This is a genomic window from Vibrio sp. Isolate32, from assembly GCF_022397955.1.
Lineage (GTDB): Bacteria > Pseudomonadota > Gammaproteobacteria > Enterobacterales > Vibrionaceae > Vibrio.
Genome location: NZ_JAKEUQ010000003.1, coordinates 1 through 57,671, shown reverse-complemented (window position 1 = coordinate 57,671; position 57,671 = coordinate 1). Strand labels below are relative to the sequence as shown.

Genomic DNA, 57,671 nt, shown 5'->3' with positions numbered 1-57,671 from the left:
TGCGCTCAATTTTAAATTGCCGCCGAATGACTTGTGTTCCGCTAAGTGATGTAGAGTCCATCACTGGTTTTAAGGTAGGTTGTGTTGGCCCGCTTGCATTAAAGAGGCACATGCCGATCATCTTTGATCCTTCGATTCAAAACAATTCGACGGTGACCATCAGCTCGGGGGATCGAATGGCAGGTATTGCTCTGGATCCCGATGATCTCATAGCCCTAAGCGCGCCGATCATTACAGAGATCAGCCGATGATCAGATCTAAGCAGTAACTGATCGCAAAGTCACATTCCAGTTTTCACTGGATACATATTTAGTGTGAAGTTCGTCATAAGATAAATAGATCAAGGTTAAGTATTTAATCAAAATTAAAGCATAATTAGTCACAAGTAAAAAACTGCGTTATTGTGGTTTTACTGACTAGCCCCTAGGCAAATCAGTACAAGTGAATCCACTGAGTAACATCAGTATCCACTTTTGTGTAATACATCTGTGACTATTCGCCCGTTTTAGACGGGCTTTTTTTGTCTTAATTTTACAATTTGATTACACAAACAAAAAAATCCCGCCTATTCTTATACTTGTCACATTAACACTATTTAATACCGAACAGGAAAGTTCACGGCAGCTCACTACTCAGTATTATTTTAGGGATGAGCTCACGTAAAAATAGATATTTACTGTAGAAAGTGCTTAAAACAGCACAAATATCTAATTAATGTCAATGCTACTGCATATTACTCCATGCTTATCACAATTATTTTTCCAGAGTTTTTCTATAATGTGCAGGCTAGGTAAATATAAGGATAATTAAGAATGAGACTGTTTAAGCGCTATACACCGAGTATGATTGCTAAACATGTAAGTCGACTTTTCAAAGGACGAATATACATTTACGGCGTAGGGAAATTTGAGTTTGATAACGGCAAGTTAGTCCTGCCAGATCGAGCAGAGCAACGCCACTTTCAAACAGTGAAAGAAATAAATAGTGAAATTATGAAGCTACGCTGTGCTTACGCATAATCTGATTATCTAGACAATTCAAAACAAAAAGGGTTGGCTTATACCAACCCTTTTTTCGTATCAATGACTCTACGAATCATCGGTACATTAAGGCGTTATCGATGAGTCACAAGGCGCTTTGCCAAATCAGGAAGATTACCCGCAAGGCCCAGAGCTCGCCTCATAATTTCATCTTTTGCACCAGGCAACTGACCCGCAAGCTTCATACCTATGCCACGAATCAGCTTCTTAGCTGGGTTATTGCCTTCAAACAGATCTTTAAAGCCCTGCATCGAAGCAATCATCTTCGCCGCTTCTGCTTTTCTCCAGCGCTCATAACCGCGTAGATTGCGCTTGGTACCAATGTCTTCACCAACAGCCCACAGCTTTAACAGCTCTTGTGCTAGACTGGCAGCATCTAACAAGCCAAGGTTAACGCCCTGCCCTGCAAGCGGGTGAATGGTATGCGCGGCATCCCCTACTAGAGCTACACGCTCTACTACGAAGTCTCTCGCGTATCGCATGCGCAGCGGGAACGCAAAACGCTCGCTAACCACTTCACACAAGCCTAATTTAGAGTCGAACTCAGCTGTTAGCTGTTTATTAAACTCCGCATCCGACATAGATACGAGCTTCTCGGCACGATTAGGCTCATTGGACCAAACAATCGAGCTCATGTTACTCGGTTGCATTGGTAAGAATGCCAACGGACCCTGTGGCGTAAATATTTGACGAGCCACACTATGATGCGGTTCGGCAGTTTTAACATTAGCAACAATTGCACTGTGGCCGTAATCCCAATGTGTTAATGGAATGTCTTGCTGCTTGCGAACCCAAGAATTGGCACCATCTGCGCCAACGACAAGCTTAGCCGTCAGTGCTTGACCATTGTCTAAAGTCAGCCATGCTTCGCTTTCACCAATTGCCATTGTTTTGCACGTCGCTGGCACGTATAAACTGACGTTTTCTTGCTTTTTAACCTGTTCAAGCAACGCCAATTGAATCACACGGTTCTCAACAATATGACCTAAATTAGGCTGCGCTAACCGCGTTGAGTCAAATTCAATACGAGCGAAGCTGTCTTGCTCCCACACTTCCATCGCTTGATAAGGTGCAGCACGTCTTTGCTCAATTCCCTGCCACGCACCTAGATTACGCAAAATCACTTCACTAGAACGGCTCAATGCAGAAACACGTACGTCAGGCAGTTCATTAAGCCCTTCGCTTGGTGCCTTGCCTTCAATTACAACCACTCTCAGATCACTGTCTTTCAAAGCTGCTGCAAGGGCTAAGCCAACCATGCCTCCACCAACAATTGCGATATCAACACTTTGCATCATTATTTATCTACCTTATCTTTCTACTAGGCCAAGCGTGTGACGCAAAAGTGGACCTTTAAGTGGTGGAAGGTTATCCATAACAGCTAACCCAAGGTTGCGCCCGATACGAGCGGTTAAAAAGTCATTTGAGAACAGGTGTACTAGGCTCGATGTCAGTGTAATCGTTGCCCCTCTGTCCTGTTCTCTACGTTTTCTAAAGTTAACAAGACCAGTGTATCGACCAACATCATCCAACTGAGTACACAACTCTTCGGCTAAAGAAGCCACATCACGAATGCCGAGGTTAAAGCCTTGACCCGCGATCGGGTGAAGAGTTTGAGCGGCATTGCCGACAATCGCAAATCGATGAGAGATATTTTGCTGACGATGACGAAGAATCAGAGGATAGCTCGCACGCTTACCCACTTTCTCTAAACGGCCTAATCGCCAACCAAAATCATTCTGCAGCTGTTCAAGGAACTGGCTGTCGTTTAAAGCCATGACTTTATCGGCTTGTTCTGGCGGTAAGCACCACACTAGCGATAGACGGTTGTCCGTCATTGGTAATAAAGCAACTGGCCCATGATGGGTAAAACGCTCAAAGGCACGACCTTGATGCGGCTCGCTCGCCACAATGTTGGCAATGACAGCCACTTGCTCAAAGTCATGCTCGCTCAACGAAATATTCAGTTGTTGACAGCAGATAGAGATCGCTCCGTCAGCTGCAACCAACAACTTAGTAGTAATGGTTTGCCCGCTGTTTAGGTCAATAGTCGTCAGTAAATCACTACGCTCAATTTTCGCTACTGAGTCAGGGCACAACATCGTGATGCTCGATTCAGACTCCAGCTTTTGCTGATAGATTCGACCGACATCCGCCAACTCGACCACATAACCAAGCGCATCAACCGCAAGATCTTCGCTGTAGATATCAGTCATTCCTGCATGCCCACGATCCGAGACATGAATATCTTTAATCGGGGTTGCTACTGGAGCGATCGATTGCCACAACTGCAATGAATCAAGGATCTGCACTGTGCCATAAGACAAAGCAATAGAACGAGAATCAAACCCAGGATGAGCTTGATGATCAACCTGATAAGGTTCCACTACCGCAATCGATAGCGAACCTTGGCTTAGGTGATTCAAGGCAAGCGCCAAAGTCGCCCCTGCCATCGCCCCACCAGCAATTACAACATCATACTGAGCCATCATAACCTCAAACTGGCAAACGATTAGTGAATGGTTGGAGCTACATCTTCAGATGGGCGTGCACCAAATTCAGCATGAATGGTTAATGCACACGCTTTGACATGCTCAATAACGTGCTCTAGAAGTTGCGCTTGCTCTTCTAGGTCATCATCTTCATCAATGCCTAGCTTTGCCATCTCTTCAAGATCAGCCAGCGCTTCTTTAGTGCCTTCCGACGCCTTATTTAACTGAGCGCCAACGAGTCCTAAACCAGAGATAAAGTGGTTGATCCAATCAGACACACCGTCAGCTAAATCAAACAGGCTCGCACTTGCGTCTTCATCAGGCAGTAGCATAGACAATTCCATACCAGAACCAGTGATCTCACTAGTGGTTACTTTCAATGTCGCTTCCGCTAAGGTTAATGCGCGATCCGGCCAGCCCATACCTTCATTGGTGTAATCAAACATCAGTGGTTGCCAGCTCTTATCTGCTAGGCTTAAGCCTCCGCTTAACATACCCGTTAATAAGCCATGCATCTCAGCAGGGGTTACGGCTAGACTTGCCGATTGAAGTTCAGTCGCAACCGTTAGGTAGTCAGGTAAAGTCGTTTCGCTCATCAGATAGCTCGCTCAATTATTCTTTATATCGATAGTATAATCGTACCACTTCACCCCCATTCTGGTAAGCATCGATACCTAGCAATTGAAGGATGACTGACTACCAATTGTTCAATTTGCTGAATTACTGTGTGCTCAAGCTCTCATTTACAAACAGTCACTCTGAAAAGCTTGAATCTTAATAGCGGTTTACCTATAGTTTCTCACTCAGAGGAGATTGCTTCCTCATCGGTACTTGCACTTTTTCTTTCTCAAAAAATGGCGAAGAGCAACAGCCTTAAAATAGCGCGTTAAAGAGTTCATCCATCATGAGTAATCAAGCGGTAGACGTTGAAATATTAGGAAAACTGACTCGAGTAAATTGTCCAGCAGGGCAAGAGGAGTCATTGATTGCAGCGGCGGCCGATCTTGATAATCGATTGAAAGAGATGGCTGAACGTACTAAAGTAACCAATGAAGTGAAGCTGCTGACTATCGCAGCTCTGAACATTTGCTATGAATTACAAACCAAGAAGTTTGAAGCAAATGACGAACAAAACGCACTGACCGAGCGAATGGAACAGCTCACAACATCGCTTTCAGATGTTCTCAGTAAGGTTAAGCACGGACAGCAATAGCGTACACAAAATTTACCCTGGAGTGTTTGTCAGAGGATTCACGTCCCCGAGCCGATAAGCAATCCCTAAGGGTTAGTACTTGAGTGCTATTGAGCATGCTCGGCCCGACCGAGAAGCCTACGGTAATCATTGCTGATCCGCCTTGAACTCGCAGGTTCAAGGGCCATCTATTCTCAACGGCACTTTGGGGTATCCCTTCTTATGAAGACGCTCACACGCAGCGAATTTCGCAAACAAATCCGCATCAAACGCAACTCCCTATCTAGCGAACAACAAACTCAATCCAGCATAGACCTAGTTAAGCAGTGCGCTCAACTTGATGATATTCATTCAGCCCAACATATCGCACTTTATATCTCTATCGATGGTGAACTTGATAGCCAACCTTTAATCGAGTGGTTGTGGGCGCAAGGCAAGCAGACCTATTTACCTGTATTGCACCCCTTCTCTGACGGGCATCTGTTGTTTTTGCACTACTCTCCGACGACCCCAACCGTATTGAATAAATACGGCATCGTTGAACCACAGCTTAATCAAACGTTGGTTAAGCCTTGTCATCAACTCGACCTGATTCTTACACCGCTGGTTGGTTTTGACTCTCATGGTCATCGGTTAGGCATGGGTGGTGGCTATTACGATCGTACTCTGGCGAAATGGTTCAAGACAGGACAAGGGGCAACCCCAATTGGTTTGGCTCACGATTGCCAACATGTCGATACCCTACCGATTGAAGAGTGGGATGTTCCGTTACCTAAAATCGTTACTCCAAGTAAAACTTGGCAATGGGAAAACAACCGTTAAAGCGCTATAATCGCGCCGCAAACGTTAACCTCGATACTCAAACGTTAACTCAATACGCGAACGACTAATTCAAAGCGCAAGATCTTACTCAGGAGAATGGCATGACTCAAGATGAAATGAAAAAAGCAGCTGGTTGGGCAGCACTTAAATATGTTGAAGAAGGCAGCATTGTAGGTGTTGGTACTGGCTCTACAGTAAATCACTTCATCGACGCACTGGGCACAATGAAAGACAAAATCAAAGGCGCAGTTTCAAGCTCTTTTGCTTCAACGCAACGCTTAGAAGAGCTAGAGATCAAAGTGTATGAGTGTAATGATGTTGCTAAGCTAGACATCTATGTTGATGGCGCAGACGAGATCAACCCAACTCGCGACATGATCAAGGGCGGCGGTGCAGCTCTAACTCGTGAAAAAATCGTAGCGGCTATCTCTGATAAATTTGTATGTATTGTTGATGGCACGAAAGCCGTTGATGTACTGGGTAAATTCCCTCTACCGGTAGAAGTTATCCCAATGGCGCGTTCATACGTTGCGCGTGAGCTAGTTAAGCTTGGTGGTGACCCGGTTTACCGTGAAGGTTGTACAACGGATAACGGCAACGTGATCCTAGATGTTTACGGCATGGCGATTGAAAACCCGAAACAACTAGAAGATATCATCAATGGTATCGCTGGTGTGGTAACGGTTGGTCTATTCGCACACCGTGGCGCAGATGTGGTTATCACAGGTACACCTGAAGGTGCAAAAATCGAAGAATAAATAATAGAAGATTGAGTTTTTCTGTTACTTCATCACATACGGTACCCAAGGGCGCCGTTTTTTTTGCTTTTTAACTGTAAAATTATGTCTTATTCGGTAATTTTCTTACCCAAAACATTTTTTTTTTGTTACTTTATTGTTCAGAAGACGCACAGGGAAAACGTTTGTCTCCTAACAAAGTGGTGAATTTGTTCCCCTTTCAGCCATTTTGTAGCACGTGCGCCGCATTTGCCCAACCTTTCCATTTTAAGGACGAGAACAATGGCCAAAGTTTCACTGGAAAAAGAAAAAATAAAAATTCTACTTCTAGAAGGTCTTCACCCTTCTTCAGTAGAAGTACTTCAAGCCGCTGGTTACACAAATATTGAGTACCACAAAGGCTCACTACCTGAAGATGAACTACTTGAAGCAGTTAAAGATGCTCACTTCATCGGTATTCGTTCTCGCACAAACCTTTCCCAAGAAGTGATTGATGCTGCTGAAAAATTAGTTGCTATCGGTTGTTTCTGTATCGGAACTAACCAAGTAAACCTTGAAGCAGCTGCAAAACGTGGTGTACCTGTCTTCAACGCACCATTCTCGAACACGCGAAGTGTTGCTGAACTGGTTCTTGGTCAGGTTCTATTGCTGCTACGTGGCGTCCCAGAAAAGAACGCTCTTGCGCACCGTGGCATCTGGAAAAAGAGTGCAGACAACTCTTACGAAGCTCGTGGTAAGCGTTTAGGTATTATCGGTTATGGTCACATTGGTACTCAGCTGGGTATTATTGCGGAAAACCTAGGTATGCGTGTTTACTTCTACGATATTGAAAACAAGCTTTCACTGGGTAATGCAACGCAAGTTCACACCATGACTGAACTGCTTAATAAGTGTGATGTGATCTCTTTGCACGTTCCAGAAACTAACGAAACCAAGAATATGATGGGTAAAGAAGAGTTTGACCGCATGAAGCCGGGCGCAATCTTTATCAACGCTGCACGTGGTACTGTGGTCGATATTCCAGCCCTATGTGGTGCACTTGATTCAGGTCACTTAGGTGGTGCGGCGATTGATGTGTTCCCAACCGAACCGAAAACCAATGCTGACCCATTTGAGTCACCATTGATGCAGTTCGATAACGTGATTCTAACTCCACACGTTGGTGGTTCTACTCAAGAAGCTCAAGAGAACATCGGTGTAGAAGTGGCAGGTAAACTGGCGAAATACTCTGATAACGGTTCAACGCTATCAAGTGTCAACTTCCCAGAGGTATCGCTGCCATTGCATACGGGCACCTCTCGCCTATTGCACATTCACCAGAACCGTCCAGGCATCCTGACTCAAATCAACACCATCTTCGCTGAAGAAGGGATCAACATCGCAGGTCAGTACCTACAGACTGCAGCTGATATGGGTTACGTAGTGATAGATGTTGAAGCAGACCGCTCTGAAGAAGCCCTGCTGAAACTAAAAGAGATCGAAGGCACTATCCGTGCTCGTCTACTTCACTAATCATCGAATTCGATATTAGAAAAACAAAAAGGCTCTCATTGCGAGAGCCTTTTTAATATTTGGGCTATGGTAGGCAATTAGATCATGATGATCTAATTACTCTTCAAGCTGATAGATCACATTTACACGATCACGAATAGTGATCGTTGAGTCTTCATAAGAGTTCGACTCCGTTCTCGCATCCATCGCCATAGAACGCATTAGTACCGGCTGAGAAGACTGTGCGTTGTAATCAACACGCCACACATCGCCGAGCTCACGCTCAAAACCAGTCGCTAATGATTTAGCTTTTGCTCTTGCATCTTTGATTGCTTCTAAACGCGCTTGCTCTTGATATTTTGCTTGGTCACGCACTTGCAATTGGATGTTATCGATCTGGTTAATCCCTTGAGCAATAGCCATATCCATATACTCATTAAGATTCGATAAATCCTTAACTTCAACCGTCACATTACGTGAAGCTCGGTAACCGACTAACTCCGGCTTGCCGTCTTTCGGGTAGTGATATTGAGGGGCTAGATAAAGGTTAGAACTATGAACACTCGCCTCATCAACCCCTGCTTTATGCAGATTATTAAGGAAGCTCGTCACCACTTTATCAACAGTGATCTTTGCTTGCTCTGCGGTCATCGTTGACTCTACAACTCTGACTGAAAATGTCGCCATATCTGGCGTCGCCACCACTTCACCGTAACCGGTCGTCGAAATGTGTGGAAAAGATGGCGAATTAGCCAATGCTGAGAAACTTACAGCACTTAGGGCTGCTATAAGAGAGGTTGCTAACATCTTTGGTACAAACTTCATGGGGGGGAGACCTATGCTAAACAAATGTCTTTTTATCATAGAGTAATTTGCCGTTTATCCAATCTAAGCACCGCACTTCTAACAGAACTTTGACGCTGAAAAAACCACCAGCTCACTGTGGTAAGTGTTCGTGAGCAAAACTCAAGATCGCTTGCGAGATCTCTTTAAGTACCCCACTTTCAAGCTGCCAATGGTGCCAGTAAATCCTATAGGACAATAAAAACCCGGGTGTAATATCAACCAACGAACCCGATTCTAGCTCCTCGATGATCTGTAACCTTGGAATCAAACAGTAGGCAACACCCGATAAGGCCAAACGCACAAACGCTTCTGAGCTGCCAACCGTATGGTTGATGACACTATCTCTAGGCACATTAAAATGATCATGCAGAAACGTCTTATGTAGGTCATCGTATTGATCATAAGACACTGCTGGAGCTTTTCTCAATGTGGTGTAGTTGACCCCTTCAGAGAAGTAGCGCTTATGAAAGTCTGGACTTGCCACACACACATAATCCATGCGACCAAGGTAGTCGGCACTGCAACCAGTAATCGCTTGAGACTCCAAACTAATTGCACCTGCAACTTCACCACTTTTGATCTTCTCTATAGTTCTCGATTCGCCATGAATAGCGAGGTTCAATTCCACTTGGCGCGACTTCATTACATCCGACAAAGCTGGCAGTAACCAAGTTGCTAGGCTATCCGCGTTGGTAGCAATGGATATTGATAGAGGCTGATTACCATCTTGATTCAACAGCTCGGGAACGAGTTCATGCTCCAATAAACGAACTCGACGATATAAGCCTAGTAACTTTTTACCAGCCGGGGTTGGCCTAGGTGGGTTTCCCCTTACCAATGCAGGTTGAGCGAGCCACTTTTCTAGCTGTTTAATGCGCTGCGATACCGCTGATTGGGAGATATATAACTGCTCTGCCGCCCTTTCAAAACTGCGTTGTTTAACCACGGCATCTAGCGCTTCTATCCATTTGTAATCCAAACCACGCATCACTTTGCTGCCTTTTTAATCAAACCTTACACTACATTAGCAACTCTAATAATGGATTAAAATCATTAATTATACTTATCAAAAGGAGCGGAGTATCTTCCCCTTATTACCAGCATGTGTCGTTAATTAAATAGGAGGTTAAAATGAGTTTTTGGGTTTTATTACAAGGTTTTGGTCTAGGGGCAAGCATGATTATCCCTATTGGCGCACAAAATGCGTACGTCCTAAATCAAGGGATAAAGCGCAATCACCATTTAACCACAGCAACGATTTGTAGCTTGCTCGATACCTTATTTATTTCGTTAGGCATCTTTTGTGGTGGCGCTATCTTGTCGAAAAATGAAGTACTGCTCACTTCAGTGACACTAGGTGGTATCGCTTTCCTGACTGTCTATGGTTTGTTGTCGCTGCGTAGTGCTTTTAAAGCACCATCAGACAAGGAATCAAAAGGTGAAATATTGGCTCGTGGTAAACGCACTGTCATCCTAGGTGCATTGGCAGTGACCGTGCTAAACCCTCACTTGTATCTAGACACTGTGGTTATCTTAGGCTCGATTGGTGGTCAATTTGAAGGTAACGATCGTCTTGCCTTCGCTTTGGGGACAATCCTTGCGTCTTTTGTGTGGTTCTACTCGCTCTCACTGGGTGCTGCAAAACTTGGCCCAACACTATCTAAACCAAGTGTTAAGAAAGGCATTGATATCGCTGTTGCGACCATGATGTTTGCCATCGCAGCCGTACTCGCTAATGGACTTATTGAGCAGTATTGGTAGAAATAGTCTGAAAATATAGCTCCAAGAAAAAGGCGGATAACCTAAGTTATCCGCCTTTTATTCAACTTGTCGAAGCTTTATTAGCCCTCAACTTTGTTCATGTGAACATCCATTTGTGGAAATGGGATTTCGATACCTTCTTTATCCAAGCCTTCTTTGATTGCTTGCATTAGGTCGAAGTAAACACTCCAGTAATCAGCAGTGCTAACCCATGGGCGAACCACGAAGTTAACTGAAGAATCAGCTAGCGTGTGAACACCAACTTGAACACTAGGTTCTTTCAATACACGCTCGTCAGATTCACAGATCTTAGTCAAAAGCTTTTTGGTCTTTTGTAGATCTGCACCGTAAGAAACACCGATCATTAGGTCGATACGACGTGTCGCATGACGAGAGTAGTTAGTGATTGGGCTACCGATAACGCTGCCGTTTGGTACTACAACCATTTTGTTATCAGGCGTTGTTAGAACCGTTTGGAAGATTTGAATCGAATCAACTGAACCTGCAACACCGCCAATTTCTACGTAATCACCAGATTTAAATGGACGAAATGCAACGATAAGCACTCCAGCTGCAAAGTTAGACAACGAGCCTTGTAGTGCAAGACCAATAGCTAAACCAGCCGCACCAATTACAGCAACCACAGATGCAGTTTGAACACCAAGGCGACCAAGAGCTGCAATCAAAACAATAACAAACAACAAGTAACGAACTAAAGCGTGGATGAATTCCACAACCGCTTGGTCCATTTTCTTCTTCTGAAGAACTTTAGACACACTATTCGCGATGGCTTTAATAACAAAATTACCAATAAGAAAAATTAGCAGTGCTGAAATGATGTTTACACCGTATTGAATAAACAATTCCGAGTTACTCATTAACCACTGTTCTGCGTGAGACAGACCATCCACAAGTGGAGTCTCAATCGCTGTCGAACTATCAGCCATAATTTGCATCCTCTATATAATATGCTTCAAGCTTAACCGCCTTAGGCCAAACTTACTCAACAAGAAAAACGTTTAATTTACGCCAAGTTATTGTTTTAAAAGTAAGCTAAGCTAGGTCCTTTTTTATAAACTGAACCAAGTTCAGTTTTTCGGCACGATATCCTATCTTTGATAGATTGCAAAGTCATATTTATGTAAGCTCTTGAATTATTATAACTTACCGATAAACACAAATACCGATAACTAAAAGACTACGAAATTTATTCACAGTAGGCTAGGTTTTTCACATATTTAATACAAGTTTTTATCAGGCATAAAAAACCCGCTCAATGAGCGGGTTTTTAAAACTTAGAAAGTACTTAATTCAAAGAATTATAGTACGTCTACAGCGTTAAGGTCAGCGAATGCTTTCTCTAGACGAGCAACCATTGAAGCTTGACCAGCACGTAGCCATACGCGTGGATCGTAGTACTTCTTGTTTGGAGCAGCTTCGCCAGTTGGGTTACCGATTTGACCTTGTAGGAAATCGAAGTTGTCAGCAGAGTACTGACGGATACCGTCCCAAGTTGCCCACTGTGTATCAGTATCGATGTTCATTTTGATAACACCGTAGCCGATAGACTCTTGGATTTCTGCTTCAGAAGAACCAGAACCACCGTGGAATACGAAGTTTAGAGCGTTAGGTGCGATACCGAACTTCTCTGCACAGTATGCTTGAGAGTCACGTAGGATAGTTGGAGTAAGTACAACGTTACCAGCTTGGTAAACACCGTGTACGTTACCAAAAGATGCAGCGATAGTGAAACGTGGGCTAACAGCCATTAGTTTCTCGTAAGCGTATGCTACGTCTTCAGGAGAAGTGTAAAGCTCAGATGCGTCCATATCAGAGTTATCTACGCCGTCTTCTTCACCACCAGTACAACCAAGTTCGATCTCGATTGTCATATTCATTTTAGCCATGCGCTCTAGGTACTTAGCACATGTTTCGATGTTCTCTTCTAGAGACTCTTCAGAAAGGTCTAGCATGTGAGAAGAGAATAGAGGCTTACCAGTTTGTGCGAAGAACTCTTCACCAGCGTCTAGTAGACCGTCGATCCATGGAAGAAGTTTCTTAGCAGCGTGGTCAGTGTGCAGGATAACTGGAACACCGTAAGCTTCAGCTACAGCGTGTACGTATTTTGCACCAGCTACAGCACCAAGGATTTGTGCACCTTGACCTTCAAGTTTAACGCCTTTACCAGCGAAGAATGCAGCGCCACCGTTAGAGAACTGAACAACTACTGGAGCTTTAACTTTAGCAGCTGCTTCTAGTACTGCGTTTACAGAGTCAGTACCAACAACGTTTACAGCAGGAAGAGCAAATTTGTTTTCTTTTGCTACTTCAAATACTTTCTGTACGTCATCGCCAGAAATCACACCAGGTTTTACAAAATCGAAGATCTTAGACATGGAAATAGTCCTATTTATTCTATCGTTTTAAGATTAAAAAACTTAAGTTCAAAAACTTGCAATCGTTTGCTCACAACTTGTGCCATTCTAGCAAAAAAGTGTGATATGCAGCAAACGTTAAAAGGCGAGATTCGCATCTCGCCTTTCTAAATCAATTATGCTTTAGCACGCTCTTCAAGCATTGCTACTGCAGGAAGTACTTTACCTTCAACGAATTCAAGGAAAGCGCCACCGCCAGTAGAGATGTAAGAAACGTCAGCTTTGATACCGAACTTGTCGATAGCTGCTAGCGTGTCACCACCACCTGCTACAGAGAAACCTGCAGACTCAGCGATTGCTTTAGAGATACCAGCTGTACCCGCTTCGAAGTTTTTGAATTCGAATACGCCTACAGGGCCGTTCCAAAGGATAGTTTTTGCGTTGCCGATGATTTCAGCTAGTGCTGCAGTTGAATCTGGGCCAAGGTCGAAGATCATGTCGTCGTCTTGAACTTCAGAAACGTGCTTGATTTCAGCTTCTGCGTTTTCGTCGAATGCTTTAGCACATGCAACGTCAGTTGCTACTGGGATAGCACACTCTTTCATTAGCTTTTGAGCCGTTTCAACTAGATCAGCTTCGTATAGAGACTTACCTACGTTGTGGCCTTCAGCTGCGATAAATGTGTTCGCGATACCACCACCAACAACAAGTTGGTCAGCGATTTTAGATAGAGACTCAAGAACAGTTAGCTTAGTAGATACTTTAGAACCACCAACGATAGCAACTAGCGGACGCTCTGGGTTATCCATTGCTTTGCCAAGAGCTTCAAGCTCAGCAGCAAGAAGAGGGCCAGCACATGCTACAGGAGCGTGAGTACCAACGCCGTGAGTAGATGCTTGTGCACGGTGAGCTGTACCGAATGCGTCCATCACGAAGATGTCACATAGCGCAGCGTACTGCTTAGAAAGTGCTTCTTCGTTCTTCTTCTCACCTTCGTTGAAACGAACGTTTTCAAGAACAACTAGTTCACCAGCGTTTAGCTCTAGGCCGTTTAGGTAATCTTTAGCTAGCTTAACTTCGCAGTCTAGTGCGTCGTTTAGGTAGTTAACTACAGGAGCTAGAGAGAACTCTTCGTTGTATTCGCCTTCAGTAGGACGACCAAGGTGAGAAGTAACCATTACCTTTGCGCCAGCTTCTAGGCAAAGTTTGATTGTTGGTAGAGATGCTAGGATACGTGCATCTGAAGTTACTTTACCGTCTTTTACTGGTACGTTTAGGTCAGCACGGATAAATACGCGTTTACCTGCAAGTTCCAGGTCAGTCATCTTGATCACAGACATGATTTGTCCTCTCAAATTTAAATAAATATAAAGTTTTGGAAACTCAGCAACCCTGCTAAGCCTATAAATTATTCAACTGGTAATTCTTTCACTACTGATAATATGTGGACACTTAACATTTATTTCAAGCTAAAAAATAAATAATCCGCACATTTGCTTCTAGGTCTTACTTCTTGCCTTCAGAAGCTTGCATTGCAAGAACCGTATCCAGCATTCGGTTCGCAAAGCCCCATTCATTGTCACACCACACTAGCATTTTCACTAGGTGGCCGTTGCTCACTCGAGTTTGAGAACCATCAACGATTGCGCTATGGGGATCGTGATTAAAGTCGATGGAAACGAGCGGCGCTTCAGTATAGTCAACTATATTATGTAATGTACACTGGGATGCATTAACAATGGTTTGATTTATGTCATTAACTTTCACATTTGCATTAATTGTGACACTTAAATCCATCGCTGTTACGTTTACCGTTGGTACACGCACAGAAATCGCTTCAAACTTGTTAGAAAATTTCGGGAAAATTCTTTCAATACCTTTATGTAATTTAGTATCGACAGGAATAATGGACTGGCTTGCAGCTCGAGTACGACGCAAGTCCATGTGATACGCATCTATAACTTGTTGATCATTCATTGAAGAGTGAATAGTCGTAATAGTACCGGACTCGATGCCAAAGGCGTCATCAAGAACCTTAATGATAGGGACTATACAGTTGGTGGTACATGAACCATTGGAGACGATTCTGTGGTCTGCTTCGATGGTATGGTGATTCACGCCGTAGATAATGGTGTTGTCTAGGTCATTAGCGCCCGGGTGTGAGAAGAGCACCTTTTTTGCACCAGCAGCAATATGCGCGAGGCCGTCCGCTCGGCAGCCATAAACACCGGTACAATCGAGAACGATATCCACCTCTAAGTCGCGCCAAGGCAACAACTCGATATCAGCAAGGTGCAAAATACGAATCGTATCGAAGTCACCTTTGTCTTCCGCACCGAGACCATGATGAACATAGATGTGTTCTTGGTCGTTAGAAATCTTCTTGCCGAAGCGACCGTGACTGGTGTCGTATTGTAATAGGTGTGCCATAGCGTCAGGCTGAGCCAGCTCATTGACTGCTACTACTTTGATTTGTTGGCTTTTACCACTTTCATAAACAGCGCGTAATACGTTACGCCCTATTCGTCCAAATCCGTTTATCGCGACTTTTAGCATAGTTCCGTACATCTAACCAAAATTTCGTGCAACAGATAATAACTGAATCCTACCCAAAAGGCATTACTTGAATAACCCCGTTGATTTAAGACAGGTTAATCTGTTGCTAGTAGAGATAAGCCTAGAAGAAAACGAATCCCAAAGACAAAAAAACCGAGCTCAACGCTCGGTTTTTCTCTCATTATACAGTTAGCACGAGGCTAACAATCAATGATTAAGCAAGAAGCTCTTTTGCGATGTTTACTACGTTTTCAGCAGTGAAACCGAACATCTTGAATAGCTCACCTGCAGGTGCAGATTCGCCGAATGTTGTCATACCGATGATCTTGCCACCGAAACCAACGTACTTGTACCAGAAGTCAGCGATGCCAGCTTCGATAGCGATACGAGCTGTTACGTCAGATGGAAGTACAGATTCACGGTACTCAGCGTCTTGCTTATCGAATGCGTCAGTTGCAGGCATAGATACTACACGTACCTTCTTGCCTTCAGCTGTCAGCTCAGCAGCAGCGTTAACCGCTAGTTCAACTTCAGAACCTGTAGCGATAAGGATTAGCTCTGGCTTACCTTCACAGTCTTTCAGGATGTAACCACCCTTCGCGATGTTAGCTACTTGCTCTTCGTTACGCTCTTGCTGTGCAAGGTTTTGACGAGAAAAGATTAGAGACGTTGGACCGTCTTTGCGTTCGATAGCCAGTTTCCAAGCCACTGCAGACTCAACTTGGTCACATGGGCGCCATGTGCTCATGTTCGGCGTTAGACGTAGAGAAGCCATTTGCTCAACTGGTTGGTGAGTTGGGCCATCTTCGCCAAGACCGATAGAGTCATGCGTGTAAACTTGGATGTTCTGAACTTTCATCAGAGCCGCCATACGCATTGCGTTACGAGCGTATTCCATGAACATTAGGAAAGTAGCGCCGTATGGTACGAAACCACCGTGCAGAGCGATACCGTTCATGATAGCCGTCATACCGAATTCTCGTACACCGTAGTGGATGTAGTTACCAGAGAAGTCGTTCGCTTCAAGCGACTTAGAGCCAGACCACATAGTCAAGTTAGAAGGCGCAAGATCAGCAGAGCCGCCCATGAATTCTGGAAGCATAGAACCGAACGCTTCTAGTGCGTTTTGAGACGCTTTACGTGAAGCGATGTTTGCAGGGTTAGCTTGAAGGTCAGCAATGATTGCGTTTGCTTTCTCTTCCCACTGTGCTGGAAGTTCACCGTTAGTACGACGTTTGAATTCTGCTGCTAGCTCAGGGTAAGCCGCTGCGTATGCGTCAAACTTCGCGTTCCATGCAGCTTCTTTTTCTGCGCCCGCTTGTTTCGCATTCCACTCAGCAGCGATATCTGCTGGGATTTCGAAAGGACCGTGTTCCCAACCAAGCGCCGCTTTAGTTGCTGTGATTTCATCAGCGCCTAGTGGAGCACCGTGACAGTCGTGAGTACCCGCTTTGTTTGGAGAACCAAAACCGATGATAGTTTTAGTACAGATAAGTGATGGGCGAGGATCAGCTTTAGCCGCTTCGATTGCAGCGTTGATAGCTTCAGGATCATGGCCGTCTACTGCTGGAATTACGTGCCAGCCGTATGCTTCAAAACGCTTAGGTGTATCGTCAGAGAACCAACCTTCCACTTCACCGTCGATAGAAATACCGTTGTCATCCCAGAAAGCAACCAGCTTACCAAGACCTAGCGTACCTGCTAGCGAACATGCTTCGTGAGAGATACCTTCCATCAGACAGCCATCACCCATGAATGCATAAGTGTAGTGATCGACGATATCGTGGCCTTCTTTGTTGAACTGTGCAGCCAGTGCTTTCTCTGCCATCGCCATACCAACAGCGTTAGTGATGCCTTGACCTAGAGGACCAGTCGTTGTTTCGATACCAGGAGCGTAACCGTACTCTGGGTGACCAGGAGTCTTAGAGTGCAGTTGACGGAAGTTTTTCAGGTCTTCAATTGAAAGCTCGTAGCCTGCAAGGTGAAGCAGAGAGTAAATCAACATTGAACCATGGCCGTTAGACAGGACAAAGCGGTCGCGGTCAGCCCACTCTGGGTTTGCTGGGTTGTGGTTCAAGTGACCACGCCAAAGAACCTCCGCGATGTCAGCCATACCCATAGGTGCGCCAGGATGGCCTGAATTTGCTTGTTGAACGCCATCCATGCTAAGTGCGCGAATTGCATTGGCTAGATCTTTACGAGAAGGCATGTCTGCTCCTGAGTACATAAGCGATTTAAAAAAGAGATTGATGCTAAAGTTTTCATTTTTATTAGCGCGCATATTCTCTCAAACGACTTTAGCGACTGCAAACGTTTTACTGGCATTTTAACGGTCACTTTTCGCAATTTTCGAACATTTACATCACTTAGTAATACGTTATCTCGACCGATACACAAACGTTTAGTTATGACATATCATAAAAAAGAGCTTGTAATTCGACCGCTGGAATTTAGAATAGCCGTCTAGATGTAGAAACACCTACAAAATATACTGTATTTAATGGCGGCGCTTCCTAGCTTGCGACGCCTAAAATTAGCACCTAAAACTAAAAGTGGAGCTCTCATGGCTAAGCACCTATTCACTTCTGAATCTGTTTCAGAAGGCCATCCAGATAAAATTGCAGACCAAATCTCTGATGCTGTTCTTGATGCCATCTTGGAACAAGATCCAAAAGCACGTGTTGCTTGTGAGACTTACGTTAAAACCGGCATGGTTATGGTTGGCGGTGAAGTAACAACGTCTGCATGGGTTGATATCGAAGAAATCACTCGTGAAACAGTACGTGATATTGGTTATGTTCATTCTGATATGGGCTTTGACGCTGACTCTTGTGCTGTTCTAAACACAATCGGTAAGCAGTCTCCAGACATCAACCAAGGTGTTGATAAGGAAGACCCTAAAGAGCAAGGCGCAGGCGACCAAGGCATCATGTTTGGTTACGCGACTAACGAAACAGCTATCCTAATGCCAGCTCCAATTACTTACTCTCACCTTCTTGTTAAGAAGCAAGCTGAAGTACGTAAGAGCGGTAAACTTGACTTCCTTCGCCCAGATGCGAAATCTCAAGTTACGTTCCAATACGACCAAGGTAAGATCGTTGGTATTGACGCTGTTGTTCTTTCGACTCAACACTGCGATTCAGTAACAACACCAGATCTACGTGAAGCAGTAATGGAAGAGATCATCAAGCCAGTACTTCCTACTGAGTGGATCAACAAAGACACTAACTTCTTCATCAACCCAACAGGCCGTTTCGTAATCGGTGGCCCAATGGGTGACTGTGGTTTAACTGGTCGTAAGATCATCGTTGATACCTACGGCGGTGCAGCACGTCACGGTGGCGGTGCGTTTTCTGGTAAAGATCCATCAAAAGTTGACCGTTCTGCAGCATACGCAGCACGTTATGTTGCGAAAAACATCGTTGCTGCAGGCATGGCTGATCGTTGTGAGATTCAACTGTCGTACGCTATCGGTGTTGCTGATCCAACATCTATAATGGTTGAAACGTTTGGTACTGAAAAAGTAGCTCACGAAATCATCATTGAAGCCGTTCGTCAAAACTTCGACCTACGCCCATACGGTCTTCAAGAGATGCTGAACCTTCTTCAGCCTATCTACAAGCAGACTTCTGCATACGGCCACTTTGGTCGTGAAGAGTTCCCTTGGGAATCGACTGACAAAGCAGCAATCCTTGCGGACTTCGCTGGCCTAAAATAATTTAGCCACTGCGATTTGTTTCTTTAAAGCCCTTACTGCTTAGTAAGGGCTTTATTTTTATGTACTTACCGAACTTTCACTCACAATACCTTTCCCCATAGCCCTTTTTACCGTTCACCACTTAGTATAAAAAGCCGCTGAAAATTTGTGTTTTCTAGCACTACTGACAATAGTTAAGGTAACTCCTAAGCGATGAAGCTCACATTTAACTTAAATTAATTCAGTCTGATAACACTCGTTAAATGCACGCTAGAACAATAACTGGGATGACAGAGAGCAATTTAGCTCAACACCATAACTCTCACACAAGCCACATCGATGAGCCTTATGGAATTATAACTAGGACGTTATTTAACTAGGGGGATCTATGCCTCATTCCGCACACAAATCAGAACTGGACGATAAAAAACACAAGGTCAGCGATAAGGATTACGCTCGCACCATTCCTTGCAACCAAATCAGTATTTCCGCACCCTTTCATTGGTTGTCACTTGCTTTACATGACTTAGTGAGAATGCCGTTAATCAGTGTGTTTTACGGTTTGTGCTTTATGGCAGCGGCAATCGCCATTGTTCAACTTGTCCAATGGCAAGGAACACACTTGGTCGTGATGCCAAGCTTGATCGTGTATATGCTAATAGGACCGTTCCTTGCTCTGGGCTTGTATGATGCAGCTTGGGAAAGAGAAAAAGGGCACAACGCTAGCCTACTGCACTCGATGAAAGCCATCACACGGAACTCTACCCAACAATGGGCCTTTGCGATTGTGTTAATGGTCGCGATGATATTCTGGATGCGTATCGCGGCATTATTACACGCGCTCTACCCTTCAGTGCAAGGCGCACCATTGACTGAGTTCGCTCCCTTCTTAATCACGGGTTCTGTGATTGGTTTTGTTATCGCTAGCTTGATATTTAGTATCTCTGCTTTCTCTATCCCATTAATGATGGAACGACGCGTTGACGTGATGAGTGCAATCTTCACCAGCTTCAATGCGGTGAAATCAAATATCCCTGCGATGGTCGTATGGGCGAGCATTATCTGTGCCGGCATTTTGGTTGGCTTTGCCACCTACGGCATCGGTATGATCGCCACCATGCCTCTACTTGGCTACGGTACATGGCATGCTTATCACGAAATCATCAAGAAAAAACATCACGTCTAAGTAGTCGCCAGACTAACGAGCAATGTTATGATGAAACCTCAGCTAAAGTGCTGAGGTCTTTTTTTGGAGTTAACAACGTTTGTCTTACACCCCGCAACAGCACAGAGTAAATAAGAAACTGGCCGAATGCCTAGCTATCGCCAAACAGCATTTCTCTCGTGAATTTCCACACCCAACTATCACCTTCAAGTTAAGAGGCAAAGCGGCGGGAAAGGCCTACCTTCAGCTCAACGAAATTAAGCTCAACCACGTACTATTTTCTGAAAATGAAGACGCCTTCATCAACGAAGTTGTGCCGCATGAACTCGCCCACCTAATCACGCATCAGGTTTTCGGACGTGTTAGGCCTCACGGAAATGAGTGGAAATACGTGATGGAAAAAGTATTCAACGTGCCGGCCAGAACAACTCACAGCTTTGAAATCGCTTCAGTTCAAGGGAAAACCTTTGAATATCGATGTGAGTGCACCACTTACCCATTATCAATCAGACGACACAACAAAGTACTTCGAAATCAATCGACCTACCGCTGCCAGCTGTGCCAGCAAACCTTAGCTTTTACGGGCACTCAACTAAACTAATGACGGATTGATTGATTCTTTCACACAAATATTACAGATAGATCTATCATTTAAGTGCTAGACTGATATTTATCATACTTTTATCAGTCTTTTCCTATGAAAAAACTCACCCTACAGTCATTTGGGCTGTCTGTGTCTTTTTACTTATCGATAGTATTTGGCCTACTGGTAACTCAAAGTGTTTTAGCTACGCCACCGAGCTCGTTCTCTAAAGCAAAAAAAGAAGCCGTGAAGATTTACCTTGATCACCCAACGTCATTTTATTGTGGCTGTGACATAACATGGAAAGACAAAAAGAAAGGCATTCCAGACCTTGACGGCTGTGGCTATCAAGTGCGAAAGCAGCAAAAACGTGCCAGTCGAATTGAATGGGAGCACATCGTTCCCGCTTGGCAATTCGGCCACCAGCGTCAATGCTGGCAAGATGGCGGGCGTAAAAACTGTACCCGCAATGACAAGGTGTTCAAATCCATGGAGGCCGATCTTCACAACTTGACGCCGGCGATTGGTGAGGTTAATGGAGATCGCTCCAACTACAATTTCAGTCAGTGGAATGGTGTGGATGGAGTAAGTTATGGCCAGTGTGAAATGCAGGTCAACTTCAAGCAACGTAAAGTAATGCCGCCAGACAGAGCGAAAGGTTCTATCGCACGAACTTATCTGTACATGAGCCAAGAGTACGGTTTTAAGCTATCTAAACAGCAAACCAACCTGATGATGGCGTGGCATAAACAGTTCCCTGTCAACGAATGGGAATGTACTCGTGATGAGCGTATCTTTGCCATTCAAGGGAATCACAACCCATTTGTATATGAAAGCTGTAAGTAATAGCCAGTAAAATAAAAGGCCCTTGTTACACAGGGACACAATCACTTTTAATGATCTATTATTAACTTTAATTTTCTAAATCTTCTAGATAACGAGTATTGTCACTAAAACCAGTCATGGACTCAGACGAAATAATTGATCGTGATTCAGGATTCACATTCATTATTTTTTGACTTGAACACCAACCCTGCCCAACTCTCAACATTTCAGGGGCTGCAGGAAGAGAAGCGAGTTCAGTTCTAATCGTCAATTCTGACTTACCCAATATACCACTAGCAACAAACACGGCTCGATCTCGAACACCGTTATCAGATAAACGAGAACGTTGGCCCCACTGTACTTTCCAGTCGTTACATGAATAATCTTCTATTTGTGGGATACTAATAAAAGCGACATCAGACAAAGCGCGGTACTTTTTGTACATCATGTAAGCTTCAAAAAGCATAGCCACATCCTCAGCAGGACTTGAGTACGAATAAAATGCCGCTGCTTTATCGGCCTCAAATTCATACCCAGCAGCCTCTCCAGTGAGCAGCCTGATTTCGTTTGTCATGGAATCACCTCGAAAAGCGATTTTAGCTGCTTTATCCAGAAGATTCGAACTTAAAGGGTCTCTCTCAATAAGCTCATTGTTCAATTTTTTTAATGGGTGAATATAATTATCTATATATCCAGAGGAAGGAATTTGAGTAAGATCGTGCTCTTGTAAGAAATCATTCGCGTGCGCTAATTCATGAGAAAGAAGTCTAAATAATCCTGGGGCGATATGACTCGCATCTCTCGATTCATTCTGTAACGATGTGTAGGTATTTGAATAAGATACGTAGTTATTTGTCGTTTCATGGACGTATCGTTGAGCTTTATCAAATTGAAATTCTGTTTGAAAATCATTTCGATAATCTTCTTGCTTATGTATGGAATCCCACTCATTTTTACTACGCCACACATACTTAGGATCTATGTACATTGATGCTGTAGACGTTGTATAAAATGATGGACGGATATCATAGCTAATCACAATACTGTTCAATGGTTTGAAAAGGTTCAGTAAGTCTTGATCATTAATTTCTTCTAATGCTTCAATAAAACTATCAGCCATCCATTGGTGAGAAACCACCAATCGTTCCCGTACCTGCTCAATAGTCACGTTTACTTGGTTAAAACCAAGAGGCTTTATTAACGATAAATCACAAGAGTTGTTTGTTAAAAAAGCTCTTGCACATTCTTCAATATCCTTCGACATACTTGTGGTTTGGTAAGTCGAAACAGACGCTAAACTTGGCGTTCCGTTCACATTAGGTGACACGATACTAGCGGGAACATCGGAAGATGAATCCGATCCACCACCACAACCCGCCAAGAGCAAGCCACTGACTGCACACGTTAAAATAGAACGTCTTTTCATACAACACATAGATAAAGCCTTTATCAATCATACTTACATTTAATCGGTTGGATTATATTTATTGGCTTTATAAATCTCAAACTCTAAATCATAAGGATAAGATCTCTCGCCTATTTTTGTTCGCTACTTGTTTTTTCTTTACTTAGCATCCATGTTAGGCAGAGACAAAATACCCAAATGAACATATTTATAGGTTTACCAGCATGAGAATCCCTCGTATCCATCATCCAGAACGCATTCATCAGCTAGGTTCACTCGCTTTAGGCGAAGATGCCGCGGGTCATGTTGGTCGTGTCCTTCGCATGAAAGAAGGTCAAGAAGTTCTTCTTTTTGATGGCAGCGGTGCTGAATTTCCAGCGACAATCACTGAGGTATCAAAGAAGAATGTCACGGTTAATGTTACTGAGCGAATCGAGCGCAGCAGTGAATCTCCATTAGACTTACATCTGGGACAAGTGATTTCACGTGGCGACAAAATGGAGTTCACAATCCAGAAGTCGGTTGAGCTTGGTGTAAACACCATCACTCCTCTGATTTCAGAGCGCTGCGGCGTTAAACTTGATACTAAGCGCTTCGAGAAAAAACTCGCGCAGTGGCAGAAAATTGCTATCGCAGCATGTGAACAGTCTGGCCGTAACACGGTTCCAGTTATTCGCCCAATCATGCAACTTAAAGAGTGGTGCAGCGAACCAAGTGAAGCATTAAAGCTGAACCTGCACCCTCGCGCAAAATACTCTATTAATACCCTTCCAGAACCCATCAGTAAGGTACGTCTATTGATTGGCCCTGAAGGCGGACTGTCCGCTGAAGAAATCGGCATGACAGAACAATACAAATTTGAAGAGACGCTACTCGGCCCACGTGTACTTCGTACCGAAACAGCAGCTCTAACCGCAATTACTGCCTTACAAGTCCGTTTTGGCGATCTAGGCTAGGAGAAGAAAATGATCAAACTTGGCATCGTAATGGATCCCATTTCATCCATTAACATCAAAAAAGACTCTAGCTTTGCCATGATGCTTGAAGCTCAGCGTCGTGGGTACGAAATCCATTACATGGAAATGGATGATCTACACTTAGATCAAGGCGTAGCGATTGCTGATACAAAGGTTGTTGAACTAAAAGAAGATCCAAACGCTTGGTACGAGTTCAAGTCAGAACAGACGATCGCTCTAGCTGATTTAGATGCAGTGCTGATGCGTAAAGATCCTCCGTTTGATACAGAGTACATTTACGCGACTTACATTCTTGAGCGTGCAGAAGAGAACGGTGCACTCATCGTGAACAAACCACAAAGCCTACGTGACTGTAACGAAAAGCTATTCACAGCTTGGTTCCCTGAGCTAACGCCAACGACTATCGTGACTCGTAAAGCGGAGAAGATTAAAGAGTTCCGTGAGAAGCACGGTGACGTGATCCTTAAACCACTGGATGGCATGGGCGGCGCGTCTATCTTCCGCGTTAAGGAAGGCGATCCAAACGTATCAGTCATCATTGAAACACTGACCAACCACGGTCAAAACTACGCAATGGCACAAACCTTTGTTCCAGACATCAGCAATGGTGATAAGCGTATTCTTGTGGTTGACGGTGAACCAATGCCTTACTGTCTAGCGCGTATTCCTGCAAAAGGGGAAACTCGAGGTAACCTTGCTGCTGGCGGTACCGGTGAAGCTCGTCCGCTAAGTGAGACAGACTGGGCTATCGCAAGAGCGGTTGCTCCTGCACTAAAAGAGAAAGGCTTAATCTTTGTTGGGCTTGATGTTATCGGTGATAAGATGACTGAAATTAACGTGACTAGCCCTACTTGTATCCGTGAAATTGAAGCCGCTTTTGATATTTCAGTTACGGGGAAATTAATGGATGCAATTGAGCGTCGCGTTAACACTAAATAGCCTAAACTAAAGAAAGCCTTTGCGATTGCAAACACTGAAGTAATAGGCACAGAATAAATGAGCGGCTTTACACCGCTCTTTTCCCTTTACTGAGAATACACTGGCAGGAGGCTCTATGAATTTAACGAACCACTTTCTGGTTGCTATGCCCGGAATGAAAGACCCATACTTTCAAAACTCGGTGATCTACCTTTGTGAACACAACGACGAAGGCGCAATGGGCTTAATGATCAACGCTCCTATCGATGTCACTGTCGGCAGTATGCTTAAGCAAGTTGAGGTTGATTCTGAACAACCGAAATCCAATCAAGCAAGTCTTGATAAGCCAGTATTGAATGGTGGGCCAGTCGCAGAAGACCGCGGGTTTATTTTACATAAACCTAAAGGCAGCTATCAATCCAGCATCAGCATGACAGATCAAATCTCGGTGACAACCTCAAAAGATATCTTGATGGTGTTAGGTACCGAAGATGAGCCGGTACACTACTTGGTCGCACTTGGCTATGCTGGATGGGAACCGGGGCAACTGGAAATAGAACTGACCGAGAACTCATGGCTAACCGTTGAAGCGGATCCGAAGGTCATCTTCGATACACCGATTTCAGACCGCTGGAAAGTCGCCGTGCAGATGTTAGGCATTAATGCGGCTCAGCTCTCAGCAGAAGCTGGTCACGCCTAGCTCAAATCAGCAAATAAACTCTCAAACACAGATAAATTTGGAAGCTCCATGTCAAGAACAATTATGGCATTTGACTACGGTACGAAAAGTATCGGTAGTGCGATAGGACAAGAAATAACGGGCACAGCAAGCCCTCTGAAAGCTTTTAAAGCCAATGATGGCATCCCAAATTGGGACGACATCGAAAAGCAAATCAAGGAGTGGCAGCCGAATCTTATTGTGGTTGGCCTTCCCACAGACCTTCATGGTAAAGGTCTAGCAGCCATTACACCTAGAGCAAAGAAGTTTGCCAATCGCCTTAAAGGGCGTTTTGGTGTCGATGTTGAACTTCATGATGAAAGACTATCGACCACAGAAGCAAGAGCTGAACTATTCAAAATAGGTGGCTATAAAGCACTAAGCAAAGGCAATATCGATAACCAATCCGCCGTTGTTATCCTAGAAAGTTGGTTTGAAGCACAATATTCTTAGTAAAAACTCATCGATTAAAATTTGAGCCAACTTATGGCCCCACACGAACTTCACGCCGTAGTGCAAGAGCAATTCATAATAAGGGCGTGGGAGTTTATATGAAAATATTTCTAGCAATCTTCGCCGCTGCATGCAGTTCAACAGGTTATACTTGCGAACAATATCCGACTTAAATTAAACGAGAGAAAGAGTGTAGCTACTCGAACTACAACAATAGTAATTATAATCAATACCTTATACACTTATCAAAAACTCTTCTAGAGCTAACACTGATTATTTAAGTAGTTTACTGATCAGTTGAACGGTCCTGCAGATAGAAAACCTTATTAGACGTTTACTTCGAAAGATGGGAAATCGGAAATAGCTACGGAGAAATTAAGCATGACACGCTTGACAATCAGATTCTACTCAAGAGCCTGCCGGTGGAGAGTGTTGAGCAAGAGATATGGGGCACTCTAATTGCCTATAACCTAGTACTTTTGAGATTAGTCGGATAGCAAAAGAAACCAATGTATCACCACTTGGAATCAGTTTCACGATAGTACTTCGTGACATTCAAGATGAACGGGTGTGGTGTGCTATCGCTTCTACGGGTTCACTGCAAGTCATAAGAGAGCGCGTAAAGCGTTACATCTTACCAGAAAAACAAAAACGGCCCAAAGCTAGGACCGTTCGTATTAGTAAAACTCGCTATACTGTTCGTTATAAGCACATTATATGATAGGTGTTAAGCCCTTTGACTGGCTTTTTTATTATCCATTAAACTTTGGTATTCAAAGCTAAGGCTTAGCCTCGACCACCTTTAATCGCTTTAATAATTTCAGTGGTAGAGCAACCATCTTCAAAGTTAAGTACTTTAACTTCACCACCGGCTGCAATCACTTCCGCACCACCAGCGATCTCTTCAGGTTTGTAGTCACCACCTTTTACCAAAATGCTTGGTAGCACTTCAGAGATCAAACGTTGAGGTGTATCTTCAGAGAAAGGAACAACCCAATCAACCGAACCTAAACCTGCCAATACCGCCATACGGCGATCGGTAGGGTTCACAGGACGACCTGGACCTTTCAAACGCTTAACAGACTCGTCGGTATTAACCGCAACGATCAAACGATCTCCAAGTTCAGCTGCGTGATTCATGTATGAAACATGGCCAGCATGCAGAATATCAAAGCAGCCATTGGTCATCACGACCTTCTCGCCTTTCGCACGAGCACGTTTCACCGCTTCAACTAATGCGGCTTCTGAGATCACACCATAGTCTGTATCTTGGCTACCGTGAATTGCTTCCGCTAGCTCAATCGTAGACAGGGTTGATGTGCCAAGCTTACCCACTACCACACCTGCAGCAGCGTTTGCCAGTGCACACGCCTCGTCTAGTGGCTTGCCAGATGCAACGGAAGCCGCTAATACCGAAATAACTGTATCGCCAGCACCTGTCACGTCATACACTTCTTTCGCTTGGGTTGGTAGGTGGAATGGTGCCTTGCCTTTGCGTAGTAGTGTCATACCATGCTCACTACGGGTCACAAGTAGTGCATCGAAATCAAACTCTTCAATAAGTGCGAGCCCTTTTTCGATCATCTCTTCCTCATTTTTTACCTTACCAGCAACAAGCTCAAACTCCGCCATGTTTGGCGTAAGTAAAGTCGCACCACGGTAACGTTCAAAATCGGCACCTTTTGGATCGATGAATACAGGTACATTCGCTGCGCGTGCTTTCTGAATGAAAGCCTGTACGTGCTCCAATGCCCCTTTCGCGTAATCTGACAAGATAACCGAACGTACATTTGGCAGCGCTTGCTCCATACGAGATAGAACCAGATCAGGGTCGGTGTTTTCAAATTTGTCCTCAAAATCAAGACGAATTAACTGCTGACCGCGGCTCATCACACGCAGTTTCGTGATCGTTGGATAGTCTTCTAACTCAACAAAATCACACTTAACCTTTAGTGCACCTAGGGTGTTTTTTAGCACCTCAGCAGGTTCATCCTTTCCAGTCAAACCAACGATATGAGCATGACCACCAAGCGAAGCAATATTCATTGCAACGTTAGCAGCACCGCCAGGACGCTCCTCGTTATTTTCTACTTTTACCACGGGCACAGGTGCTTCTGGTGAAATACGGCCAGTCGGACCATACCAGTAACGGTCAAGCATGACATCACCGACAACAAGAACGCCTGATTGGCTGTAGTCAGGTAGAATTGGTTTCATTATGGATCTCCAAAAATCGAATCTGGCTAAAGTCTAGCACACTGATTACAGTGGCTAAACCATAGAAAAATGAGTAAAGCCTATCTCGATAGGCACTGTGATAGCTAAGCGAAAGGAAAGTTACGCTTCCATCCACTGCTTCCATGCTTGAACCACACGTTCTCTTTCCATTTCGAACTTATCAATCGCCACATCCGCATCTAGGTTGAGGAGATTACGGTGATGTATTTCATCACGTAGCGTAGTGTACGCGTGAGTCAATGCCATGCCTTGTTGCTCGTCCATAATCCCTTGTGATAACAAGCTCTCAAAGATTCTGACATTATCACACCAACGTGTCAGTTTTGGCTTCTCGTGGCTGTAGCGTAACACCAAGTATTGCGCCAAAAACTCAACATCAGTAATGCCACCAGCATCCTGTTTAAGCATGAATCGATCGGCTTTTTTGCCGCCAAGGTGATCTCGCATTTTTTCTCGCATATCAACGACAGCTTTCTTCAACGTTGCTTCATCACGCATCAGACACAACACCTCATGACGTGTTTTATTGAATGCGGAAGCCAATTGTTCATCACCGTAGATCATACGAGCTCGAGTCAGTGCTTGGTGCTCCCATGTCCATGCATCGTTATGTTGATACTCATCAAAGGCATCGGTTGGGCTAACTAACAGACCCGAAGCACCCGATGGACGCAAGCGAGTATCGACTTCATACAAGATCCCCGATGCGGTTCTGGTCGAGAAAATATGAATAATACGCTGCGCCAACCTTAGATAAAATTGGCGTCCATCAATCTCCTTCTTACCATCAGTATAGATGTGTACTGGACAGTCGTGCATAAACACAATATCGAGGTCTGAGTTGTAACCAAGCTCCCAGCCCCCTACCTTACCGTAGCCGACAACCGCAAAGCCGCGACCTTCACGGTCTTTAAGGTGAGTAGGCTCACCAAACTTAGCCGCCACCTGTAACCAAGCTTGGTTAACGCCAGCTTCAACAATCGCTTCAGCTAAGTAAGTTAGGTGATCACTCACCTTCATAACTGGCAGCACACCTGCTATATCAGCCGCAGCAATTCTCAGGATACAAGTCTGCTTAAACTGACGCAGGCCTTCCATCTGCTGCTCCATGTCGTCTTCAGGAATACGAGCAAGGTAATCACGTAACTCTGTCTTGTAAGACTCGAGCGGCACTGGGTTATAGAGCTGTTGAGGGTCGATAAGTTCATCTAATAGAATTGGGTAACGTCCAAGCTGTTCTGAGATCATTGGGCTCGCAGTACACAAACGAACAAGTTGAGTCAACGCGGCAGGGTGTTCATCGAGTAACTCAAGATAAGTGGTACGCGTGACAATTTTATGCAGTAGATGAAGTACGCGCGATAAGCCAAATTCAGCGTCTTTAGCGGTATATAAGGCCTGAAAGACTTTCGGCATCAGTCGATTGAGAACTTCACGTCCACGCGGGCCAAGAGTTTTCTTAGCGATATCCGCTTTAAATTGAATGATGGTTTTCGCCGCTTCTGGCGGGTTGGCGATAGCAATATCATGCTGCAATACATGCTCGATAACATCCGGCTTATGGGCCATATCCCACAACTCGCTAAAGTGACTCGCGATTGGGTTAGCGTCCTCTTCATCAATCCCAATCAGCTCTTCGAACACGTTATGTACGTTTGCCATATGGGCACGAGTTGCAGTAATCAAACTCTCCCAATCACTGAATTGCATGGCAACGGCAAGCTGAAGTTGTTCTAACTCACCATCCGGTAATGTCTGGGTTTGCTTGTCAGCCATCGCCTGTAACACGTTCTCTAGACGACGTAAAAATAGGTAAGCATCGCGCAAGTCAGCTACTTCTTGGGGTTCTAGCAGATGCAGAGAGTCAATGGCGGTTAAGGTCTCCAAAAGCCCTCGCCCACGTAGGCTAGGCTCACGACCACCACGAATCAGTTGAAAGACTTGTGCAATGAACTCAACTTCACGAATACCGCCTGAGCCGAGTTTGATGTTATTGGATAAACCACGGCGACGCACTTCACTGCTGATCATCGATTTCATACGGCGCAGAGATTGAATCGCACTGAAATCGATATAACGACGGAATACAAACGGGCGTAGCATCTTGCGCAGCTCTTGATATTCTGGGTACATTTCACTACCCATAACACGCGCCTTGACCATGGCGTAGCGTTCCCAGTCTCGTCCTTGCTCTTGGTAGTAATCTTCCAGTGCAGCGTAGCTCATTACCAAGGGGCCACTCTCACCAAACGGACGTAGGCGCATGTCGACTCGATAGCAGAACCCATCAAAGGTTTGTTGATCGAGCGCCTTGATAATACGTTGCCCTAAGCGAGTAAAGAACTGTGCATTGGCAATACTGCGTCTTGCACCTTGGGTCTCACCATTTTCAGGGTAAGTAAAAATAAGGTCGATATCAGAAGAAAAATTGAGCTCACCTCCACCAAGCTTGCCCATACCAATGATAAGCATCGGTTGTGCTTCACCCTGTTCATTACAAGGTGTGCCCCACTCTTTACAACAAATGTCGTACTGCCATTGATAAGTCTCGAAGATCATCGCTTCAGCCAACATAGAGAGATGACTTAAGCTCTGTTCAAGCTCCCAAAAGCCCATAAAGTCACGCCATGCAATATAGGTCATTTCTCGGTTGCGGAATTGACGCAGCACTCGTTGGCCGCTCATTTCGTCAGTGCAATCAAAAAGCAGTTCAGCCAATCGTCCACGATACCCCTCAGCACGCTCCTCACATTCCAACATATCCGGTAGAGTCATCGATAAGGTCGTATCACGTTGTAAGCAATCACCAATGAAGCAGCTTAATCCTAAGACATGTTTAAGGTCTTCAATTAGCAGCTCCGGCCAAGCATTAATGGCTTCACTTTGGTGCTCTAATAATTGCTCAAAAGCTGACTGCGAATGAGTGACGAGTTGAGAAGGCAATGGCATGTTTCTTCCTTGTATAAGCTGCGCGCGAACAATCAATTTGTTGGGTCAGTTTTTCAATAACGAGTTTTTATAGCTAAAGATAAGTTATACCAAAGTTATGCCAATAAAAAACGCCCACATTAGTAATGTGGGCGTTTTATCGGTTAACTTATCGAGTTAGGCCTTTCTCTCTAGAAAACAGGCATTAATAACAGGGATTGAGAAATTAAGGCTATACCTTAAACTGCTTGATCTTACCGTCGAGCTCTTGCGCGTTGCTTTCCATAAGCTGAGAGGTTTCTAGAAGCTCACCAACCACCACAACCGAAGCTTCAACAAGCTCGCGAACATTGGTCAGGTTAACACTCATCTCTTCCGCAACGCTGCTCTGCTGGCCTGCTGCCGTCGCAATTTGGAAGTTCATATCATTGATTTGGTTCACTTGGCTCACGATGCCATCAAGCTCAGAGCCGGCATTGGTTACAAGATCTACGCCTTCAGCCGCTTCAACAACACTCTTTTCCATCAGCTCTACCGCAGAGTTAGCACTGCTTTGTAGATGGCTGATCATGTCTTGAATCTCGACAGTTGCTTGCTGAGTACGCTGTGCAAGGTTACGAACCTCATCAGCAACGACAGCAAAACCACGACCGGCTTCACCTGCACGCGCTGCTTCAATCGCTGCGTTTAATGCCAATAAGTTGGTTTGCTCTGAAATACCTTGGATTGTACCGACAACGCTACCGATTGAATCAACGCGCTCTTCAACTTGGTTTACGGCTGCCGCAGATGCTGCGATATCTGAAGAGAGTTCACTCATTTTAGATACAGAGCCCTGAACGAACTTCTGACCCGTCAAGGCTTGGCCTGATGCTTGTTCAGTAAGAGAAGAAGCGCTTTGTGCATGTTCAGCAACTGTTTGAACGGTAGAGGTCATTTCACTCATTGCCGTTGCCAGTTGGTCAATCTCGTTAAACTCTTCTTGAGCAGACTCTTTGGTCTCTGACATGCTGATGGTCATCACTTCTGTTAGAGAAAATAGCTCATCAGAAGAAGCCAGTTGCGCCTTCACCATATCATGCAGCTGAACTCGTGTTTTTTCTAGCTCACGTGCTACATCGCCGTATTCATCTTTACAGTCCATGTGAATCGGCACAGATAGATTCTTGTCGGCCATCGTTTTGATAGCATCACTGAGGTATTGAGTTTGACGCAACATCACACGAGCCGCCGCCAATAGAAGAACCACAAACACAATGATCATCAAGCCTGTCTGCCAAGCCACTTGAACTAGGTAAGTCTCGTAATGCTGCTGTGCAACCTGCGCATTATTCGTTGCAGCGAGCAATGAATCATAAAACGTGCTCGCGTCCCATAGCTGTTTAGAAATGAGCAAGATGGTACTGAACACCATTAGCATGATCATTTTCGGAACGAGACGAACGTCAGAGATTACCCTTTCCCACGGCTTGAATGACAGTTTAGTCATTGTCAGTTCTCCATTAACTCTTATATATTGATGGCTTCTATACCCGCGAGATGGCTGATTTAGTCAGGTTCGCGATTTATTTTGAGCCTCGTATGAATGTTAAATAGTATCAAAGACACACCTAAGCCGATGAACTTATTATCACTGATTCTCTCTTTCTTAGCGTTATTTGTGATCTCTGGCTTGTTGTTTGCGCCTATCGATAAAGAATCGAAACAAGTTCTTATCGGCCTCGACTTTATAATCTGTAGTATTTTTCTTTTTCAGCTCATCATTGATCTATTCAGATCACAAAATAAGAAAGAATACCTCAAAGTACACTGGATCGACTTCTTAGCAAGTATCCCGATGATCGAACCTCTTCGTTTCGCCCGTATTTTTCAAATTCTGCGAGTCATCTTAGTTCTGCGTTCGAGCAAACGTATTTTCAGAGAGTTGTTTCGCAATAGGAAAGAGACCACTTTCGCTTCCATCATTCTGCTTTTGGTGATCTTACTGACGATCGGTGCTGGCACGATTCTACTATTGGAACACAAAGATCCTAATGCCAATATCACGACCGGACATGATGCATTATGGTGGGCTTTCGTGACCATCAGTACCGTTGGCTATGGTGACCATTATCCAGTAACCACTTCTGGTCAGTTGATCGCATCGATTGTGATCATCTGTGGGGTTGGGGTGTTTGGTATGATCTCAGGCTTAATCACCTCGCTAATTACCGAGCCTACCGACCTTCAAAATCAACAGTTAGAAAACAAAGAACGTAAGCTGGATAAGATTCTAGAAAAGCAACAACAGATACTAGAGCGGCTCGAGTCGCTTGAACGACAAACCAAAAAATAGGGCCAAGGCCCTATTTAAAAATGGATGTTAGTCTAGAGACTAGTCCTGCCAGTACGGCTCAACTTCAACACTGATTTGACGAGTCTGCTCCATCGCATGCAGAATCGAAACTTCTTGGCGAGCAAGCCAACGCTCTAGCTGATCTTTCTCATCACCTTCTAACTTATCAGTAAGTGGCTGTAAGGTTCGCAGCATCAACAAATCGTCAATACCTTGCACCATATCGGCCCATGGCAAGCGGAAGCTATTTCGTTCAGCGTCATCATACAAACTCGCGAAACCAACGCCAGAATATAGGTTTCGCATCAAACGGTATTGCTGCTCAATATACGCTTGACTTGTCATCACTCGCTCTGGCGGGAAAGCTTCCATTAAGTCTGCCCATGTACGATCAAGTTGCTGCACAGAAAACCATTCGATACCACGACCCATTTGCTCACGCGCTTTATCGTCCAAGAATGGCTGCCAACCTCGGGTAAGGATCCAACGGCTTAAATCAAGCAGAAGACCTGTGTAGCGAGCTGAGCTCAATAGCGTCAGTAACTCTTCACGATCAGGCAATTGCTCTTGCATCTCTTTTAGCTCAACCACTAAGAACTTACGAGCATCAAGCTTACGCAGAACGTGGCCTTTATCTTCTAGCAAATCCTCAAAGTGGTCATAGCTTTTTAGCCAATCCAACTCTTGTTCTAACCATTTCAACTCTTGGCGCAAAATCGCGCTAGCGCGTCTTGGTACAATGCCACCGTATATGGTGAAAGTCTGGCGGATAAAGCTCAGTGAATGGCTGATCTCATGAAGGGCTTCAATCGATTGGCGCTCGGTGAAGATTTGCTCGTGGTAGTGCCAATGAGCTAGAGCATGCTCTAAAGATTGAATGAAACACGATTCAACGGTATCACTTTTGTCAGTATCAACTAAGGTCAAAGGAGTGACTTCATCTCCTTGATAACCTTGAGCAAGGCGGTAACCCTTAGCAGCTTTACTTAGGTTACCCAAACGCATGCCACCTTGATCACAGAATTGACGAGATAGGGTAAAAAGAGCATCCGTTTGACCTGATTTAAGTTCGAGTTCAACCTCGCAAATAGGTTCTTGCAGTTCACCTGATTCAACGAAGCCCTGGTCGAATGCGACCTCGACTTGGCTACCGTCAGGCATGCCAATCAGCCACTGCTCTCGTGTGAAGTTAGTAGAGAAGAGTGGAGTAAGCTCGGCTTCCAGTGTTTCGATATCTTTACCTTCAGGCCAGATATCTTCTGGATGCAAGGCAAGCTTGGGTTGGTTGCTGTCGTGTTCTGCATTGTATTCAGGCCTTTGGTGTAAACCTGCAACAACGCGACCAGCTGTCTTTACCGTTTGTACAAATACGTCATCAAAGCGTCGAATGCGCAAGCCGGTATCGTGCTTGCGTAGCCAGTTATCAGGGGTGTCAAAGTAGATGTTACCTAGCTCACGACAACTGTGCTGAAGTACTTTAGTTTCAGCAATTTTATTGCATAAAGTCTCTGAAAAATCAGGAGAAACAAAAAACTTCAGTTCTATCTCGGTTTCCATAGTTATACCTTTCTGTGAAGATAGGGACAGGATATTGCCAATTTTCAAAGTCGGCAAGTCAGAAATATCGCCCTTATGATGATCTAAAACAGTTTTAATGAGAGATTGATTAGGTTAACATGCGCGACTTTGTAGCCATCGCTTAACATTTCACCATGAATATGGTGTATGTTGTTTTAAGGTTATTATTTATTAGGTTGGATGACCATGCCAGTAAATACAATTATGGGGTTATTTGCAAAGTCCCCAATTAAACCTTTGCAGCGTCACGTAGTATGCGTGAACGAATGTTGTTCTCACCTAGTTAATTTCTTTGAAGTTTCTTCAAAGGGTGACTGGGAAAAAGCAGCTGAAATTCGAGCTCAGATTTCTCACCTTGAGAAAGAAGCTGACGTACTAAAACGTGAAATTCGCCTTAAACTTCCTCGTGGTTTGTTTATGCCTGTTGATCGCACCGACATGTTGGAGCTATTAACTCAGCAAGACAAACTAGCAAACCTAGCGAAAGACATTGCTGGCCGTGTATATGGTCGTCAACTTGTCATTCCTGCTCCAATGCAAGAAAACTTCATCGCTTACGTTAAACGTTGTCTAGATGCAGCGAACCAAGCACAAAACGTAATCAATGAACTAGACGAATTACTTGAGACTGGCTTTAAGGGCCGTGAAGTAACACTCGTTGCTGAAATGATTCATCAATTAGATGTAATTGAAGATGACACGGACGCGATGCAGATCGAACTGCGCCAACAACTAATGGCGATTGAAGGCGATCTGAATCCAGTTGATATCATGTTCTTATACAAAATTCTTGAATGGGTTGGTGGTATTGCAGATCAAGCACAGCGTGTAGGCGCTCGTCTTGAAGTAATGCTTTCTCGATCTTAAATCATACGCTAACTATATAACGAAGAGCATTTTTTAACCAAACCACTTATGCGCTGAGTATTTCTCTCGCTGAGCGGTTTTTTGCGTCTAAATTTGTTCCGCTTGTTATCAAACAACTAGGTATTACGATGGATATCCTTGCTAACTACGGCACTGTCCTGATTATTGTTGCAGCAGCTTTCGGTTTCTTGATGGCTATTGGTATTGGTGCAAATGACGTTGCGAACGCAATGGGCACCTCAGTAGGCTCTAAAGCTCTAACCGTTAAACAAGCGATCATTATCGCAATGATCTTTGAATTCGCAGGTGCTTACCTTGCGGGCGGCGAAGTAACAGACACGATCCGTAAAGGTGTTATCGAAACGTCTCTATTCGCTCATCAACCAGATGTACTTGTTTACGGCATGATGTCAGCACTTCTTGCTGCTGGTACATGGCTACTTCTAGCTTCTTACATGGGCTGGCCTGTTTCTACGACTCACTCAATCATCGGTGCAATCATCGGTTTTGCTTGTATTTCTGTAGGTACTGAAGCGGTAGACTGGAACAGTGTTCAAGGTATTGTGGGTAGTTGGATTATCACACCCGTTATTTCCGGCTTCTTCGCTTACGTGATATTTGTAAGTGCTCAACGACTGATTTTTGATACAGAGAACCCGCTATTCAACGCGAAGCGCTTTGTACCGGTATACATGTTCATCACAACGATGGTGATTGCACTTGTCACAATCAAGAAAGGCCTTAAGCACGTTGGTCTTCACCTAAGCAACATTGAAGCATGGGTTTGGGCTGCTGGCGTTTCTGCGCTTGTTATGATCGGCGGTTACCTATACATCCAGAAGAAATTTGCTAACCGCGAAGAAGACCACGGCTTTGCCGGTGTTGAAGGCATCTTCTCTGTACTAATGGTTATCACAGCTTGTGCGATGGCATTTGCACACGGTTCAAACGACGTTGCGAACGCGATTGGTCCACTGTCTGCTGTTGTATCAACCGTTGAGCACATGGGTGAAATCACAGGTAAGAGTACTATCGCATGGTGGATTCTTCCTCTAGGTGGTTTTGGTATCGTTGTTGGTCTTGCAACAATGGGTCATAAAGTAATGGCAACTGTTGGTACTGGTATTACAGAATTAACACCAAGCCGTGGCTTTGCTGCACAACTTGCAACTGCATGTACTGTTGTACTAGCTTCAGGTACTGGCCTTCCAATCTCTACGACACAAACACTAGTTGGTGCAGTATTAGGTGTTGGTTTTGCTCGTGGTATCGCAGCACTAAACTTGGGCGTTGTACGTAATATTGTGGCTTCTTGGATTGTGACACTGCCTGCAGGTGCCCTACTTGCTGTTGTGTTCTTCTACGGAATTCAAGCTGCGTTTACTATGTAATCGCGACTGCGTTAATGAATACTAGCGTCAGAATAGTGTGAGCTTCAGTAACGATATGTAAATGCCATGTCATTATTGACTCAAACGCACAGAAAGGGAGGCTTTGCCTCCCTTCTTTGTTGCACCGCATAAAGAAACTAAATATTATTTGCTCATTGAGGCTGACTCATCCGCCTACCCAACTTGAATCGTTAAGGGATTTACTGTGAAAAAACTGATTAGCTTAGTTTTGTTCGCAATGCTTGCGGCTCCAGCTGCCTTTGCACAAGACCGTTATATTGCTGACAAACTATTTACTTATATGCATTCTGGCCCAAACAACACCTTCCGTATTATCGGCAGTGTTGACGCTGGTGAGAAGGTTACCTACCTGCAAGCAAACAAGAGCACGGGTTACACACAAATCCAAGACAACCGTGGCCGTAAAGGTTGGGTTGAAAGCAAGTTTGTAAGTACTAAAGAGAGTATGGCTCTGCGTATGCCTAAGCTTGAGAAAGAACTGACAGAAGTGAAAACTAAGCTGGCTAACGCACGTCAAACTGCAGACAGTGAAAAAGCAGGCCTAGCAAGTTCTCTAGATTCTCGTAATAAGCAGATTGCTGAACTAGAACAGAACTACAGCGAAATTAGCCAACAGCTAACAAGCTCTCAAACAGAAAACCGTGAACTACGCGCTAAGCTAGACACGCAGAAAGATGACCTACTATTGAAGTACTTCATGTACGGTGGTGGTGTTGCTGGTATTGGTCTACTTCTTGGCCTTGTTCTACCACACATTATTCCTCGTCGCAGAAAGTCACCAAACGGCTGGGCATAAGCCTATCGTTTGACTGTTTTGCATTACGCAAAGTAAATTCAATATCGAATATCCAAAAGGAGCACCTAGGTGCTCCTTTTTATTTATCTATCCGTTGTATCAAAGCTGTTGTGGCTATATTTTTAGGTTAACCTTTCCACTCATACAACGCAGGAATCTCAATCTTCTGCTGGTTAAACTCAACAACCACAGATTGCGGCTTGATCTCTAGCAGTTGAACATCGTTGCCGATCCAATCGCCCTGTGACACCTCTTGCCCATTCACTTTGACCCAACGCTTGTTCTCACTGCTTGAATACATATGGGTTTGTAAATCGAGCTTAGGTAATACGCCAGACAAACTGTTAACGTGATTTTCGAGCTCGATCACTTGAGGGTCCATCTGACTTGCTGGTCGCGAATCCATTGGCTCAGGCGCACGTGGCTGCTCATCCATAATCGCTTCTAGCTTCAATGCCAAATCAGGCGGTAACTCGGTCAAATCCAAGCCTTGTAGCAGGTCGCTATCTGATTGCTGATAATTGCTTTCATCGTTCACATCAGGTCCAACTTCAGGCTCAGCTAATGACAGCTCTGAATCATCGACCGTTCGCGCAGTGCTCTCGGCAGTGACTACCGGCACGGTAACGCCAGCAGAAAAGTTAGTGCTATCAGAATTAACCAGAGCATAAACCTCTTGGCGAGGTAACGATTTTAGCGTCTTTCTTGTCGGCGCAGGGCGCACCACAAACAGAGGCTCATCTTCGACTTCTTCTTCGACATTCAAATCAGCCGTTTCGATATCCTTGGCTTGAACAGGCTGGGTCTCTGATTCTGAACTCGAACTAATAGCAGCTTGGTTAGCCGTTTGCTGTTGATAGTAAGATTGATACACCAAGGCACCACCTACCAACAGAGAAGGCACAAGTAAAACAAGCAACCCCATAGCCAACGACGAACCGCGTTTGTTGCTGATACCCTTTGCTGAACTCGGCACTTGATGGTTTTGGTAGCCCTTGAAGCTAGATTTGTCTGAGGACTGATTCAACTCATGCATAATGCGTGACATTAGCTCGCTCCTCCGCTTAATGACATTAACTTAGGAGAATCAAGCTGAGCTAATCTTTGTAGCCTCGCTAAAGTTCGTTGACCAGCAATACCGTCGACCGACATGCCCTGCCAAGTTTGAAATGCTTCGACTTTCATTTTTAATTCGTAATCAAATACATCACTACCAGATACAACCTCTCCAAGAACCTCAGAAAGCAACAAATCAAGCAAAGCGACAGCTTCACCCTGATAACCCTCTTTCAGTGTTTCTCGCAACGGCTGTTTCCAAATCGCGACATAATCACCATGCCAGACCTGCTCAAGAGACTGCTTCGGCATGACTACCAGTTTTTCGTTTACCAGTAATTCGACAGCATCTTGTGATGCGCCATAAAGCACCGCAAACACAGGTTCTTGCTCTACATCTAAGTTCAATACCACAGGAACGCCTAACTCTAGAAGGTCATCTAAACTTGCTTGTTGTTGTTCACATACAAAAACACTTTGTGGCTCACTCAAGCATAAACCGTCACGCAGGGAGGATTGGTACCCCCAAAGCGTATATAAATCCTTAATAGCCAGCGAGCGGTTAGTCCCTTGCATCAAGTGTTGCTGAATATGTGCCGGTAGTGCGAACCTGTCTATCTCAGACTCAGCAACCACCTTAGGTGTATCCGCGACTAACGAACGCTGCATCTTTACTGAGCTTAATGTTTGGGCTTCATTCGAAGGTTGGATTGTTAGCCATGAATCAATGTAGGTTGGAGCGAAGTGAAAGGTCGCCATAGCTAGCGCAACACTCAAGGTAGTAGCACTCGCATATTGAACTAGCTTTGGTAGCGCGTTCGCTACTCGAGGTTTTTCAACATGGTAAACCTTGGCTTGAAACGCCATGATCTGCTGACACGCTTTGTTGACCGTGTCATTGCTCGGTGTTTGCTCTCCGTCATGAAACGCTAGCTGAAGCGCCTTATCACACACCAAGTTAATCAACCGTGGAATACCATGTGTATATTGGGCGATCAGCTTAACGGAACGATTCGAAAACAGCATCTGCTCGCCACCCGCTGTCTCTAGACGAAACGCGATGTACTTGCCGGTCTCTTGAATATTGAGAGGCAACAAATGGTAACGCCCTGTAATACGCTGAGCTAATTGACGCAGTTGGGTGGTCTGCAAATGCTGTTGTAATTCAGGTTGGCCAACCAGTAATACTTTTAATAACTTGCGACTGTCGGTTTCCAAATTCGTCAAGAGGCGTAGCTGTTCCAACACATCGGCAGCTAAGTGTTGAGCTTCATCTATCACCAATAAGGTTTGAATACCTTCAGCATGGCTATCCAGTAAGAAATAGTGAATCGCCTGACTCAGCTGCTTGAGTGATGCCTGTTGTGGATAGTCGATCTCGAACTCATCACAGATAGCTTCAAGCAAATCAGTGTTGGAAAACGTAGGGTTGAGTATAAGGCCAGCTTGAGTGTGGCTATCAAGAGAGGACAACATCGCCTTAGCGACCGTTGTTTTACCTGTTCCCACCTCACCAGTAAGCATTGCAAAGCCCCCACCCTCACCTAAACCGGCTTGTAGGTTCTGCATCGCCTCTTGGTGGCGCTGACTCAAAAACAAGTAGCGAGAATTTGGTACAATCGAAAATGGCATCTCAACGAAGCCAAAATATTCCTTATACATGTGCTGCCCTATAATTACGATTAATGGAAAGTACCATTGCTTGCCGTAAAGTCCAGCAGTGATAAAACATTTCGAGGTGATAAGTTGCAAATATACGATAGCCTACCAAAAGAGAATGGGCTACAGCGCTATCTAGTCGGTGGAGCGGTGCGCGATAAACTACTCAATATTGATAGTTATGATAAAGATTGGGTGGTGGTCGGCAGTACCCCCCAAGAGATGGAAAGCCTTGGCTTCACTGCAGTGGGTAAAGACTTCCCAGTATTCTTGCACCCAAAAACCAAGGAAGAACACGCACTGGCTCGCACTGAGAGAAAATCAGGCTCTGGTTACACAGGCTTCGAATGTTACTTCGCGCCAGATGTTAGCCTGGAAGAAGACCTCATGCGTCGAGATCTAACGATCAACGCCATCGCTCAAGATGATGCAGGCAACCTTCACGATCCTTACCACGGCCAGCAAGATCTCTCCGATCGTATTCTTAGACATGTGTCCGATGCCTTTGTCGAAGATCCACTTCGAGTGCTGCGAGTGGCACGCTTCGCTGCCAAGCTTCACCATCTTGGCTTTACCGTCGCCCCTGAAACTATGTTGATGATGAGTGAGGTCGTTGAATCTGGTGAACTCGCCCATCTTACTGCAGAACGAGTATGGCAAGAGTGGCAAAAATCACTCAGCACGCCACATCCAGAAGTGTTCCTTTCGGTGTTGAGAGAGTGCGGAGCATTAGGGGTTGTTTTGCCAGAGATTGACGCTCTATTTGGTGTTCCTCAACCGAAAAAGTGGCACCCTGAGATCGACACGGGTATCCATACTCTGATGGTTGCTCAGCAAGCAGCGCTATTAAGCCCATCGCTACCCGTACGCTTTGCTGCTCAAGTGCATGACTTAGGTAAAGGAGTTACACCTGAAAGTGAGTGGCCAAGCCACAAAATGCACTGCCACACAGGTGTTAAGATCATCAAAAAGCTATGTGAACGAGTCAGAGTACCTAATGAGTTCAGAGATCTTGCGCTGTTAGTGTGCGAGCAGCATTCTAATATCCATCGTGCAGGTGAGCTAAAGCCAACCACCTTTCTCAAAGTTCTCAACAAGTTCGATGTTTGGCGCAAACCAGAGAGGCTCAACGACATTCTACTTTGCTGCCAAGCTGATCACGCTGGTCGCAAAGGATTAGAAGATCAGCCATATCCTCAAAAAGCGCGTTTTGAAGTCGCTTACCAAGCGGCACTTCAAGTCGAAGTGAAAGCAATCATTGCTGATGGTTTTAAAGGCAAAGACATTCGAGAAGAGCAAGAAAAACGCAGAGCTGCCGCGATTGAGAGCGCCTTAGCAGAACTCGCGACTAGTTAATTGTTACCCGCACTAACTAAAACACATAAAAAACCCGCGACTAAGCGGGTTTTTCGTTTCAACCTGTCGTGTGCTAGATAAGCACTTTCTACTGCATCATTAAGAAGGCAAACAGGCCACAACCTAAAATCAGGCGGTAGATAACGAATGGTGTCATACCCATACGAGAGATCAGCTTCAAGAAGAAGTGAATGCAGATGTAAGCACTGATGAAAGACACCGCAACGCCCGTTAGCAGTGTGCCAACGTGGATTGGATCGCCACTGGTCACAAGCTTAAGGCCTAAGTAACCACCAGCTAAAGTGATGATTGGGATAGACATTAGGAAAGAGAATCGAGCTGCCGCTTCACGAGTAAAGCCAAGGTAAAGTGCTGCTGTAATCGTAGCGCCTGAGCGAGAAGTACCAGGAATAATTGCCATAGCTTGAGCAAGACCAATAAACAACGCTTTTTTCCAGCCCGCTTGGTACTCATCATCACGTAGGCTTGAGTTCTTATCCACCCACCACAACAACAAACCAAAGACGATGGTCGTTGTCGCAATTACCCATGCACTGCGCAGGTAAAGTTCAACAATGTCCTTCATCATCAGGCCAAAGATACATGCCGGAATCGTCGCAAGGATGATCATCCACGCCAATTTCGCTTCTTTGCTGCGGTCGCCCTTAAACACTGAGCCGAAGAATGCGCTCAACAACGAAATCACTTCTTTACGAAAATAGATCACGACTGCGGCCAAAGTACCGACATGGACCGCGACATCAAAAGCCAAACCCTGATCTTCCCAGCCTAAAACCGCTGATGGAAGGATCAAGTGTGCCGAACTGGAAATAGGTAAAAACTCAGTAAAGCCTTGCACCAACGCCAATATAAACGCTTCAAAATAACTCATTACTTACCTTTAAAATTATAGTGTTATATCTACGACAGAGAGCGAGTCTAGTTGCTGCATCTTCTGCCATATTTCACTGACGGTTCTTCCGTCTTGCGGGATCACTCTCGCAGGACAAAGATCATAAAGTGGTTGTGTTACAAAAGGATATTTATAGATATCACTGCGTGGTAACTCTGGAGCAGACTCAGATATCTCATCGCCAAACAGTACAATATCAAGATCCAAATTTCGATCCTGAAGCTTGTGTGCATCTTGCGCACGCCCCCATTTGTACTCAATTTTACGAAGTTCTTGTGAAAATTCAGTCAATGAAAGTGGCGTGTCGAGCTCTATCACAAAGTTATAAAATGGATGGCTATCAAAACCGACAGGCTCACAGTGATAGATTTTAGAGCATTTAAGGTTAGTCCCTAACGATTGAAGCTCTGTCCATGCCACCTTTGCATGCTTGTCGCGGTCTATGTTCGTGCCAACACCAACATAGGCGATGGTCATGCTTGACCTCGTTCGATGATCACACCCACCGCTTTTGCTTGAGGAACCGCACCAGGCTTCGCTAGGTGGATTTTTACCCAAGGAACAGAGAACTGAGTCATAATGAGCTCTGCGACTTCTTCAGCAACACGTTCTACTAGTAGAAAACGGCCATTCGCAATGTGATCGAGTACTGCAGTGCTTACTTTCGAATAATCCAAAGCATCAACCACATCATCACTCTTGCCTGCTGGGCGGTTGTCATGAGCCATTTCAATATCAAGCACCAGTTTCTGTTTGATCTCTTGTTCCCAATCGTAAACACCGATCGTTGTAATTACTTCTAGCTGCTCAATGAAAACTTTATCCAGTGCCATGACTTGTCCTTTTAGAGGTCGGATACCCAAATTTGGGAAAAAAACGTATTATTTGCGTAATTCGAGATATGATATCAATTACTCTTGGATTGAGCATTATTTTCCCATCGTTAGGCATATAACCGTTAAAGGACAGACATGACCCCATCGGCACTTATCATGATCATTGCTGCCTATTTGCTAGGTTCAATCTCTAGTGCGGTGTTGATATGCCGAGTCTTAAGGCTTCCAGATCCTAGAACGGTGGGCTCCAACAACCCAGGTGCGACCAATGTATTACGTGTCGGTGGCAAAGGTGCCGCTGCAGCAGTATTACTTTGTGACATGTTAAAAGGCACCATTCCAGTCTGGCTTGGTTACTTTCTCGGTATCGACTCAATTATCTTAGGTATCGTTGCGATTGCAGCTTGTCTTGGTCATATGTATCCGATCTTCTTCCACTTTAAGGGAGGTAAAGGCGTCGCAACAGCACTTGGCGCTATCGCTCCAATTGGATTCGACCTAACCGGTATGATCATGGTAACTTGGCTAGTGGTAGCGCTTTTATTTCGATACTCCTCTCTGGCTGCATTAGTGACCGTGCTGCTTGCCCCCTTCTATGCTTGGTTAGTCAAACCGCAATACACCCTGCCCGTGGCGATGCTATGTTGCTTGATCGTACTGCGTCATCACCAAAACATCCGCCGCCTACTGGACGGCAGTGAACCAAAACTCGGACAAAAAAAATCGGCTTAACCTTACATTTAAAGTTAAACCGATAGTTTTAAGAGGCAAGAAACCTATAGCAGGTGCTTACCTAAAAACTCTTTCAACATAGTGTTTACAAACTCTGGCTGCTCTAACGAGCTAATGTGTCCCGCGCCAGGGATCACCACTAATTCACTACCCGAAATACAATCATGCATCAGGTAAGATTCAAGTACCGGGCGTGGTTTATCTTCCTGGCCAACAGCAACCAATACAGGTAACGCAAAGTTCTCTATCGTTTCAATCATGTCGCGACGTCCAAACACCATACGACCAATTCGAGCTACTTGTTCTGCTTGCTCGCCCTGTAATGCCGATAACTGCTGTGTAAAGCCTTCGACCAAAGCTGGCGTGTTAGTTTGTGCATCATTAGCAAAGAACAGTGGCACAACCGCTTCTACTATCGGTTGAGGAACCATCTTAGTTTGAGAAATCGTATCTAGCATGCTGAAGTATTTGGCGTGTACGACTTCTGGCTCTAAGCCGACGAAAGTGTCCATCAGTACCAAAGATTTGATACGTGCCGGTGCTAGCTCCGCAAGCTCAGTGCCCCACATACCACCAACCGATAAACCCACCACAGAAAACTCTTCGATGTTTAAATTGTCAAGCAGTGCCAGAACATGTTGAGCGTAGTCTTTTAAATTACACATAGCACTCGGTGCCGCTTGAGACTCACCATGAGACCATAGCTCAGGCACAATACAACGGTACTGAGATTTTAACGCTTCAACCTGTGGCTTCCACATCGCACGATCCCAAAGATAGCTGTGTCCTAGTACAACAACTGGGCCCTCGCCTTCGTCTAGGTACGCCATCGATTGATTATCTATAGTGAACTTGTTCATCTTCTTCCCTAATCTCTATCAGCAATTGTTTATCGACATATAGTCGGTAAGCTTAGATATAAAAACGGCCGCACTAGGCGACCGTTTATCGAAACATTTTGATGTCTTACGCAATTGGCTCGAGCTGGTCAATAGGCCAACGCGGTGTGGCATGAACAGACAAATCAGCCGTTTCGCCATTCTTCAAGCGCTGCATACCCGCATAAGCGATCATCGCACCGTTATCAGTACAAAACTCAGTGCGCGGGTAGTACACCTCGCCACCAATTTTCTTAGCAAGTGCTTCAAGTTCAACACGTAGTTGTTTGTTTGCACTTACGCCACCAGCAATCACTATACGTTTCATGCCCGTCTGTTCCAGGGCACGCTTACACTTGATTACCAAGGTGCCACAAACCGCCTCTTGGAACGCATACGCGATGTCGGCACGAGTTTGTTCGCTATCGTCATTGTCACGAATCGTGTTCGCAGCAAAAGTTTTTAAGCCCGAAAAGCTCATATCCAAGCCCGGACGATCCGTCATTGGACGCGGGAACTTAAAGCGACCCGGCGTGCCTTTTTCAGCTAGTCGAGACAGCAAAGGACCACCAGGGTAATCTAAGCCCATTAGCTTCGCCGTTTTATCAAACGCTTCACCTGCTGCATCATCAATCGATTCACCAAGGATCTTGTATTCACCAATGCCTTTCACTTCGACCATCATAGTGTGACCACCCGAAACAAGCAGAGCGACAAACGGGAACGGAGGTGGGGTATCTTCTAGCATTGGAGCAAGAAGGTGACCTTCCATGTGGTGAACAGGCACCGCTGGTACCCCCCAAGCGTAAGCAATACTGCGACCAATGGTTGCACCAACAAGCAGCGCACCAACAAGGCCAGGGCCAGCAGTGTAAGCCACACCGTCGATATCTTTAGAGGTTAGGCTTGCCTCTTTAAGAGCCGCTTTGATTAGCGGAATTGTTTTCTTCACGTGATCACGTGATGCCAGCTCAGGAACTACACCACCGTAATCGGCGTGCAGCTTTACTTGGCTGTATAATTGATGAGAAAGCAGGCCCTGCTGCTCATCATAAATTGCGATTCCTGTTTCATCACAAGAGGTTTCAATACCAATAATGCGCATAATTTTCTCGGCACGCTTTCGTCTAAAATGGGAAATTAGCACAATATTACCCTGCCTAAGCTCTTCAAACAAATATTGTACAGACTATAATCGACAAAGTGCTTTACAAAGCCACTCTGATCGGATTAAAATTCCGCACCATTTTTGATCAAGCTGGTTAGAGACCACACTTAATCGAAAGTTGTCTACGGATAATTTTTCTGATTTGGTCATCAGTAGCCAGCGATAATGAATAACCCCTGAGGTGAAAGGCATATGCCAATAGTTAAAGTACGTGAAAACGAACCGTTCGACGTTGCACTACGTCGTTTCAAGCGCTCTTGTGAAAAAGCAGGTATCCTTTCTGAAGTTCGCCGTCGCGAGCACTACGAAAAGCCAACTACAGTTCGCAAACGCGCTAAAGCAGCAGCTCAAAAGCGTCACGCTAAGAAGCTAGCTCGCGAAAACGCACGTCGCGTTCGCCTGTACTAATAACTTAATCCATAAGGACTGAGTTATGGCTCTTATTGAACAACTCAAAGAAGAGCAAAAATTAGCGATGAAAGCCAAGGACAAACCGCGCCTTGGCACTATCCGTTTAGCTCTTGCTGCTGTAAAGCAACGTGAAGTCGACGAACAGATTACTCTGAGCGATGACGACATTCTTGCTGTACTAGTAAAAATGGTTAAACAACGTCGCGATTCTGTTGCTCAATATGAATCAGCTGGTCGTCAAGATCTTGCTGACGTGGAACAAGCAGAAATTGCTGTACTTGAAGGCTTCATGCCTCAGCCGCTTACTGAAGAAGAAGTAATCGCACTACTTGATAGCGCAATTGCAGAAGCTCAACCTGCGGGCATGCAAGACATGGGTAAAGTAATAGCTATCTTGAAACCTCAAATTCAAGGGCGTGCAGATATGGGTAAAGTTAGTGGTTTAGTTCGTTCTAAACTCGCTTAATCCCAAATCAAATTGCAACAAGCCGTGCAATCCTTCGGAACGCACGGCTTGTTTGTATCTGTAACCTATTCAAACTATTATTATACACACTCTCAGTTAGTGCATTTTTCTAAGGTTTTATGGCAGGACACATCCCGCGTAGTTTCATCGATGATCTCCTAGCGCGTCTCGACATTGTCGACATTGTGGACGCACGCGTGAAACTTAAGAAAAAAGGCAAAAACTATGGTGCTTGTTGCCCATTCCACAACGAAAAAACCCCTTCTTTTAGCGTAAGCCAAGAAAAACAGTTTTATCACTGCTTTGGCTGCGGTGTGCACGGCAATGCTATCGACTTCATGATGGAGTTCGAACGTCTCGATTTTGTCGAAGCGATTGAAGAGCTTGCCTCTTTCTTAGGCCTCGATGTCCCTAGGGAGCAACGCAGCGGCGAGATATCAACAGCACCAAGAGCCAACAGCGAACAAAAACGTAACCTCTACGACTTGATGGGTGGCATCAGTAATTTTTACCGCTCTCAGCTGAAAATATCGGCCAACAAGCCTGCGATTGATTACCTAAAAAATCGAGGCCTTTCTGGTGAGATCGTCCAGAAGTTTGGTATTGGTTATGTGGCCGATGAATGGGACTTGGTTCGTAAGAACTTTGGCCAACAAAAAGAAGCCCAAGACATGCTCGTGACTGGCGGCATGTTAATAGAGAATGATAAAGGCAACCGATACGACCGATTCCGTGGACGAGTGATGTTCCCGATTCGCGATCGTCGTGGTCGTGTAATTGGTTTTGGTGGCCGTGTCTTAGAAGATGGCACACCTAAATACCTAAACTCACCGGAGACGCCTATCTTCCATAAGGGTAAAGAGCTATATGGCCTTTATGAAGTGTTACAAGCCCACCGTGAACCACCTCAAATTCTGGTGGTTGAAGGTTACATGGATGTCGTGGCTCTTGCGCAATATGGTGTAGATTACTCGGTGGCTTCACTAGGCACCTCAACAACCGGTGACCACATCCAGATGCTGTTTAGACAAACCAGCACTGTGGTTTGTTGTTACGATGGTGACCGGGCTGGTAAAGAGGCTGCATGGCGCGCACTAGAAAATGCACTTGAGTACCTAAAAACAGGTAACACGCTCAAGTTTCTGTTCTTACCCGATGGTGAAGACCCAGATAGCTATATCAGAGAAAATGGCAAGGCCGCTTTTGAGCAGCTCGTCCAAAATGCAACGCCACTGTCGACCTATTTGTTCGATAACCTGATAGAAATACACAAACTGAACTTGGGAACAACCGAAGGAAAATCGGCACTGCGTGCGCACGCTAGCGCCTTAATTAATAAAATTCCTGACAGTTATTTCCAAGAGTTGCTCGAAAAATTATTGGATGAGCGAACTGGATTTGATAACCAACTGAGACGTGCTCGTGTTCATACACAAAATCCGACACCTCAACCGCATAAGGAGCTCAAGCGAACTCCAATGCGTGAAGTTATCGCTTTGCTTATCCAAAATCCGAGCTATGCTGATATGGTACCGGATTTATCAAGTGTCAAAGCGTTACCATTACCTGGACTAAGTTTATTCATCGAAGTACTTGATAAATGCCACGCGCATCCCCATATCAACACCGGCCAGTTATTAGAGCACTGGCGAGATAATAAACATGAGGCTCTTCTGTCTCGTCTAGCGAGCTGGGAAATCCCCCTCGACGAAGACAATCAAGAAGACATATTTTTAGACTCATTGGACAAAATACTTGCCCAGTGCGTTGAAAAACAAATTGAAAACCTGCAGGCCAAAGCAAGAAGTGTCGGTTTATCAGCCGAAGAAAAAAGGGAGCTACTAGCTTTAATGCTAGATCTCAAAGCGTAACCCTGTTTGATTAGTCAGCATTTAATAAATTTGTTAACATAATTGGTTTGCATTTGAGAATGCAACGTCCTTCACCAGACCTGAAGTTGGATATCATCTATGGATCAAAATCCGCAGTCACAGCTTAAATTACTTGTTATTAAAGGCAAGGAACAAGGCTATCTGACCTACGCCGAAGTAAACGACCACCTACCTGCAGAAATCGTGGATTCTGAACAGGTAGAAGACATCATTCAAATGATTAACGACATGGGCATCAAAGTAGTTGAAACTGCACCTGATGCTGATGATCTAGCACTTAATGATGACGATGCCAATATAGATGAAGACGCAGCCGAAGCTGCAGCTGCTGCGCTTTCAAGCGTAGAAAGCGAGATTGGCCGTACTACTGACCCAGTTCGCATGTACATGCGTGAAATGGGTACTGTTGAACTACTGACTCGTGAAGGCGAAATCGACATTGCGAAGCGCATTGAAGATGGTATCAATACCGTTCAACTATCTGTTGCTGAGTACCCAGGTACTATTCCGTACATTTTGGAACAGTTTGACCGTGTACAAGCAGAAGAGATTCGCTTAACAGACCTAATCAACGGCTTCGTTGACCCAGATGACGATGGCACAGCTGCACCAACAGCAACTCACATCGGTTCAGAACTTACTGAAACTGATCTGGAAGACGAAGATAAAGAAGACGCTGAAGACGACGAGGAAGAGGAAGAAGATACAGGTATCGATCCAGAGCTTGCTCTTGAGAAGTTCACAGCGCTTCGCACTAGTTACCAGAACCGTCAGCTAGCGATCAACGAGTACGGCCATGAAAGCCCGAAAGCAATACTTGCAACAACAATGATGCAAGACGTATTCAAAGAGTTCCGTCTAACACCAAAACAGTTTGATTACCTAGTAAACGAACTGCGTAACTCGATGGATCGAGTACGTACTCAAGAACGCCTAATCATGCGTCAAACGGTTGAGTACGGCAAAATGCCGAAGAAATCTTTCATTGCTCTATTTACTGGCAACGAATCAAGCGAAGCATGGTTAGATGAAGTACTCGCTTCTGATAAGCCATACGCAGAAAAGATCAAACGTCATGAAGGTGATATTCGTCGTTCAATCCAGAAACTGGACATGATCGAGAAAGAGACCTCTCTGACAGTTCAAAGCATCAAAGATATCAGCCGTCGCATGTCTATCGGTGAAGCGAAAGCTCGTCGTGCGAAGAAAGAGATGGTTGAAGCGAACTTACGTCTAGTAATCTCGATTGCTAAGAAGTACACAAACCGTGGTCTACAATTCCTGGATCTAATCCAAGAAGGCAACATCGGTCTGATGAAAGCGGTTGATAAGTTTGAATACCGTCGTGGTTACAAGTTCTCTACTTACGCTACATGGTGGATCCGTCAAGCAATTACTCGCTCGATTGCCGACCAAGCTCGTACTATCCGTATTCCGGTTCACATGATCGAAACGATCAACAAACTAAACCGTATCTCTCGTCAAATGCTACAAGAGATGGGTCGTGAACCACTGCCGGAAGAATTGGCTGAGCGCATGCAAATGCCTGAAGACAAGATCCGTAAAGTACTGAAAATTGCTAAAGAACCAATTTCTATGGAGACACCTATCGGTGACGACGAAGATTCGCATCTAGGTGATTTCATCGAGGATACAACACTAGAACTTCCTCTAGACTCTGCAACGGCAACCAGCCTACGCGGTGCAACTAAAGACGTTCTTGCTGGCCTAACACCTCGTGAAGCTAAAGTACTGCGTATGCGTTTCGGCATCGACATGAACACTGACCATACTCTTGAAGAAGTTGGTAAGCAGTTCGACGTAACTCGTGAACGTATCCGTCAGATCGAAGCAAAAGCACTGCGTAAACTTCGTCACCCAAGCCGCTCAGAAACTCTGCGCAGCTTCCTAGACGAGTAATCACACGCATTGATGTGATTGGATTTTAAGCACAATTAAGAAAAGGTGAGCTATGGCTCACCTTTTTTGTACCTGTATGATTTAAGTGGCTAAGATATAAGCGGAATTGCTCCATATAGTATCTAGACACCACTGCATGCTTCCCCTATAATCTATGCCCTATGGCCCCTTAGCTCAGTGGTTAGAGCGCACGACTCATAATCGTTCGGTCCCCAGTTCAAATCTGGGAGGGGCCACCAAATTAGAGAAGCCAGAACAGTTCATGCTGCTCTGGCTTTTTGCTTTTATAAGCTCGCTATTCTTTATGCCCTACTCATTTCAATACATCCCTGAATGAGTGAACTCCACAGTACACAATCCCAATTGCCTCTCTGTGACTAAGCTTACTTTTCTTTTCTAAAAAAATCGGCAATATAGTTGTACATAAATTACTCAATCATTCAGGGAAGAAACATGAAAGACGAAACACTCTCGATTCACTTCGGCTACGAAACCGATCCAACCACTAAATCCGTTGCTACCCCTATCTACCAAACTGTCGCCTATGAATTTGACGATGCTCAGCATGGTGCTGATCTGTTCAATCTAGAAGTACCAGGCAATATCTACACCCGCATTATGAACCCAACCAACGATGTGTTGGAGAAACGTATGGCTGCGCTAGAAGGCGGTATCGCAGGCTTGGTGTAAGTGCGGGCAGTGCGGCAATCAACTATGCTATTCAGACACTGGCACAAATCGGTGACAACATCGTCTCAACACCTCAGCTTTACGGTGGTACTTACACCTTGTTTGCTCACATGCTGCCAAACCAAGGGATTGAAGTTCGTTTTGCCAAAGACGACAAGCCAGAAAGCTTAGCTGAGCTAATCGATGAAAAAACCAAAGCGGTTTACTGTGAGAGTATCGGTAACCCTGCGGGTAATATCATCGACTTAGAGCGTATTGCAGAACTTGCTCACGTACAAGGTGTGCCTATAATTATTGATAATACGGTGGCAACACCAGTTCTGTGTAAGCCTATCGATTTTGGTGCCGACATCGTGGTGCACTCACTAACCAAATATGTTGGTGGTCACGGAACAACATTAGGTGGCGTGATTGTCGACTCAGGCAAATTCCCTTGGTCGAAGCACAAAGATCGCTTCCCTGTATTTAATCAACCAGAACCTTCTTACCATGGTGTGGTTTATACCGAAGCCTTTGGCGAGGCTGCATTTATTGGTCGCGCTAGAACGGTTTCCCTGCGCAATACAGGTGCAGCACTGTCGCCAATGAATGCTTTCATGCTAATGCAAGGCTTGGAGACGTTATCGTTACGTATGGAGCGACACACAGAGAATACATTGAAAGTGGCAGAATACCTCAGCCAACACGAAAAAGTCAGTTGGGTAAGTTATGCCGGTCTGCCTGATTCGGAATTCTACCCACTCGCTGAAAAGTACATGCAAGGTAAACCATCAGCCATTCTATCTTTTGGCTTAAAAGATGGTTATGAAGCCGGTGTCCGTTTCTATGATGCGCTGCAAATCTTCAAGCGCTTGGTAAACATCGGCGATGCGAAATCTCTCGCATGTCACCCTGCTTCTACGACACACCGTCAGCTAAACGAAGCAGCACAAAAGCAAGCCGGTGTCTCACCAGAGATGATTCGCCTCTCAGTAGGTATTGAGCACATCGAAGATATATTGGCGGACCTAGATCAAGCTCTTGACGCTTAATCAAGGTAAGTAACAGCAAGCTATTAAAGTGCAAAGTCTACCAGTTAAAGTAAAAATGTGATCTAATCGAGGTCATCGAATTCTTGCAGAAAATAGCTATGAGTAGACTTAATAATACAGATTTTAAAAAGCTAGCAAGCGAACAAAAAACCATTCAAATGAAGGTTCGCTTGCTAGGAAGTGTTGACCTTTCATGAGTGTTTTTTGAACAGCATGGTAAAGGGTTATAATTTGCTTCGCCAAAAGTAAAACCATAACCAATACCATGCCAAGAACAATGCTAACTGATATTCGATGGGAACTGCTACTCCAAGTTATGAAAAGTACAGGTCGTATTTACGATAAAGCTGAACATCGAATGACATTTGAAGGAATACTTTATCGAATGAGAACAGGTACTCCTTGGCGAGATCTACCCTCTGAGTTCGGAGAGTGGAGTACCGTTTACAGACGATTTAATCTTTGGTTAAAGAAATTTTAGATAGGCTTTTCAGAAGGTTATCTAGCATGGCTGATTTTGAATGGGTCTTTCTTGATGGCTCTATAGTTCGAGCGCATCAGCATAGCACAGGTTCAGCTACTGAAAGCTCAGAGCAAATAGGAAAAAGTCGCGGGGGCAACTCAACCAAAGTTCACTTAGCTGTGGATAGTGGTGGCCTGCCGATTTGCTTTGATTTATCAGAAGGCCAACGCCACGATATAGTGCATGCCGAAAGCTTAGTTGAACAACTCGATGAAGTTAATACCATCGTTTGTGATAGAGGTTATGATAGCGAACCTTTCCGTACTTTTGTTAAGGAACGTGGCGGAGAAACGGTAATTGCTAAACGCAATTACGGACAAGATATAGACAAAGACAGTATGGATTGGTGTCTATACAAGTATCGTCACTTGGTCGAAAATGCCTTTGCGAAAATTAAGTATTATCTGGCTATTTCAATTAGATATGACAAGTTAGAAAGGAATTATGCCAGCATATTATCGCTGGCATTCATGTTGATGTGGCTACCGATGTATTGTTGAACGCGAAATCTACAGCAAAGTTCAACACGCCCTAGTCATAAGACTAGGCTTTCTAATAAGTGCCAGAGTGGCCGGGGTTGCGAGCAACCTGGACTCTTTCGGCCGAAGGGCGAACACAATCATTCAAAAGTAAAAAGCCCAAGCAGTTATGCTTGGGCTTAGTATAAGTGGCGGAGTGGACGGGACTCGAACCCGCGACCCCCGGCGTGACAGGCCGGTATTCTAACCAACTGAACTACCACTCCGCAGTGTCTATTCAGCTTAAAGCAATTTGAGCCTGACGATGTCCTACTCTCACATGGGGAGGCCCCACACTACCATCGGCGCTATTGTGTTTCACTTCTGAGTTCGGCATGGAATCAGGTGGGTCCACAATGCTATGGTCGTCAAACAAATCCTGTTGTTAACTTGATTAATCAAATCAACTAAATCATGGTGCTGATACCCAGACTCGAACTGGGGACCTCACCCTTACCAAGGGTGCGCTCTACCGGGCTGAGCTATATCAGCAATTCAAATATCGTTTAAAACGATTCTGAAAACTTTTTCTTCACTTTTGAAAAGTGAAAATAAATTTGAAGCCTGGCGATGTCCTACTCTCACATGGGGAAGCCCCACACTACCATCGGCGCTATTGTGTTTCACTTCTGAGTTCGGCATGGAATCAGGTGGGTCCACAATGCTATGGTCGCCAAGCAAAATTTTGCTTTTACTTCCAGTTTTAAACACTGAAGGCAAAATAATCTGGAAAGCTGTTTTTCGTTCTCTTCAAACGCATTCAAGGTCTGTCTTTCTATTGAGTCCACAAAACCCCTTGGGTGTTGTATGGTTAAGCCTCACGGGCAATTAGTACAGGTTAGCTCAATGCCTCGCAGCACTTACACACCCTGCCTATCAACGTCGTAGTCTACGACAACCCTTTAGGACGCTTATAGYGCCAGGGAAAACTCATCTCAGGGCTCGCTTCCCGCTTAGATGCTTTCAGCGGTTATCGATTCATTCAAGGTCTGTCTTTCTATTGAGTCCACAAAACCCCTTGGGTGTTGTATGGTTAAGCCTCACGGGCAATTAGTACAGGTTAGCTCAATGCCTCGCAGCACTTACACACCCTGCCTATCAACGTCGTAGTCTACGACAACCCTTTAGGACGCTTATAGCGCCAGGGAAAACTCATCTCAGGGCTCGCTTCCCGCTTAGATGCTTTCAGCGGTTATCGATTCCGAACTTAGCTACCGGGCAATGCCATTGGCATGACAACCCGAACACCAGAGGTTCGTCCACTCCGGTCCTCTCGTACTAGGAGCAGCCCCCTTCAATTTTCCAACGCCCACGGCAGATAGGGACCGAACTGTCTCACGACGTTCTAAACCCAGCTCGCGTACCACTTTAAATGGCGAACAGCCATACCCTTGGGACCGACTTCAGCCCCAGGATGTGATGAGCCGACATCGAGGTGCCAAACACCGCCGTCGATATGAACTCTTGGGCGGTATCAGCCTGTTATCCCCGGAGTACCTTTTATCCGTTGAGCGATGGCCCTTCCATTCAGAACCACCGGATCACTATGACCTGCTTTCGCACCTGCTCGAATTGTCATTCTCGCAGTCAAGCGGGCTTATGCCATTGCACTAACCACACGATGTCCAACCGTGTTTAGCCCACCTTCGTGCTCCTCCGTTACTCTTTGGGAGGAGACCGCCCCAGTCAAACTACCCACCAGGCACTGTCCGTAATCCCGATTCAGGGACCAACGTTAGAACATCAAAACTACAAGGGTGGTATTTCAAGGACGACTCCACCACATCTAGCGACGCGGTTTCAAAGTCTCCCACCTATCCTACACATGTAGGTTCAATGTTCAGTGCCAAGCTGTAGTAAAGGTTCACGGGGTCTTTCCGTCTAGCCGCGGGTACACTGCATCTTCACAGCGATTTCAATTTCACTGAGTCTCGGGTTCTGCGACTCTCGTCTGCTCCATCCGCAAGGGACTTCACTGATAAGAGCGTACCTTCTCCCGAAGTTACGGTACCATTTTGCCTAGTTCCTTCACCCGAGTTCTCTCAAGCGCCTTGGTATTCTCTACCCGACCACCTGTGTCGGTTTGGGGTACGATTCCTTACAATCTGAAGCTTAGAGGCTTTTCCTGGAAGCATGGCATCAATGACTTCACTACCGTAGTAGCTCGACATCGTATCTCAGCGTTAGTAGCGGTCCGGATTTACCTAAACCACCCGCCTACGTACTTGAACCTGGACAACCGTCGCCAGGCCCACCTAGCCTTCTCCGTCCCCCCATCGCAATTGTAAGAAGTACRGGAATATTAACCYGTTTCCCATCGACTACGCCTTTCGGCCTCGCCTTAGGAGTCGACTTACCCTGCCCCGATTAACGTTGGACAGGAACCCTTGGTCTTCCGGCGAGGGAGTTTTTCACTCCCTTTATCGTTACTCATGTCAGCATTCGCACTTCTGATACCTCCAGCAGCCCTTACAGACCACCTTCAACGGCTTACAGAACGCTCCCCTACCCCACATACCCTAAGGTACGTAGCCGCAGCTTCGGTGTATAGCTTAGCCCCGTTACATCTTCCGCGCAGGCCGACTCGACCAGTGAGCTATTACGCTTTCTTTAAATGRTGGCTGCTTCTAAGCCAACATCCTGGCTGTCTGAGCCTTCCCACATCGTTTCCCACTTAGCTATACTTTGGGACCTTAGCTGGCGGTCTGGGTTGTTTCCCTCTCCACGACGGACGTTAGCACCCGCCGTGTGTCTCCCGGATAGTACTTACTGGTATTCGGAGTTTGCAAAGGGTTGGTAAGTCGGGATGACCCCCTAGCCTTAACAGTGCTCTACCCCCAGTAGTATTCGTCNAACCTTGCTACTAAAATTAAGTCGCTGACCCATTATACAAAAGGTACGCAGTCACACCACGAAGGTGCTCCTACTGCTTGTACGTACACGGTTTCAGGTTCTATTTCACTCCCCTCACAGGGGTTCTTTTCGCCTTTCCCTCACGGTACTGGTTCACTATCGGTCAGTCAGTAGTATTTAGCCTTGGAGGATGGTCCCCCCATATTCAGACAGGATATCACGTGTCCCGCCCTACTCGTTTTCACTGATTATGATGTGTCGGTTACGGGGCTATCACCCTTTACTGCGAGACTTTCCAGACTCTTCACCTGCATCATTAAAAGCTTAAGGGCTAATCCAATTTCGCTCGCCGCTACTTTCGGAATCTCGGTTGATTTCTCTTCCTCGGGGTACTTAGATGTTTCAGTTCCCCCGGTTTGCCTCYTGTTGCTATGTATTCACAACAAGATACTTACTTATGTAAGTGGGTTTCCCCATTCAGGAATCCCAGACTCAAAAGGTTATTACTACCTAATCTGGGCTTATCGCAAGTTATTACGCCTTTCATCGCCTCTGACTGCCA

The 57,671-nt window shown here is 45.1% G+C and carries 47 protein-coding genes, 3 tRNA genes, 3 rRNA genes, 1 other RNA gene and 2 pseudogenes (1 of these 56 running past the window's edge); 29 read left to right on the top strand and 27 right to left on the bottom strand.

Annotation, left to right across the window (positions count from 1 at the left end; translation table 11 throughout):
- Both L1D11_RS02855 and L1D11_RS02850 read left to right on the top strand, forming a co-directional pair.
- Positions 1-251, top strand: the 3' portion of a protein-coding gene (locus L1D11_RS02855; RefSeq protein WP_239831463.1) for a YbaK/EbsC family protein. It extends 211 nt beyond the left edge of the window; 251 of the gene's 462 nt are visible here — the last part of the coding sequence; its start codon lies beyond the left edge, outside the window; the stop codon is at positions 249-251.
- Between the two features lie 561 nt (positions 252-812).
- Positions 813-1,019 (top strand): DUF1107 domain-containing protein, encoded by a 207-nt coding sequence (locus L1D11_RS02850; RefSeq protein ID WP_008223967.1) that lies wholly within the window; start codon positions 813-815, stop codon positions 1,017-1,019.
- Between the two features lie 95 nt (positions 1,020-1,114).
- Here L1D11_RS02850 and L1D11_RS02845 read toward each other — a convergent pair whose 3' ends face one another.
- Genes L1D11_RS02845 through L1D11_RS02835 form a run of 3 tightly spaced genes read right to left on the bottom strand, consistent with a single transcriptional unit; the run spans position 1,115 to position 4,128 of the window.
- A complete protein-coding gene (locus tag L1D11_RS02845) occupies positions 1,115-2,338 on the bottom strand; it encodes an FAD-dependent 2-octaprenylphenol hydroxylase (protein ID WP_239831462.1) in 1,224 nt (407 codons plus the stop codon).
- 12 nt (positions 2,339-2,350) lie between these two features.
- Positions 2,351-3,529, bottom strand: coding sequence for a 2-octaprenyl-6-methoxyphenyl hydroxylase (gene ubiH / locus L1D11_RS02840; protein WP_239831461.1), 1,179 nt, complete (start codon positions 3,527-3,529; stop codon positions 2,351-2,353).
- Positions 3,530-3,552: 23 nt separating this feature from the next.
- Complete coding sequence (locus tag L1D11_RS02835; protein ID WP_239831460.1) at positions 3,553-4,128, bottom strand: YecA family protein; 576 nt, start codon at positions 4,126-4,128, stop codon at positions 3,553-3,555.
- Positions 4,129-4,436: 308 nt separating this feature from the next.
- Here L1D11_RS02835 and zapA point away from each other — a divergent pair, with 308 nt between their 5' ends.
- From zapA to serA, 5 genes are all read left to right on the top strand, one after another.
- Complete coding sequence (zapA, locus tag L1D11_RS02830) at positions 4,437-4,745, top strand: cell division protein ZapA (protein WP_004739010.1); 309 nt, start codon at positions 4,437-4,439, stop codon at positions 4,743-4,745.
- Positions 4,746-4,756: 11 nt separating this feature from the next.
- Positions 4,757-4,940: non-coding RNA, 6S RNA (gene ssrS / locus L1D11_RS02825), on the top strand.
- A 6-nt stretch (positions 4,941-4,946) separates the two neighbouring features.
- Complete coding sequence (locus L1D11_RS02820; RefSeq protein ID WP_239831459.1) at positions 4,947-5,546, top strand: 5-formyltetrahydrofolate cyclo-ligase; 600 nt, start codon at positions 4,947-4,949, stop codon at positions 5,544-5,546.
- A gap of 101 nt (positions 5,547-5,647) precedes the next feature.
- Positions 5,648-6,304 (top strand): ribose-5-phosphate isomerase RpiA, encoded by a 657-nt coding sequence (gene rpiA, locus L1D11_RS02815; RefSeq protein ID WP_239831458.1) that lies wholly within the window; start codon positions 5,648-5,650, stop codon positions 6,302-6,304.
- A gap of 261 nt (positions 6,305-6,565) precedes the next feature.
- The gene (gene serA / locus L1D11_RS02810; protein WP_239831457.1) at positions 6,566-7,795 is read left to right on the top strand and encodes a phosphoglycerate dehydrogenase; all 1,230 of its coding nucleotides are present in this window, start codon (positions 6,566-6,568) and stop codon (positions 7,793-7,795) included.
- A 96-nt stretch (positions 7,796-7,891) separates the two neighbouring features.
- On the opposite strand, the gene L1D11_RS02805 is transcribed toward serA, so the two are convergent.
- Both L1D11_RS02805 and L1D11_RS02800 read right to left on the bottom strand, forming a co-directional pair.
- Positions 7,892-8,599, bottom strand: a complete 708-nt coding sequence (locus L1D11_RS02805; RefSeq protein ID WP_239831456.1) for an oxidative stress defense protein — start codon at positions 8,597-8,599, stop codon at positions 7,892-7,894.
- Between the two features lie 112 nt (positions 8,600-8,711).
- Positions 8,712-9,608, bottom strand: a complete 897-nt coding sequence (locus L1D11_RS02800) for a LysR family transcriptional regulator ArgP (RefSeq protein WP_239862007.1) — start codon at positions 9,606-9,608, stop codon at positions 8,712-8,714.
- Positions 9,609-9,751: 143 nt separating this feature from the next.
- On the opposite strand from L1D11_RS02800, the gene L1D11_RS02795 reads away from it, so the two are divergent.
- Positions 9,752-10,381 carry a LysE/ArgO family amino acid transporter gene (locus tag L1D11_RS02795; protein WP_239831454.1) on the top strand — a complete coding sequence of 210 codons (630 nt, stop codon included), beginning with the start codon at positions 9,752-9,754 and terminating at the stop codon, positions 10,379-10,381.
- 80 nt (positions 10,382-10,461) lie between these two features.
- Here the strand turns inward: L1D11_RS02795 and mscS are convergent, their stop codons facing one another.
- From mscS to tkt, 5 genes are all read right to left on the bottom strand, one after another.
- Entirely contained in the window at positions 10,462-11,328 is an 867-nt protein-coding gene (gene mscS, locus L1D11_RS02790) for a small-conductance mechanosensitive channel MscS (protein WP_239831453.1), read from the bottom strand.
- 372 nt (positions 11,329-11,700) lie between these two features.
- The gene (fbaA, locus tag L1D11_RS02785) at positions 11,701-12,777 is read right to left on the bottom strand and encodes a class II fructose-bisphosphate aldolase (protein ID WP_076652489.1); all 1,077 of its coding nucleotides are present in this window, start codon (positions 12,775-12,777) and stop codon (positions 11,701-11,703) included.
- 155 nt (positions 12,778-12,932) lie between these two features.
- On the bottom strand, positions 12,933-14,096 hold the full coding sequence (locus tag L1D11_RS02780) for a phosphoglycerate kinase (protein WP_017068708.1): 1,164 nt from the start codon (positions 14,094-14,096) through the stop codon (positions 12,933-12,935).
- A gap of 166 nt (positions 14,097-14,262) precedes the next feature.
- Positions 14,263-15,312 carry an erythrose-4-phosphate dehydrogenase gene (epd, locus tag L1D11_RS02775; RefSeq protein WP_239832581.1) on the bottom strand — a complete coding sequence of 350 codons (1,050 nt, stop codon included), beginning with the start codon at positions 15,310-15,312 and terminating at the stop codon, positions 14,263-14,265.
- Positions 15,313-15,526: 214 nt separating this feature from the next.
- Positions 15,527-17,521 carry a transketolase gene (tkt, locus tag L1D11_RS02770; protein WP_239832579.1) on the bottom strand — a complete coding sequence of 665 codons (1,995 nt, stop codon included), beginning with the start codon at positions 17,519-17,521 and terminating at the stop codon, positions 15,527-15,529.
- Positions 17,522-17,875: 354 nt separating this feature from the next.
- Here tkt and metK point away from each other — a divergent pair, with 354 nt between their 5' ends.
- From metK to L1D11_RS02750, 4 genes are all read left to right on the top strand, one after another.
- Positions 17,876-19,030 (top strand): methionine adenosyltransferase, encoded by a 1,155-nt coding sequence (gene metK / locus L1D11_RS02765; protein WP_239832577.1) that lies wholly within the window; start codon positions 17,876-17,878, stop codon positions 19,028-19,030.
- A gap of 367 nt (positions 19,031-19,397) precedes the next feature.
- Positions 19,398-20,195, top strand: coding sequence for a DUF2189 domain-containing protein (locus tag L1D11_RS02760; protein WP_239832575.1), 798 nt, complete (start codon positions 19,398-19,400; stop codon positions 20,193-20,195).
- Between the two features lie 79 nt (positions 20,196-20,274).
- Positions 20,275-20,775, top strand: coding sequence for a SprT family zinc-dependent metalloprotease (locus L1D11_RS02755; protein ID WP_239832574.1), 501 nt, complete (start codon positions 20,275-20,277; stop codon positions 20,773-20,775).
- A 96-nt stretch (positions 20,776-20,871) separates the two neighbouring features.
- Positions 20,872-21,603, top strand: coding sequence for an endonuclease (locus tag L1D11_RS02750; RefSeq protein ID WP_239832573.1), 732 nt, complete (start codon positions 20,872-20,874; stop codon positions 21,601-21,603).
- A gap of 67 nt (positions 21,604-21,670) precedes the next feature.
- On the opposite strand, the gene L1D11_RS02745 is transcribed toward L1D11_RS02750, so the two are convergent.
- Complete coding sequence (locus L1D11_RS02745) at positions 21,671-23,008, bottom strand: hypothetical protein (RefSeq protein ID WP_239832572.1); 1,338 nt, start codon at positions 23,006-23,008, stop codon at positions 21,671-21,673.
- Between the two features lie 203 nt (positions 23,009-23,211).
- Here L1D11_RS02745 and rsmE point away from each other — a divergent pair, with 203 nt between their 5' ends.
- From rsmE to ruvX, 4 genes are all read left to right on the top strand, one after another.
- Positions 23,212-23,943: a 16S rRNA (uracil(1498)-N(3))-methyltransferase gene (gene rsmE / locus L1D11_RS02740; protein ID WP_239832571.1), complete on the top strand. Its 732-nt coding sequence runs from the start codon at positions 23,212-23,214 to the stop codon at positions 23,941-23,943.
- A gap of 9 nt (positions 23,944-23,952) precedes the next feature.
- Positions 23,953-24,903 carry a glutathione synthase gene (gene gshB, locus L1D11_RS02735; protein ID WP_239832570.1) on the top strand — a complete coding sequence of 317 codons (951 nt, stop codon included), beginning with the start codon at positions 23,953-23,955 and terminating at the stop codon, positions 24,901-24,903.
- 115 nt (positions 24,904-25,018) lie between these two features.
- Positions 25,019-25,582: a YqgE/AlgH family protein gene (locus L1D11_RS02730; RefSeq protein ID WP_239832567.1), complete on the top strand. Its 564-nt coding sequence runs from the start codon at positions 25,019-25,021 to the stop codon at positions 25,580-25,582.
- A 48-nt stretch (positions 25,583-25,630) separates the two neighbouring features.
- Positions 25,631-26,053, top strand: coding sequence for a Holliday junction resolvase RuvX (gene ruvX / locus L1D11_RS02725; protein ID WP_239832565.1), 423 nt, complete (start codon positions 25,631-25,633; stop codon positions 26,051-26,053).
- Between the two features lie 786 nt (positions 26,054-26,839).
- On the opposite strand, the gene hldE is transcribed toward ruvX, so the two are convergent.
- The 3 genes from hldE to L1D11_RS02710 all read right to left on the bottom strand — a co-directional run bounded on the left by hldE (position 26,840) and on the right by L1D11_RS02710 (position 32,708).
- On the bottom strand, positions 26,840-28,270 hold the full coding sequence (gene hldE, locus L1D11_RS02720) for a bifunctional D-glycero-beta-D-manno-heptose-7-phosphate kinase/D-glycero-beta-D-manno-heptose 1-phosphate adenylyltransferase HldE (protein ID WP_239832564.1): 1,431 nt from the start codon (positions 28,268-28,270) through the stop codon (positions 26,840-26,842).
- A 120-nt stretch (positions 28,271-28,390) separates the two neighbouring features.
- Positions 28,391-31,240 carry a bifunctional [glutamate--ammonia ligase]-adenylyl-L-tyrosine phosphorylase/[glutamate--ammonia-ligase] adenylyltransferase gene (glnE, locus tag L1D11_RS02715; RefSeq protein ID WP_239832563.1) on the bottom strand — a complete coding sequence of 950 codons (2,850 nt, stop codon included), beginning with the start codon at positions 31,238-31,240 and terminating at the stop codon, positions 28,391-28,393.
- Between the two features lie 211 nt (positions 31,241-31,451).
- The gene (locus L1D11_RS02710; protein ID WP_239832562.1) at positions 31,452-32,708 is read right to left on the bottom strand and encodes a methyl-accepting chemotaxis protein; all 1,257 of its coding nucleotides are present in this window, start codon (positions 32,706-32,708) and stop codon (positions 31,452-31,454) included.
- 96 nt (positions 32,709-32,804) lie between these two features.
- Here L1D11_RS02710 and L1D11_RS02705 point away from each other — a divergent pair, with 96 nt between their 5' ends.
- A complete protein-coding gene (locus L1D11_RS02705; protein WP_239832561.1) occupies positions 32,805-33,554 on the top strand; it encodes a potassium channel family protein in 750 nt (249 codons plus the stop codon).
- Between the two features lie 39 nt (positions 33,555-33,593).
- Here the strand turns inward: L1D11_RS02705 and L1D11_RS02700 are convergent, their stop codons facing one another.
- Positions 33,594-35,111: an inorganic triphosphatase gene (locus tag L1D11_RS02700; protein ID WP_239832559.1), complete on the bottom strand. Its 1,518-nt coding sequence runs from the start codon at positions 35,109-35,111 to the stop codon at positions 33,594-33,596.
- Between the two features lie 207 nt (positions 35,112-35,318).
- Between L1D11_RS02700 and L1D11_RS02695 the strand changes: the two genes are divergently transcribed.
- The 3 genes from L1D11_RS02695 (at position 35,319) to L1D11_RS02685 (ending at position 38,207) form a co-directional block, all read left to right on the top strand.
- Positions 35,319-35,999: a TIGR00153 family protein gene (locus L1D11_RS02695; protein WP_239832557.1), complete on the top strand. Its 681-nt coding sequence runs from the start codon at positions 35,319-35,321 to the stop codon at positions 35,997-35,999.
- Positions 36,000-36,127: 128 nt separating this feature from the next.
- Positions 36,128-37,390, top strand: coding sequence for an inorganic phosphate transporter (locus L1D11_RS02690; protein WP_239832555.1), 1,263 nt, complete (start codon positions 36,128-36,130; stop codon positions 37,388-37,390).
- Positions 37,391-37,595: 205 nt separating this feature from the next.
- Positions 37,596-38,207, top strand: coding sequence for a TIGR04211 family SH3 domain-containing protein (locus tag L1D11_RS02685; protein WP_239832553.1), 612 nt, complete (start codon positions 37,596-37,598; stop codon positions 38,205-38,207).
- 127 nt (positions 38,208-38,334) lie between these two features.
- Here L1D11_RS02685 and L1D11_RS02680 read toward each other — a convergent pair whose 3' ends face one another.
- Together L1D11_RS02680 and L1D11_RS02675 are read right to left on the bottom strand one after the other, a co-directional pair.
- A complete protein-coding gene (locus L1D11_RS02680; RefSeq protein ID WP_239832552.1) occupies positions 38,335-39,255 on the bottom strand; it encodes a general secretion pathway protein GspB in 921 nt (306 codons plus the stop codon).
- Positions 39,255-40,925, bottom strand: a complete 1,671-nt coding sequence (locus tag L1D11_RS02675; RefSeq protein ID WP_239832551.1) for an ExeA family protein — start codon at positions 40,923-40,925, stop codon at positions 39,255-39,257. The genes L1D11_RS02680 and L1D11_RS02675 overlap by 1 nt, the downstream gene beginning before the upstream one ends.
- A 36-nt stretch (positions 40,926-40,961) precedes the next feature.
- On the opposite strand from L1D11_RS02675, the gene L1D11_RS02670 reads away from it, so the two are divergent.
- Positions 40,962-42,278 (top strand): multifunctional CCA addition/repair protein, encoded by a 1,317-nt coding sequence (locus L1D11_RS02670; protein ID WP_239832550.1) that lies wholly within the window; start codon positions 40,962-40,964, stop codon positions 42,276-42,278.
- Positions 42,279-42,366: 88 nt separating this feature from the next.
- On the opposite strand, the gene L1D11_RS02665 is transcribed toward L1D11_RS02670, so the two are convergent.
- The 3 genes from L1D11_RS02665 to folB are packed head-to-tail and all read right to left on the bottom strand — an operon-like array spanning position 42,367 to position 44,024.
- The gene (locus L1D11_RS02665; protein ID WP_239832548.1) at positions 42,367-43,170 is read right to left on the bottom strand and encodes an undecaprenyl-diphosphate phosphatase; all 804 of its coding nucleotides are present in this window, start codon (positions 43,168-43,170) and stop codon (positions 42,367-42,369) included.
- Between the two features lie 15 nt (positions 43,171-43,185).
- Positions 43,186-43,668, bottom strand: a complete 483-nt coding sequence (gene folK, locus L1D11_RS02660; protein WP_239832546.1) for a 2-amino-4-hydroxy-6-hydroxymethyldihydropteridine diphosphokinase — start codon at positions 43,666-43,668, stop codon at positions 43,186-43,188.
- Complete coding sequence (folB, locus tag L1D11_RS02655; RefSeq protein WP_102425838.1) at positions 43,665-44,024, bottom strand: dihydroneopterin aldolase; 360 nt, start codon at positions 44,022-44,024, stop codon at positions 43,665-43,667. The genes folK and folB overlap by 4 nt, the downstream gene beginning before the upstream one ends.
- A gap of 138 nt (positions 44,025-44,162) precedes the next feature.
- Here folB and plsY point away from each other — a divergent pair, with 138 nt between their 5' ends.
- Positions 44,163-44,759, top strand: coding sequence for a glycerol-3-phosphate 1-O-acyltransferase PlsY (gene plsY / locus L1D11_RS02650; protein ID WP_239832545.1), 597 nt, complete (start codon positions 44,163-44,165; stop codon positions 44,757-44,759).
- Positions 44,760-44,803: 44 nt separating this feature from the next.
- On the opposite strand, the gene L1D11_RS02645 is transcribed toward plsY, so the two are convergent.
- Positions 44,804-45,619, bottom strand: coding sequence for an alpha/beta hydrolase (locus tag L1D11_RS02645; protein WP_239832544.1), 816 nt, complete (start codon positions 45,617-45,619; stop codon positions 44,804-44,806).
- A gap of 106 nt (positions 45,620-45,725) precedes the next feature.
- On the bottom strand, positions 45,726-46,742 hold the full coding sequence (gene tsaD / locus L1D11_RS02640) for a tRNA (adenosine(37)-N6)-threonylcarbamoyltransferase complex transferase subunit TsaD (protein WP_239832543.1): 1,017 nt from the start codon (positions 46,740-46,742) through the stop codon (positions 45,726-45,728).
- A gap of 255 nt (positions 46,743-46,997) precedes the next feature.
- Here tsaD and rpsU point away from each other — a divergent pair, with 255 nt between their 5' ends.
- The 7 genes and pseudogenes from rpsU (at position 46,998) to L1D11_RS02605 (ending at position 54,238) form a co-directional block, all read left to right on the top strand.
- A complete protein-coding gene (rpsU, locus tag L1D11_RS02635; RefSeq protein ID WP_004396009.1) occupies positions 46,998-47,213 on the top strand; it encodes a 30S ribosomal protein S21 in 216 nt (71 codons plus the stop codon).
- Between the two features lie 25 nt (positions 47,214-47,238).
- Positions 47,239-47,682, top strand: coding sequence for a GatB/YqeY domain-containing protein (locus L1D11_RS02630; protein ID WP_239832542.1), 444 nt, complete (start codon positions 47,239-47,241; stop codon positions 47,680-47,682).
- A 119-nt stretch (positions 47,683-47,801) separates the two neighbouring features.
- Entirely contained in the window at positions 47,802-49,553 is a 1,752-nt protein-coding gene (dnaG, locus tag L1D11_RS02625; RefSeq protein WP_239832541.1) for a DNA primase, read from the top strand.
- A 99-nt stretch (positions 49,554-49,652) separates the two neighbouring features.
- Complete coding sequence (gene rpoD, locus L1D11_RS02620) at positions 49,653-51,494, top strand: RNA polymerase sigma factor RpoD (RefSeq protein WP_239832539.1); 1,842 nt, start codon at positions 49,653-49,655, stop codon at positions 51,492-51,494.
- A gap of 163 nt (positions 51,495-51,657) precedes the next feature.
- Positions 51,658-51,733, top strand: a tRNA-Ile gene (locus L1D11_RS02615).
- Positions 51,734-51,947: 214 nt separating this feature from the next.
- Positions 51,948-53,215: pseudogene (locus L1D11_RS02610) on the top strand (aminotransferase class V-fold PLP-dependent enzyme).
- Between the two features lie 265 nt (positions 53,216-53,480).
- A pseudogene (locus tag L1D11_RS02605) lies at positions 53,481-54,238 on the top strand (IS5 family transposase).
- A 168-nt stretch (positions 54,239-54,406) separates the two neighbouring features.
- On the opposite strand, the gene L1D11_RS02600 reads toward L1D11_RS02605, so the two are convergent.
- The 5 genes from L1D11_RS02600 to L1D11_RS02580 all read right to left on the bottom strand — a co-directional run.
- Positions 54,407-54,483 (bottom strand) — tRNA-Asp (locus tag L1D11_RS02600).
- 30 nt (positions 54,484-54,513) lie between these two features.
- A 5S ribosomal RNA gene (gene rrf / locus L1D11_RS02595) occupies positions 54,514-54,629 on the bottom strand.
- 42 nt (positions 54,630-54,671) lie between these two features.
- Positions 54,672-54,748, bottom strand: a tRNA-Thr gene (locus L1D11_RS02590).
- 70 nt (positions 54,749-54,818) lie between these two features.
- Positions 54,819-54,934 (bottom strand): 5S ribosomal RNA (rrf, locus tag L1D11_RS02585).
- A 351-nt stretch (positions 54,935-55,285) separates the two neighbouring features.
- Positions 55,286-57,671: ribosomal RNA gene (locus L1D11_RS02580) — 23S ribosomal RNA — on the bottom strand; the annotation flags it as partial.

Coding starts and splice junctions, on each gene's coding strand:
- glnE (WP_239832563.1), bottom strand. CDS start 31,240: ATGCCATTGCCTTCTCAACTCGTCACTCATTCGCAGTCAGCTTTTGAG.
- L1D11_RS02835 (WP_239831460.1), bottom strand. CDS start 4,128: ATGAGCGAAACGACTTTACCTGACTACCTAACGGTTGCGACTGAACTT.
- L1D11_RS02645 (WP_239832544.1), bottom strand. CDS start 45,619: ATGAACAAGTTCACTATAGATAATCAATCGATGGCGTACCTAGACGAA.
- fbaA (WP_076652489.1), bottom strand. CDS start 12,777: ATGTCTAAGATCTTCGATTTTGTAAAACCTGGTGTGATTTCTGGCGAT.
- L1D11_RS02680 (WP_239832552.1), bottom strand. CDS start 39,255: ATGTCACGCATTATGCATGAGTTGAATCAGTCCTCAGACAAATCTAGC.
- epd (WP_239832581.1), bottom strand. CDS start 15,312: ATGCTAAAAGTCGCGATAAACGGATTTGGACGAATAGGGCGTAACGTA.
- rpiA (WP_239831458.1), top strand. CDS start 5,648: ATGACTCAAGATGAAATGAAAAAAGCAGCTGGTTGGGCAGCACTTAAA.
- hldE (WP_239832564.1), bottom strand. CDS start 28,270: ATGAAACCAATTCTACCTGACTACAGCCAATCAGGCGTTCTTGTTGTC.
- mscS (WP_239831453.1), bottom strand. CDS start 11,328: ATGGCTGATAGTTCGACAGCGATTGAGACTCCACTTGTGGATGGTCTG.
- L1D11_RS02795 (WP_239831454.1), top strand. CDS start 9,752: ATGAGTTTTTGGGTTTTATTACAAGGTTTTGGTCTAGGGGCAAGCATG.
- tkt (WP_239832579.1), bottom strand. CDS start 17,521: ATGCCTTCTCGTAAAGATCTAGCCAATGCAATTCGCGCACTTAGCATG.
- L1D11_RS02710 (WP_239832562.1), bottom strand. CDS start 32,708: ATGACTAAACTGTCATTCAAGCCGTGGGAAAGGGTAATCTCTGACGTT.
- L1D11_RS02805 (WP_239831456.1), bottom strand. CDS start 8,599: ATGAAGTTTGTACCAAAGATGTTAGCAACCTCTCTTATAGCAGCCCTA.
- rsmE (WP_239832571.1), top strand. CDS start 23,212: ATGAGAATCCCTCGTATCCATCATCCAGAACGCATTCATCAGCTAGGT.
- folK (WP_239832546.1), bottom strand. CDS start 43,668: ATGACCATCGCCTATGTTGGTGTTGGCACGAACATAGACCGCGACAAG.
- L1D11_RS02690 (WP_239832555.1), top strand. CDS start 36,128: ATGGATATCCTTGCTAACTACGGCACTGTCCTGATTATTGTTGCAGCA.
- L1D11_RS02730 (WP_239832567.1), top strand. CDS start 25,019: ATGAATTTAACGAACCACTTTCTGGTTGCTATGCCCGGAATGAAAGAC.
- gshB (WP_239832570.1), top strand. CDS start 23,953: ATGATCAAACTTGGCATCGTAATGGATCCCATTTCATCCATTAACATC.
- tsaD (WP_239832543.1), bottom strand. CDS start 46,742: ATGCGCATTATTGGTATTGAAACCTCTTGTGATGAAACAGGAATCGCA.
- L1D11_RS02630 (WP_239832542.1), top strand. CDS start 47,239: ATGGCTCTTATTGAACAACTCAAAGAAGAGCAAAAATTAGCGATGAAA.
- L1D11_RS02745 (WP_239832572.1), bottom strand. CDS start 23,008: ATGAAAAGACGTTCTATTTTAACGTGTGCAGTCAGTGGCTTGCTCTTG.
- L1D11_RS02845 (WP_239831462.1), bottom strand. CDS start 2,338: ATGATGCAAAGTGTTGATATCGCAATTGTTGGTGGAGGCATGGTTGGC.
- rpoD (WP_239832539.1), top strand. CDS start 49,653: ATGGATCAAAATCCGCAGTCACAGCTTAAATTACTTGTTATTAAAGGC.
- zapA (WP_004739010.1), top strand. CDS start 4,437: ATGAGTAATCAAGCGGTAGACGTTGAAATATTAGGAAAACTGACTCGA.
- ubiH (WP_239831461.1), bottom strand. CDS start 3,529: ATGGCTCAGTATGATGTTGTAATTGCTGGTGGGGCGATGGCAGGGGCG.
- L1D11_RS02675 (WP_239832551.1), bottom strand. CDS start 40,925: ATGTATAAGGAATATTTTGGCTTCGTTGAGATGCCATTTTCGATTGTA.
- ruvX (WP_239832565.1), top strand. CDS start 25,631: ATGTCAAGAACAATTATGGCATTTGACTACGGTACGAAAAGTATCGGT.
- rpsU (WP_004396009.1), top strand. CDS start 46,998: ATGCCAATAGTTAAAGTACGTGAAAACGAACCGTTCGACGTTGCACTA.
- L1D11_RS02665 (WP_239832548.1), bottom strand. CDS start 43,170: ATGAGTTATTTTGAAGCGTTTATATTGGCGTTGGTGCAAGGCTTTACT.
- L1D11_RS02705 (WP_239832561.1), top strand. CDS start 32,805: ATGTTAAATAGTATCAAAGACACACCTAAGCCGATGAACTTATTATCA.
- L1D11_RS02700 (WP_239832559.1), bottom strand. CDS start 35,111: ATGGAAACCGAGATAGAACTGAAGTTTTTTGTTTCTCCTGATTTTTCA.
- dnaG (WP_239832541.1), top strand. CDS start 47,802: ATGGCAGGACACATCCCGCGTAGTTTCATCGATGATCTCCTAGCGCGT.
- metK (WP_239832577.1), top strand. CDS start 17,876: ATGGCTAAGCACCTATTCACTTCTGAATCTGTTTCAGAAGGCCATCCA.
- L1D11_RS02750 (WP_239832573.1), top strand. CDS start 20,872: ATGAAAAAACTCACCCTACAGTCATTTGGGCTGTCTGTGTCTTTTTAC.
- L1D11_RS02760 (WP_239832575.1), top strand. CDS start 19,398: ATGCCTCATTCCGCACACAAATCAGAACTGGACGATAAAAAACACAAG.
- serA (WP_239831457.1), top strand. CDS start 6,566: ATGGCCAAAGTTTCACTGGAAAAAGAAAAAATAAAAATTCTACTTCTA.
- L1D11_RS02800 (WP_239862007.1), bottom strand. CDS start 9,608: ATGCGTGGTTTGGATTACAAATGGATAGAAGCGCTAGATGCCGTGGTT.
- L1D11_RS02780 (WP_017068708.1), bottom strand. CDS start 14,096: ATGTCTGTGATCAAGATGACTGACCTGGAACTTGCAGGTAAACGCGTA.
- L1D11_RS02695 (WP_239832557.1), top strand. CDS start 35,319: ATGCCAGTAAATACAATTATGGGGTTATTTGCAAAGTCCCCAATTAAA.
- plsY (WP_239832545.1), top strand. CDS start 44,163: ATGACCCCATCGGCACTTATCATGATCATTGCTGCCTATTTGCTAGGT.
- folB (WP_102425838.1), bottom strand. CDS start 44,024: ATGGCACTGGATAAAGTTTTCATTGAGCAGCTAGAAGTAATTACAACG.
- L1D11_RS02820 (WP_239831459.1), top strand. CDS start 4,947: ATGAAGACGCTCACACGCAGCGAATTTCGCAAACAAATCCGCATCAAA.
- L1D11_RS02850 (WP_008223967.1), top strand. CDS start 813: ATGAGACTGTTTAAGCGCTATACACCGAGTATGATTGCTAAACATGTA.